At 71.6% G+C, this 53,382-nt stretch carries 58 protein-coding genes and 2 pseudogenes (1 of these 60 cut by a window edge); 37 read left to right on the forward strand and 23 right to left on the reverse strand.

Features of this window, described 5'->3' with window-relative positions; all coding sequences use genetic code 11:
* Window positions 1–720, reverse strand: a 720-nt coding sequence (locus QZV97_RS00060) for a DUF599 domain-containing protein (RefSeq protein WP_295636339.1), incomplete at its 3' end; no start/stop codon positions are given.
* A gap of 88 nt (window positions 721–808) precedes the next feature.
* Here QZV97_RS00060 and QZV97_RS00065 point away from each other — a divergent pair.
* The 5 genes and pseudogenes from QZV97_RS00065 to QZV97_RS00085 all read left to right on the forward strand — a co-directional run bounded on the left by QZV97_RS00065 (window position 809) and on the right by QZV97_RS00085 (window position 6,582).
* Window positions 809–1,816: a tripartite tricarboxylate transporter substrate-binding protein gene (locus tag QZV97_RS00065; RefSeq protein WP_295636342.1), complete on the forward strand. Its 1,008-nt coding sequence runs from the start codon at window positions 809–811 to the stop codon at window positions 1,814–1,816.
* A 305-nt stretch (window positions 1,817–2,121) separates the two neighbouring features.
* Window positions 2,122–3,069, forward strand: a pseudogene (gene dctP, locus QZV97_RS00070) (TRAP transporter substrate-binding protein DctP).
* Between the two features lie 13 nt (window positions 3,070–3,082).
* Window positions 3,083–3,613, forward strand: a complete 531-nt coding sequence (locus QZV97_RS00075; protein ID WP_295636344.1) for a TRAP transporter small permease subunit — start codon at window positions 3,083–3,085, stop codon at window positions 3,611–3,613.
* Window positions 3,606–4,931, forward strand: a complete 1,326-nt coding sequence (locus tag QZV97_RS00080; RefSeq protein WP_295636346.1) for a TRAP transporter large permease subunit — start codon at window positions 3,606–3,608, stop codon at window positions 4,929–4,931. The genes QZV97_RS00075 and QZV97_RS00080 overlap by 8 nt, the downstream gene beginning before the upstream one ends.
* Before the next feature lie 52 nt (window positions 4,932–4,983).
* Complete coding sequence (locus QZV97_RS00085; RefSeq protein ID WP_295636349.1) at window positions 4,984–6,582, forward strand: gamma-glutamyltransferase; 1,599 nt, start codon at window positions 4,984–4,986, stop codon at window positions 6,580–6,582.
* 15 nt (window positions 6,583–6,597) lie between these two features.
* Here the strand turns inward: QZV97_RS00085 and QZV97_RS00090 are convergent, their stop codons facing one another.
* A complete protein-coding gene (locus tag QZV97_RS00090) occupies window positions 6,598–7,818 on the reverse strand; it encodes a saccharopine dehydrogenase NADP-binding domain-containing protein (RefSeq protein ID WP_295636352.1) in 1,221 nt (406 codons plus the stop codon).
* Between the two features lie 66 nt (window positions 7,819–7,884).
* Here QZV97_RS00090 and QZV97_RS00095 point away from each other — a divergent pair, with 66 nt between their 5' ends.
* Both QZV97_RS00095 and QZV97_RS00100 read left to right on the forward strand, forming a co-directional pair.
* A complete protein-coding gene (locus QZV97_RS00095) occupies window positions 7,885–9,348 on the forward strand; it encodes an NAD(P)/FAD-dependent oxidoreductase (RefSeq protein WP_295636355.1) in 1,464 nt (487 codons plus the stop codon).
* Complete coding sequence (locus QZV97_RS00100) at window positions 9,345–10,205, forward strand: SDR family NAD(P)-dependent oxidoreductase (protein ID WP_295636357.1); 861 nt, start codon at window positions 9,345–9,347, stop codon at window positions 10,203–10,205. The genes QZV97_RS00095 and QZV97_RS00100 overlap by 4 nt, the downstream gene beginning before the upstream one ends.
* An 8-nt stretch (window positions 10,206–10,213) precedes the next feature.
* Here the strand turns inward: QZV97_RS00100 and QZV97_RS00105 are convergent, their stop codons facing one another.
* From QZV97_RS00105 to QZV97_RS00115, 3 genes are all read right to left on the reverse strand, one after another.
* Window positions 10,214–12,130 (reverse strand): potassium transporter Kup, encoded by a 1,917-nt coding sequence (locus QZV97_RS00105; RefSeq protein ID WP_295636360.1) that lies wholly within the window; start codon window positions 12,128–12,130, stop codon window positions 10,214–10,216.
* Between the two features lie 68 nt (window positions 12,131–12,198).
* Window positions 12,199–12,894 carry a response regulator gene (locus tag QZV97_RS00110; protein WP_295636363.1) on the reverse strand — a complete coding sequence of 232 codons (696 nt, stop codon included), beginning with the start codon at window positions 12,892–12,894 and terminating at the stop codon, window positions 12,199–12,201.
* A gap of 88 nt (window positions 12,895–12,982) precedes the next feature.
* Window positions 12,983–14,548, reverse strand: a complete 1,566-nt coding sequence (locus tag QZV97_RS00115; RefSeq protein WP_295636367.1) for an ATP-binding protein — start codon at window positions 14,546–14,548, stop codon at window positions 12,983–12,985.
* A 46-nt stretch (window positions 14,549–14,594) separates the two neighbouring features.
* On the opposite strand from QZV97_RS00115, the gene QZV97_RS00120 reads away from it, so the two are divergent.
* On the forward strand, window positions 14,595–15,269 hold the full coding sequence (locus QZV97_RS00120) for a glutathione S-transferase family protein (RefSeq protein WP_295636372.1): 675 nt from the start codon (window positions 14,595–14,597) through the stop codon (window positions 15,267–15,269).
* A gap of 18 nt (window positions 15,270–15,287) precedes the next feature.
* Here QZV97_RS00120 and QZV97_RS00125 read toward each other — a convergent pair whose 3' ends face one another.
* From QZV97_RS00125 to QZV97_RS00135, 3 genes are read right to left on the reverse strand one after another with little or no spacing between them, the layout of a single operon-like run.
* Entirely contained in the window at window positions 15,288–15,860 is a 573-nt protein-coding gene (locus QZV97_RS00125; RefSeq protein ID WP_295636377.1) for an NAD(P)H-dependent oxidoreductase, read from the reverse strand.
* Window positions 15,861–15,875: 15 nt separating this feature from the next.
* Window positions 15,876–16,427 (reverse strand): flavodoxin family protein, encoded by a 552-nt coding sequence (locus QZV97_RS00130; RefSeq protein ID WP_295636380.1) that lies wholly within the window; start codon window positions 16,425–16,427, stop codon window positions 15,876–15,878.
* A gap of 44 nt (window positions 16,428–16,471) precedes the next feature.
* Window positions 16,472–17,173 (reverse strand): pirin family protein, encoded by a 702-nt coding sequence (locus QZV97_RS00135; protein WP_295636383.1) that lies wholly within the window; start codon window positions 17,171–17,173, stop codon window positions 16,472–16,474.
* 118 nt (window positions 17,174–17,291) lie between these two features.
* On the opposite strand from QZV97_RS00135, the gene QZV97_RS00140 reads away from it, so the two are divergent.
* Window positions 17,292–18,269 (forward strand): LysR substrate-binding domain-containing protein, encoded by a 978-nt coding sequence (locus QZV97_RS00140; RefSeq protein ID WP_295636386.1) that lies wholly within the window; start codon window positions 17,292–17,294, stop codon window positions 18,267–18,269.
* Between the two features lie 23 nt (window positions 18,270–18,292).
* Here the strand turns inward: QZV97_RS00140 and QZV97_RS00145 are convergent, their stop codons facing one another.
* Entirely contained in the window at window positions 18,293–18,667 is a 375-nt protein-coding gene (locus QZV97_RS00145; protein ID WP_295636389.1) for a hypothetical protein, read from the reverse strand.
* 95 nt (window positions 18,668–18,762) lie between these two features.
* Between QZV97_RS00145 and gluQRS the strand changes: the two genes are divergently transcribed.
* Both gluQRS and QZV97_RS00155 read left to right on the forward strand, forming a co-directional pair.
* Entirely contained in the window at window positions 18,763–19,656 is an 894-nt protein-coding gene (gene gluQRS, locus QZV97_RS00150; protein WP_295636932.1) for a tRNA glutamyl-Q(34) synthetase GluQRS, read from the forward strand.
* Window positions 19,657–19,772: 116 nt separating this feature from the next.
* Window positions 19,773–20,177: a response regulator gene (locus tag QZV97_RS00155; protein WP_295636392.1), complete on the forward strand. Its 405-nt coding sequence runs from the start codon at window positions 19,773–19,775 to the stop codon at window positions 20,175–20,177.
* 1 nt (window position 20,178) lies between these two features.
* On the opposite strand, the gene QZV97_RS00160 is transcribed toward QZV97_RS00155, so the two are convergent.
* Window positions 20,179–20,817, reverse strand: a complete 639-nt coding sequence (locus tag QZV97_RS00160) for a response regulator transcription factor (protein ID WP_295636395.1) — start codon at window positions 20,815–20,817, stop codon at window positions 20,179–20,181.
* 74 nt (window positions 20,818–20,891) lie between these two features.
* On the opposite strand from QZV97_RS00160, the gene QZV97_RS00165 reads away from it, so the two are divergent.
* The 9 genes from QZV97_RS00165 to QZV97_RS00205 all read left to right on the forward strand — a co-directional run bounded on the left by QZV97_RS00165 (window position 20,892) and on the right by QZV97_RS00205 (window position 25,520).
* Window positions 20,892–22,283: a CHASE3 domain-containing protein gene (locus QZV97_RS00165; protein WP_295636398.1), complete on the forward strand. Its 1,392-nt coding sequence runs from the start codon at window positions 20,892–20,894 to the stop codon at window positions 22,281–22,283.
* 186 nt (window positions 22,284–22,469) lie between these two features.
* The gene (locus tag QZV97_RS00170; protein ID WP_295636401.1) at window positions 22,470–22,631 is read left to right on the forward strand and encodes a DUF1328 domain-containing protein; all 162 of its coding nucleotides are present in this window, start codon (window positions 22,470–22,472) and stop codon (window positions 22,629–22,631) included.
* A 52-nt stretch (window positions 22,632–22,683) separates the two neighbouring features.
* On the forward strand, window positions 22,684–22,962 hold the full coding sequence (locus QZV97_RS00175; protein ID WP_295636404.1) for a hypothetical protein: 279 nt from the start codon (window positions 22,684–22,686) through the stop codon (window positions 22,960–22,962).
* 28 nt (window positions 22,963–22,990) lie between these two features.
* The gene (locus QZV97_RS00180) at window positions 22,991–23,368 is read left to right on the forward strand and encodes a hypothetical protein (RefSeq protein ID WP_295636407.1); all 378 of its coding nucleotides are present in this window, start codon (window positions 22,991–22,993) and stop codon (window positions 23,366–23,368) included.
* Complete coding sequence (locus QZV97_RS00185; RefSeq protein WP_295636410.1) at window positions 23,365–23,964, forward strand: hypothetical protein; 600 nt, start codon at window positions 23,365–23,367, stop codon at window positions 23,962–23,964. Before QZV97_RS00180 ends, QZV97_RS00185 begins: the two co-directional genes overlap by 4 nt.
* Before the next feature lie 35 nt (window positions 23,965–23,999).
* Complete coding sequence (locus QZV97_RS00190) at window positions 24,000–24,269, forward strand: hypothetical protein (RefSeq protein WP_295636412.1); 270 nt, start codon at window positions 24,000–24,002, stop codon at window positions 24,267–24,269.
* A complete protein-coding gene (locus QZV97_RS00195; protein WP_295636415.1) occupies window positions 24,266–24,805 on the forward strand; it encodes a ferritin-like domain-containing protein in 540 nt (179 codons plus the stop codon). The genes QZV97_RS00190 and QZV97_RS00195 overlap by 4 nt, the downstream gene beginning before the upstream one ends.
* Window positions 24,806–24,909: 104 nt before the next feature.
* Entirely contained in the window at window positions 24,910–25,227 is a 318-nt protein-coding gene (locus QZV97_RS00200; protein ID WP_295636418.1) for a BON domain-containing protein, read from the forward strand.
* A gap of 53 nt (window positions 25,228–25,280) precedes the next feature.
* The gene (locus QZV97_RS00205; protein WP_295636421.1) at window positions 25,281–25,520 is read left to right on the forward strand and encodes a CsbD family protein; all 240 of its coding nucleotides are present in this window, start codon (window positions 25,281–25,283) and stop codon (window positions 25,518–25,520) included.
* A gap of 96 nt (window positions 25,521–25,616) precedes the next feature.
* Here the strand turns inward: QZV97_RS00205 and orn are convergent, their stop codons facing one another.
* Complete coding sequence (gene orn / locus QZV97_RS00210) at window positions 25,617–26,195, reverse strand: oligoribonuclease (RefSeq protein ID WP_295636424.1); 579 nt, start codon at window positions 26,193–26,195, stop codon at window positions 25,617–25,619.
* A 51-nt stretch (window positions 26,196–26,246) separates the two neighbouring features.
* On the opposite strand from orn, the gene QZV97_RS00215 reads away from it, so the two are divergent.
* From QZV97_RS00215 to rsgA, 3 genes are read left to right on the forward strand one after another with little or no spacing between them, the layout of a single operon-like run.
* Entirely contained in the window at window positions 26,247–27,524 is a 1,278-nt protein-coding gene (locus tag QZV97_RS00215; protein ID WP_295636427.1) for a M48 family metallopeptidase, read from the forward strand.
* Window positions 27,525–27,568: 44 nt separating this feature from the next.
* Complete coding sequence (locus tag QZV97_RS00220; RefSeq protein ID WP_295636935.1) at window positions 27,569–27,841, forward strand: 4a-hydroxytetrahydrobiopterin dehydratase; 273 nt, start codon at window positions 27,569–27,571, stop codon at window positions 27,839–27,841.
* A gap of 13 nt (window positions 27,842–27,854) precedes the next feature.
* Window positions 27,855–28,769, forward strand: coding sequence for a ribosome small subunit-dependent GTPase A (gene rsgA / locus QZV97_RS00225; RefSeq protein WP_295636430.1), 915 nt, complete (start codon window positions 27,855–27,857; stop codon window positions 28,767–28,769).
* A gap of 14 nt (window positions 28,770–28,783) precedes the next feature.
* On the opposite strand, the gene QZV97_RS00230 is transcribed toward rsgA, so the two are convergent.
* The 3 genes and pseudogenes from QZV97_RS00230 to QZV97_RS00240 all read right to left on the reverse strand — a co-directional run.
* Window positions 28,784–29,554: a 2OG-Fe(II) oxygenase gene (locus tag QZV97_RS00230; RefSeq protein ID WP_295636433.1), complete on the reverse strand. Its 771-nt coding sequence runs from the start codon at window positions 29,552–29,554 to the stop codon at window positions 28,784–28,786.
* A gap of 16 nt (window positions 29,555–29,570) precedes the next feature.
* Window positions 29,571–29,990, reverse strand: a complete 420-nt coding sequence (locus tag QZV97_RS00235) for a VOC family protein (RefSeq protein WP_295636437.1) — start codon at window positions 29,988–29,990, stop codon at window positions 29,571–29,573.
* A gap of 152 nt (window positions 29,991–30,142) precedes the next feature.
* Window positions 30,143–31,429 (reverse strand): annotated as a pseudogene (locus tag QZV97_RS00240) (DEAD/DEAH box helicase); the annotation flags it as partial.
* A 270-nt stretch (window positions 31,430–31,699) separates the two neighbouring features.
* Between QZV97_RS00240 and QZV97_RS00245 the strand changes: the two are divergent.
* From QZV97_RS00245 to QZV97_RS00255, 3 genes are read left to right on the forward strand one after another with little or no spacing between them, the layout of a single operon-like run.
* Window positions 31,700–32,680, forward strand: a complete 981-nt coding sequence (locus tag QZV97_RS00245; RefSeq protein ID WP_295636440.1) for an MBL fold metallo-hydrolase — start codon at window positions 31,700–31,702, stop codon at window positions 32,678–32,680.
* A complete protein-coding gene (locus QZV97_RS00250) occupies window positions 32,677–33,465 on the forward strand; it encodes an SDR family NAD(P)-dependent oxidoreductase (RefSeq protein ID WP_295636443.1) in 789 nt (262 codons plus the stop codon). The genes QZV97_RS00245 and QZV97_RS00250 overlap by 4 nt, the downstream gene beginning before the upstream one ends.
* Entirely contained in the window at window positions 33,462–34,037 is a 576-nt protein-coding gene (locus QZV97_RS00255; protein WP_295636447.1) for a TMEM165/GDT1 family protein, read from the forward strand. The genes QZV97_RS00250 and QZV97_RS00255 overlap by 4 nt, the downstream gene beginning before the upstream one ends.
* A 19-nt stretch (window positions 34,038–34,056) precedes the next feature.
* Here the strand turns inward: QZV97_RS00255 and QZV97_RS00260 are convergent, their stop codons facing one another.
* Complete coding sequence (locus tag QZV97_RS00260) at window positions 34,057–35,295, reverse strand: MFS transporter (protein ID WP_295636450.1); 1,239 nt, start codon at window positions 35,293–35,295, stop codon at window positions 34,057–34,059.
* On the reverse strand, window positions 35,288–35,746 hold the full coding sequence (locus tag QZV97_RS00265; RefSeq protein WP_295636453.1) for a MarR family winged helix-turn-helix transcriptional regulator: 459 nt from the start codon (window positions 35,744–35,746) through the stop codon (window positions 35,288–35,290). Before QZV97_RS00265 ends, QZV97_RS00260 begins: the two co-directional genes overlap by 8 nt.
* Before the next feature lie 50 nt (window positions 35,747–35,796).
* Between QZV97_RS00265 and QZV97_RS00270 the strand changes: the two genes are divergently transcribed.
* Together QZV97_RS00270 and QZV97_RS00275 are read left to right on the forward strand one after the other, a co-directional pair.
* On the forward strand, window positions 35,797–36,366 hold the full coding sequence (locus QZV97_RS00270; RefSeq protein WP_295636456.1) for a PaaI family thioesterase: 570 nt from the start codon (window positions 35,797–35,799) through the stop codon (window positions 36,364–36,366).
* 95 nt (window positions 36,367–36,461) lie between these two features.
* On the forward strand, window positions 36,462–37,112 hold the full coding sequence (locus QZV97_RS00275; RefSeq protein WP_295636459.1) for a gamma-glutamylcyclotransferase: 651 nt from the start codon (window positions 36,462–36,464) through the stop codon (window positions 37,110–37,112).
* 3 nt (window positions 37,113–37,115) lie between these two features.
* Here QZV97_RS00275 and QZV97_RS00280 read toward each other — a convergent pair whose 3' ends face one another.
* The 3 genes from QZV97_RS00280 to QZV97_RS00290 all read right to left on the reverse strand — a co-directional run bounded on the left by QZV97_RS00280 (window position 37,116) and on the right by QZV97_RS00290 (window position 40,661).
* On the reverse strand, window positions 37,116–37,742 hold the full coding sequence (locus QZV97_RS00280; RefSeq protein WP_295636460.1) for a nucleotidyltransferase family protein: 627 nt from the start codon (window positions 37,740–37,742) through the stop codon (window positions 37,116–37,118).
* Window positions 37,743–37,961: 219 nt separating this feature from the next.
* Entirely contained in the window at window positions 37,962–40,142 is a 2,181-nt protein-coding gene (locus tag QZV97_RS00285) for a xanthine dehydrogenase family protein molybdopterin-binding subunit (RefSeq protein WP_295636938.1), read from the reverse strand.
* A gap of 57 nt (window positions 40,143–40,199) precedes the next feature.
* Complete coding sequence (locus QZV97_RS00290; protein WP_295636462.1) at window positions 40,200–40,661, reverse strand: (2Fe-2S)-binding protein; 462 nt, start codon at window positions 40,659–40,661, stop codon at window positions 40,200–40,202.
* A gap of 129 nt (window positions 40,662–40,790) precedes the next feature.
* Between QZV97_RS00290 and pdxH the strand changes: the two genes are divergently transcribed.
* Window positions 40,791–41,432, forward strand: coding sequence for a pyridoxamine 5'-phosphate oxidase (pdxH, locus tag QZV97_RS00295; RefSeq protein ID WP_295636465.1), 642 nt, complete (start codon window positions 40,791–40,793; stop codon window positions 41,430–41,432).
* Between the two features lie 25 nt (window positions 41,433–41,457).
* Here pdxH and QZV97_RS00300 read toward each other — a convergent pair whose 3' ends face one another.
* From QZV97_RS00300 to msrA, 3 genes are all read right to left on the reverse strand, one after another.
* Complete coding sequence (locus QZV97_RS00300; protein WP_295636468.1) at window positions 41,458–43,512, reverse strand: TonB-dependent receptor; 2,055 nt, start codon at window positions 43,510–43,512, stop codon at window positions 41,458–41,460.
* Between the two features lie 122 nt (window positions 43,513–43,634).
* On the reverse strand, window positions 43,635–43,985 hold the full coding sequence (locus QZV97_RS00305; protein WP_295636471.1) for a hypothetical protein: 351 nt from the start codon (window positions 43,983–43,985) through the stop codon (window positions 43,635–43,637).
* Window positions 43,986–44,052: 67 nt separating this feature from the next.
* Window positions 44,053–44,601, reverse strand: a complete 549-nt coding sequence (gene msrA / locus QZV97_RS00310) for a peptide-methionine (S)-S-oxide reductase MsrA (RefSeq protein WP_295636474.1) — start codon at window positions 44,599–44,601, stop codon at window positions 44,053–44,055.
* A gap of 94 nt (window positions 44,602–44,695) precedes the next feature.
* On the opposite strand from msrA, the gene QZV97_RS00315 reads away from it, so the two are divergent.
* Window positions 44,696–45,496 (forward strand): YdcF family protein, encoded by an 801-nt coding sequence (locus tag QZV97_RS00315; RefSeq protein WP_295636477.1) that lies wholly within the window; start codon window positions 44,696–44,698, stop codon window positions 45,494–45,496.
* Between the two features lie 240 nt (window positions 45,497–45,736).
* Here QZV97_RS00315 and QZV97_RS00320 read toward each other — a convergent pair whose 3' ends face one another.
* Window positions 45,737–47,317, reverse strand: a complete 1,581-nt coding sequence (locus QZV97_RS00320; RefSeq protein WP_295636481.1) for a UbiD family decarboxylase — start codon at window positions 47,315–47,317, stop codon at window positions 45,737–45,739.
* Between the two features lie 225 nt (window positions 47,318–47,542).
* On the opposite strand from QZV97_RS00320, the gene QZV97_RS00325 reads away from it, so the two are divergent.
* From QZV97_RS00325 to QZV97_RS00355, 7 genes are all read left to right on the forward strand, one after another.
* Window positions 47,543–48,460, forward strand: coding sequence for a lytic transglycosylase domain-containing protein (locus QZV97_RS00325; RefSeq protein WP_295636484.1), 918 nt, complete (start codon window positions 47,543–47,545; stop codon window positions 48,458–48,460).
* Window positions 48,461–48,668: 208 nt separating this feature from the next.
* Window positions 48,669–49,919, forward strand: coding sequence for a serine hydroxymethyltransferase (gene glyA, locus QZV97_RS00330; RefSeq protein ID WP_295636487.1), 1,251 nt, complete (start codon window positions 48,669–48,671; stop codon window positions 49,917–49,919).
* A 22-nt stretch (window positions 49,920–49,941) separates the two neighbouring features.
* Window positions 49,942–50,385 (forward strand): transcriptional regulator NrdR, encoded by a 444-nt coding sequence (gene nrdR / locus QZV97_RS00335; RefSeq protein ID WP_295636489.1) that lies wholly within the window; start codon window positions 49,942–49,944, stop codon window positions 50,383–50,385.
* A 107-nt stretch (window positions 50,386–50,492) separates the two neighbouring features.
* Window positions 50,493–51,023 (forward strand): GspH/FimT family pseudopilin, encoded by a 531-nt coding sequence (locus tag QZV97_RS00340; protein WP_295636492.1) that lies wholly within the window; start codon window positions 50,493–50,495, stop codon window positions 51,021–51,023.
* A gap of 2 nt (window positions 51,024–51,025) precedes the next feature.
* On the forward strand, window positions 51,026–51,442 hold the full coding sequence (locus QZV97_RS00345) for a type IV pilin protein (RefSeq protein ID WP_295636495.1): 417 nt from the start codon (window positions 51,026–51,028) through the stop codon (window positions 51,440–51,442).
* A 15-nt stretch (window positions 51,443–51,457) separates the two neighbouring features.
* Complete coding sequence (locus QZV97_RS00350; RefSeq protein WP_295636498.1) at window positions 51,458–52,111, forward strand: prepilin-type N-terminal cleavage/methylation domain-containing protein; 654 nt, start codon at window positions 51,458–51,460, stop codon at window positions 52,109–52,111.
* A protein-coding gene (locus QZV97_RS00355; RefSeq protein WP_295636501.1) for a pilus assembly PilX N-terminal domain-containing protein crosses the window boundary here: on the forward strand, window positions 52,108–53,382 show its 5' portion. 54 nt of this gene lie beyond the right edge of the window; 1,275 of the gene's 1,329 nt are visible here — the first part of the coding sequence; the start codon lies at window positions 52,108–52,110; the stop codon falls past the right edge of the window. The genes QZV97_RS00350 and QZV97_RS00355 overlap by 4 nt, the downstream gene beginning before the upstream one ends.

Consider the following 53,382-nt stretch of genomic DNA (forward strand, 5'->3'; position numbering starts at 1 on the left):
GCCGCGCAGCACGTCCAGCACGTCGGAGCGGAACTCGCGCTGGTAGAGGATGTAGACCACGCCCGCCGTCGCGACCAGGAAGGCCAGCGGCGAGAAGAACCAGCCGATCGCCGCGAAGGCCATGTAGTAGGCGCGCAGGCCGTCGTTGAAGGTCTCGGCCGCGAGGCCCACCACGCGCCCGGCACGGTCGGCGAAGGCCTCGCGCGACAGCTCGGCATTGCGCTCGAACTCCTTCGCCTCGGGCGCCGACGCCACCAGCAGCGCCCCGAAGGTGTACTGCCGCAGGCTCCAGGTGAAGCGGAAGAAGGCGTAGACGAAGACGCCGGTCAGCAGCAGCAGCTTCAGGTCGAACACCAGCGTCGACGTGCGCACGGCGAACGGGATCTCGCGGACCAGCTCGGTCGCCTTCTCGCTGGCGCCGAGTGCCGCCAGCAGGCCGCCGATGATGAGGATGGTGGTCGACGCGAAGAAGCTCGGGCTGACCGACAGGTTCTGCACCACCACGCCGTCGATCACCCGCACCTCGCGGTGCGTGACCTGCAGCATCCACTGGCGGCGGATGCGGTTGGTGGCGGCCAGGATCGACGCGTGCGTCGTGGCGCGGCGCTTCGCGAACATCGCATAGCCGACCCAGGCCGCGAAGAAGCCCAGCACCGCCACCCAGTCGATCCAGGGCAGCAGCGCGAGGACGGCGGGGAGCGAGAAGCCGGAGGAGATCATGGCGCGATGCTAGCGGCTGGCGAACCGCTGCCGCGCTTCGCTAGCATCGGTGCCACGGAGCGGCGACGGCGCCGCCGGGGAGAGGCTCATGCTGCGATGGACACGACGCGCACTCGGCGGCGCGCTGCTGGCCGGCCTGCTGGCGGCCGCGGCCGGCCCGGCGATGGCCGACAACGCACGGACCGTGCGCCTGCTGGTCGGCTTTCCGGCGGGCGGCGGCAGCGACGCGATCGCGCGGCTGCTGGCCGACCCGCTGAAGGACGCGCTCGGCGCGCCGGTGATCGTCGAGAACAAGCCCGGCGCGGGCGGCCAGCTGGCCGCGCAGGCGCTGAAGGCCGCGGCGCCCGACGGCAGCACGTGGTTCCTGTCGCACGACCACACCATCTCCATCCTGCCGCTGGTGGTGAAGAACCCGGGCTACGAGCCGGCCAAGGACTTCGTGCCGGTGGCCGGCTTCGCGAGCTTCGTCAATGCCTTCGCGGTGTCGGGCGGCACACCGGCCAAAGGCTTGAATGACTACGTCGCGTGGATCAGGAGTGCAGGTGGGGGCAAGGGCGAGGGCAAGCCGGGTGGCGCCTTCGGCGCCGTCGGCGTCCCCGCCCCGGCCTCGGTGCCGGAGTTCCTCGTGAAAGTGCTGGCCGCGAAGTACCAGCTCGACCTCGTCGCCGCGCCCTACCGCGGCAGCGCGCCGATGATCGGCGACATGCTCGGCAACCAGATCGCCGCCGGCATCGGCTCGGTGCCCGACTTCATCGAGCAGCACCGCAACGGCAGGCTGCGCGTGGTCGCCGTGCTGGGCGGCGCGCGCCAGGCGGCGCTGCCCGACGTACCCACGCTGGCCGAGCTGGGCGTGGGCGGCTTCGAGGACCTGCCCTACTACGCCTTCTTCGCGCCGGCCGCCACGCCGAAGGCCGAGCTCGACCGCTTTGCGGCCGCGCTGGCCAGGGCGATCGCGGTCCCGGCGGTGAAGGACCGGCTCGGCGCGATGGGCCTGACGGTCGAGTTCATGAGCGGCCCGCAGCTGGCCGCGCGCGAGCAGGCCTACGCGCAGACCTGGGCGCGGATCATCAAGGCCAGCGGCTTCCAGCCCCAATGAGGGTCGGCGTGGGCCGGTAAGCGACGCGCGGCGGGCCCATCGCTGGTGCACCCGCGCGCTCGCTGCGCCCTGACGCCCGTGTCGCGGTGCGCAGGCACCGCCATGGCACACGGCTTGCAGACCGGTCGGCGTCCATTGACCGTTGCAGGAGTACCCGGATGACTTCGACTCGACGCACGCTGCTGCGTGCTGGTTCGGCGGCGGCCGTCGCCGGCACCGCGCTCGGCTTTCCCGCCGTCGCCCGCGCCCAGCAGAGCTTCAGCTGGAAGATGACCAGCGCCTACCCCAAGGGCGCGCCCTTCTACATGGACGGCCCGGGCAGCGCGACCGACCTGGCGAAGCGCATCGACGCGATGTCCGGCGGGCGGCTGAAGATCCAGGTGTTCGGCGCCGGCGAGCTGATCCCGGCCTTCGAGGGCTTCGACGCGGTGCGCGCCGGCACGGTGGAGATGAACCACGCCAACAGCTACTTCTGGACCGGCAAGACCTTCGCGGCGCAGTACTTCACCGCGGTGCCCTTCGGCATGAACTTCCAGGGCATCAACGGCTGGCTCTACGACGGCGGCGGCATCGACCTGTAGAACGAGGTCTACGCGCCCTTCGGGATGGTCGCCATGCCCTGCGGCAACACCGGCGTGCAGATGACGGGATGGTTCAAGAAGGGGATCAAGTCGGTCGCCGACCTCAAGGGCCTGAAGATGCGCATCCCGGGCCTGGCCGGCAAGGTGTACGCGAGCCTCGGCGTGGACGTGAAGGTGCTGCCGGGCGGCGAGATCTTCCCGGCCCTGGAGCGTGGCGTCATCGACGCGGCCGAGTTCGTCGGCCCCTTCCAGGACCGCCGCCTGGGCCTGCAGAAGGCCGCCAAGTACTACTACACGACCGGCTGGCACGAGTCGGCGACGGTGTCCGAGCTGCTGATCAACAAGGCCGCCTGGGACAAGCTGCCCAAGGACCTGCAGGCCATCGTCGGCAACGCCGCCGCGGCCTGCAACGTCATCAGCGAGGGCTGGTGCCAGAAGGCCAACTCCGACGCGATGGAGGACCTGGTCAGGAACCAGGGCGTGATCGCCAAGCCGCTGCCCGACGACGTGATCAAGGCGCTCAAGGCCGAGACCGACAAGGTGCTGGCCGAGGCCGTTGCCAAGGACCCGCTGACGAAGAAGGTGCACGACTCCTACATGGCCTTCAAGGCCAAGTACGACCGCTGGAGCGAGATCAGCGAAGAGGCCTACCACCTCAAGGTCCGCGGTTGAGGCGGGCGGCGCCGTGGCATTGAAGAGGCTGCTGCCCGCGGCCGGCGTCATCGAGGGCTTCATCGACCGGGTGGGAGCGCTCACCGCCTGGATCGCGCTGGCGATGATCGGCCTGGTCGCCACCAACGTGGTGCTGCGCTACAGCCTGAGCCTGGGCTCGGTCTGGGCGCAGGAACTCGAGTGGCACCTGCTGGCCGCGCTGATCCTGCTGGGCATGAGCCACGCGCTGCAGCGCGGCGACAACGTGCGCGTGGACGTGTTCTACGCGCGCTTCCCGCCCGCCGCTAAGCGCGTGGTGGACGTGATCGCGGCCGTGCTGCTGATCGCGGTGAGCCTGCTGTTCATCCAGCTCTCGCTGGGCTATGTCGAGCAGGCGCGCTCGATCGGCGAGTCCTCGCCCGACCCGGGCGGCATCCCCTACCGCTGGCTGGTCAAGGGCCTGATCCCGCTGGGCTACGGCCTGCTGGTGCTGCAGCAGCTGGCCCACCTGCTGCGCCTGCTGCACGGCAGCGCGACGCCGCCGCAGGAGCCGGACCATGCCTGATCCGTCGACGTACGCGGTGCTGATGCTGGTCGGCTTCTTCGCGATGCTGATGATCGGCATCCCGGTCGCCATCAGCCTGGCCACGGTGGGCCTGGCCTTCGGCTGGCTGGGTTTCGGCGGCGGGCTCTTCAACCTGCTGCCGGCACGCTTCTACGGCGTGGTCGGCGGCTACCAGTGGATGGCCATCCCGCTCTTCGTCTTCATGGGCGTGATGCTCGAGAAGTCGCGCCTGGCCGACGACCTGCTCGACGTGATGGGCCACCTGGCCGGCGGCGTGAAGGGCGGCATGGCGATCGGCATCGTGCTGTTCGGCGTGCTGATGGGCGCCACCACCGGCATCGTCGGCGCCACCATCATCACGCTGGGTCTGCTGACGCTGCCGACGCTGATCCGCCGCGGCTACGACAAGAGCGTCGCCTGCGGCGTGATCTGCGCGTCGGGCACACTGGGCCAGATCATCCCGCCCAGCCTGATCCTGATCCTGCTGTCGGACATCATGCAGCTCTCGGTCGGCACCTTGTTCGCCGCAGCCGTGGGCCCGGGCCTGCTGCTGGCCGCGGTCTACATCGTCTGGCTGCTGGTCATGGGCTGGCTCAGGCCGGACTCGATGCCGCCGATCCCGCGCTCCGAGCGCGATGCGGTCTCTCGCCGCCAGCTGTGGGTGCGCTTCGTCAAGGTGCTGCTGCCGCCGGTGCTGCTGGTGGTGGCGGTGCTGGGCTCGATCGTCGGCGGCGTGGCAGCGCCGACCGAGGCGGCGTCGATGGGCGCCGTGGGCGCGGTGCTGATCACCGCGCTGTCGGGTCGCTTCAGCGTCAGGACGCTCAAGGACACGGCGCTCGACACCAGCAAGATCACCGCGATCATGATGTTCATCCTGATGGCCGCGCAGGTGTTCGCGCTGGCCTTCCGCGGTCTGCACGGCGAGGACCTGATCGCGCGCCTCTTCGAGACCCTGCCCGGCGGCGTCAACGCCGACATCGCCTTCATGATGGCGATCATCTTCGTGCTCGGCTTCTTCATCGAATGGATCGAGATCAGCTACATCGCCGTGCCGCTGTTCCTGCCCATCCTCATCAGCCAGGGCGTGGACCCGGTGTGGCTGGCGATGCTGATCACGGTGAACCTGCAGTCGAGCTTCCTGACGCCGCCCTTCGGCTGGGCGCTGTTCTACCTGAAGGGCGTCGCGCCGCCCTCGGTCAACATCAAGGACATCTACAAGGGCGTGGTGCCCTTCATCGGGCTGCAGCTGCTGACGCTGGGGCTGGTCTTCCTGTTCCCGCAGGTGGCGCTGTGGCTGCCCAGGGCGATCGGCTGGTGAGCCGGCAGCGGGCATCATCACGCCCCGTTCACTGCTTCCGGGCCGCCCTGCCATGACCCAGTCCTTCCTCGGCCGCCGCGGCATCGCGGTGGCGCCCCACAGCCTGGCCTCCGAGGCGGCACTGCGCGTGCTGCGCGAAGGCGGCAACGCGCTCGAGGCGATGATCGCCGCCGCCGCGAGCATCGCCGTGGTCTACCCGCACATGAACTCGATCGGCGGCGACGGCTTCTGGGTGATCCACGGCCCGGACGGCCGCCCGCAGGGCATCGATGCCAGCGGCGCGAGCGCGGCCTCGGCCAGCCTCGACAGCTACGCCGCACGGGGCGTGCGCGGCAGCATCCCGTTTCGCGGCGGCGTCGCGGCGCTGACGGTGGCCGGCACGGTGTCGGGCTGGGGCGCGGCGCATGCGCTGGCCGCCGAGTGGGGCGGGACGCTGCCGCTGCCCCGCCTGCTGGACGATGCGATCTGGTACGCCCGCGAGGGCATCCCGGTCACGCACAGCCAGTGGGCCTGCACGGTGGCCAAGCAGGCCGAGCTGCGGCCGATCGCCGGCTTTGCCGACACCTTCCTGCCGGGTGGCGACGCGCCGGCGGTGCACAGCCTGTTCCGCCAGCCGCGGCTGGCGACCACGCTGGGCCGCATCGCCGCGCGCGGCACCGACGACTTCTACCGCGGCGACCTGGCCCGCGAGATCGCTGCCGAGCTGGCCGCGCTGGGCAGCCCGCTGACCGCCGAGGACCTGGCCGCGCACCACGCGAAGCGCGTCGAGCCGCTGTCGCTGCGCATCCCCGGCGCGACGCTGTCGAACATGACGCCGCCGTCGCAGGGTGTGGTGTCGCTGATGATCCTGGGCATCATGCAGCGCCTGCGCGGCTGGGACGCCGACCCGCTGGGTCCCGCCTTCGTGCACGCGCAGGTCGAGGCCACCAAGCAGGCCTTCGCGCTGCGCGACCGCCACGTCACCGACCCGGCCTTCATGTCGGTCGCGCCCGCCTGGCTGCTGCGCGACGAACTGCTGGACGAGCTGGCCGCCGGCATCCGCGCCGACCACGCCGCGCCCTGGGGCCGCCGCACCGACCCCGGCGACACGATCTGGATGGGCGTGATCGACGGCGAGGGCCGCGCGGTGTCCTTCATCCAGAGCATCTATCACGAGTTCGGCTCGGGCCTGGTGCTGCCCGGCACCGGCATCAACTGGCAGAACCGCGGCTGCAGCTTCAGCCTCGACGCGGCGCACATCAACGCGCTGGCGCCGCGCAAGCGGCCCTTCCACACGCTGAACGCCGGGCTGGCGCGCCTGGACGACGGCCGCACGATGGTCTACGGCGCGATGGGCGGCGACGGCCAGCCGCAGTTCCAGGCCACGGTCTTCAACCGCGTCGCGCGCTTCGGCGTCGCACCGCAGGCCGCGATCGAGATGCCGCGCTGGCTGCTGGGCCGCACCTGGGGCCAGCCCAGCGACAGCCTCAAGCTGGAGGCACGCTTCCCGACCGCGACCGTCGATGCGCTACGCGCGATGGGCCACGACGTGGAGATGCTGGCCGACTGGGACGAGTCCGTGGGCCATGCCGGCGCCCTGGTGCGCGAGGCCAACGGCCTGCTGGTCGGCGGCTTCGATCCGCGCAGCAACGGCGCGGTCGCGGCCTTCTGACGCCCAGGCCCTGCGCTAGTCCTCGATCGCGAACCGCAGCCCCGCGCGGGCGTGCAGGCGCCGCACCAGCGCCATGCCCATCGCCGCGCCGGGCGTCCACACGCCGCCCGGGGTGGCGGAGCGGTCCACGTCGTCGATGAGGCACAGCGCGCTCTCGGCGATCAGCTTCGAGGTCGAGCCGTAGCCCGGGTCGCGGTCGCCGCTGACGCGCGCGCGCAGCGTCCGGCCGTCGGGCGTCTCGCCGCTGAAGACGATCTCGTAGCGGCCCGCTTCGCGCTCGCGCGGGCCCGGGCCTTCGCCCGGCTTGGGCAGCGCCCAGCGCCGCAGCGCGGCGCGCGTCGGCGCGAAGCCGAGCAAGGCGTCCTGCACGCGGGCCATGCGCGCCAGGCGCCGCGCACGCTGCGCGCCGCGCGGGCCGTCGCCGGTCAGCATGCGTTCGTCGTAGAGGAAGTCGCGGCCCCAGGGATGGCCGCGCAGCGCGTTGGTGCGATGGACGTTCTTGGTGTTGATCGCCGCCATGACGAAGGGGCCGGTCCACGACCGGGCCGCCTCGTCGTAGGCGGCCGACTCGCCCTCGGGCTGCGCCGGGCCACGGAACCCCGGCGTCAGCGCGAAGGGGTCGGCCATCACGCCGGCCAGGCGCGCGTCGCGGCTCGTCTGCTCGAAGGTCGCGAGCGCGCTGGCCGCGGTGCCGCCCGACATGCTGCCCTTCATCACCTGCACGCGGCCACGCACGCGCTGCAGCGGGCGGCCGAAGCGCCGCACGGCCTCGTCCTGCAGGAACACGACGCCCAGGTCGAAGGGGATGGAGTCGAAGCCGCACGAGAACACGATGCGCGCGCCGCTGGCGCAGGCCGGCGGTTCGAGCCGCGGGATCGTCTGCGCCATCCAGACCGGCTCGCCGCACAGGTCGACGTAGTCGGTGCCGGCCTGCGCGCACGCGGCGATCAGGGCGTCGCCGTGGCGCTGGTAGGGCCCGACGGTGGTGAGGATCACGCGCGCCTGCGCCACCAGCCGCGCCATCGCGGCCGGGTCCGCGGCATCGGCCTCGATCAGCGGCAGCGTGTCGGCGGCGCCGAGGGCGTCGCGCACCTCGGCCAGCCTGTCGCGGCTGCGTCCCGCCATCGCCCAGGCGACGCGGTCGCCCACGCCATATGTCGCGTTCAGGTACTCGGCCACCAGCCGGCCGGTGAAGCCGGTGGCGCCGAAGACGATCAGGTCGAGCGGCTTCTTCATGCCCGATCGTCGCACGGCATCGTCGCCGTGGCCACGCGGCGCGCCCGCTACAGTGCCCCGTCCACCATGAGCGTCCACCACCACGCGATCCTGATCATCGGCGCCGGCTTCGCCGGGCTCGGCATGGCGATACGGCTGCGGCAGGCAGGCATCGACGACTTCGCGGTCCTGGAGCGCGCCGACGCCGCCGGCGGCACCTGGCGCGACAACCGCTATCCGGGCTGCGCCTGCGACGTGCCCTCGCACCTGTACTCGTACTCCTTCGCGCCCAACCCCCAGTGGCAACGCGCCTACGCGCCGCAGCCCGAGATCCGCGCCTACCTCGAGCAGTGCGTCGCGCGCTACGCGCTCGGCCCGCAACTGCGCTTCGGGGCCGACGTCGTCGAGGCGCGCTGGGACGAGGCTGCCGCCTGCTGGGAGGTCGCCACGCGCGACGGGCGCCGCTTTCGCGCGCCGGTGCTGGTGGCCGGCCTCGGCGGCCTCAGCAACCCGGCGATCCCCGAGCTGCCGGGCCGCGAGCGCTTCGAAGGGCCTGACTTCCACACCGCGCAATGGCCCGACGGCATCGGCCTCGCCGGCCGGCGCGTCGCGGTGATCGGCACCGGCGCCAGCGCGATCCAGCTGATCCCGCAGCTGGCGCCGCGCGTGGCGCAGCTCACCGTCTACCAGCGCACGCCGGCCTGGGTGCTGCCCAAGCCCGACCGGCCGCTGCGCGACTGGGAGCGGCAGCTGTTCGAGCGCCTGCCGTTCGCGCAGCGCCTGATGCGCAGCGCCATCTACTGGCAGCACGAGGGCCGCGCGCTGGCCTTCGTCGTGCGGCCGCGGCTGATGAAGCTGGTGGCCCGCGAGGCCGGCCGCCACCTGGCCCGGCAGGTGCCCGACCCGGCGCTGCGCGCGCGCCTCACGCCCGACTACACCATCGGCTGCAAGCGCATCCTGATCGCCGACGACTACTACCCCGCGCTGCAGCGGCCGAACGTCGAGCTGGTCGGCGAAGCCGTGCGCGAGCTGACGCCGCACGGCGTGGTCGCCGCCGACGGCCGCGAGCGGCCGGCCGACGCGGTGGTCTGGTGCACCGGCTTCAAGGCGCAGGAGCCGGTGCGGCCCGGGCTCTTCGTCGGCCGCGGCGGGCAGGACCTGTGGGCCGCCTGGCAGCGCGCGCCCGAGGCCTACCTGGGCTGCACGGTGGCCGGCTTCCCCAACCTCTTCATGCTGGTCGGCCCCAACACCGGGCTCGGTCACAACTCGATGATCTACATGATCGAGTCGCAGCTGGCCTACGTGATGTCGGCCTTGCAGGCCCTGCGCCGCGACGGGCTGCGCAGCGTCGAGGTCCGTCCCGAGGCGCAGCAGGCCTACAACGCCGAGCTGCAGCGCCGCCTGGCCCGCACGGTGTGGGCCAGCGGCTGCCGCAGCTGGTACCTCGACGCGCAGGGCCGCAACACCACGCTGTGGCCCGGCTTCACCTTCGAGTTCCGGCGCCGCACGCGGCGCTTCGATGCCGCGGCCTACCGGCTGGAGACGCGATGAAGCGCCTGACCGGCCAGGTGGCCGCGATCACCGGCGCCGGCTCGGGCATGGGCCGCGCCCTCGCGCTCGCGCTGGCCGGGCGCGGCTGCCCGCTGGCGCTGTGCGACGTCGACGAGGCCGGCCTCGCCGAGACGGCCCGCGCCGCGGCCGCGCTGGGCGCGCCGGTCAGCCGCCTGCGCGTCGACGTGTCCGATCGCGACGCCGTCGAGGCCTGGGCGCGGCACGCGGTCGCGACGCACGGCGCGGTGCAGCTGCTCTTCAACAACGCCGGCGTCTCGCTGGCCGCGCCGCTGGAGACGATGAGCCCCGCCGATCTGGACTGGATCATGGGCATCAACTTCCGCGGCGTGGTGCATGGCTGCCAGGCCTTCCTGCCGGCGCTGCGCGCCGCGGCGGCCCGACCGGGTGCAGCGCCCAGCCACATCGTCAACACCTCCAGCCTGTTCGGCCTGATGGCGATGCCGGGCAGCGGCGCCTACAACGCCAGCAAGTTCGCGGTGCGCGGCTACACCGAGGCGCTGCGCATGGAGCTGGCGATCGCCGGCGCGCGCGTCGGCGTCACCTGCGTGCACCCCGGCGGCGTGCGCACGAACATCGCGCGCGCGGCGCGCGTCGATCCGCAGCTGCAGGCGCTGACCGGCGAGGCGCCGGCCGCATCGCTGGCGCGCTTCGACCGCCTGCTGGACCGCACCTCGGCCGCCGCCGCGGCGGCGCGCATCCTGCGCGGCGTCGAGCGCGACGAACGGCGCGTGCTGATCGGCGCCGACGCGCACCTGCTCGACGCGCTGGTGCGCCTGCTCGGCGCGGCCTACCAGCGGCCGATCGAGGCGCTGGCGCGCCGCCAGCGCCGCGGCTGAAGCGCCCGTCAGACCTGCACCCGCGTGCCGAGCTCGACCACGGCGTTGTCCGGCAGGCGGAAGTACTCGGCCACGCTGCCGGCGTTGTGGCTCATCGCGGCGAACAGGCGGTCGCGCCAGCCCGCCAGGCCGCGCGCGCTGCGCGGCACGAAGGTCTCGCGGCTGAGGAAATAGCTGGTCTCGAAGGGCGGCACCGGCAGGCCCTGGGCCTCGCACAGCTTCAGCGCCTTCGGCACGTCGGGCTCGTTCATGAAGCCGAAGTTCAGCGTCACGCGCCAGAAGCCGCGGCCCAGCGGCTCGATCTGCACGCGCTCGGTCATGCCGACCCACGGCAGCTCGTGGAAGCGCACGTGCAGGATCAGGTTGCGCTCGTGCAGCACCTGGTTGTGCTTGAGGTTGTGCAGCAGCGCCTGCGGCACGACCGTCGGGTCGGCCGCGGCATAGACCGCGGTGCGCGCGGCGCGCGGCGCGCTGTCCGGCGCCAGGCCGTCGATGAAGTCGCGCAGTGCCAGGCCGTCGCGGTGCACCGCCGCCAGCGCCTGGGCGCGGCCGCGCTGCCAGGTGCTCATCAGCAGGAACAGCAGGCCGCCGAGCGCCAGCGGCATCCAGCCGCCGTCGAAGAACTTGACCGCGCAACCGGCCACCAGCAGCGCGTCGACCGCGAGGAAGAAGACCGTCGCCGGCACCACCAGCAGTGCCGGCAGCTTCCAGGCGCGGCGCACGACGAACCAGGTCAGCACGGTGGTGATCAGCATCGTCATCGTCACCGCGATGCCGTAGGCCCCGGCCAGCGCCGACGAACTGCCGAAGTGCAGCACCGCCGCCGCCACGCCCGCCAGCAGCGCCCAGTTGACGGCCGGCATGTAGATCTGCCCGGCCTCGCGCGCCGAGGTGTGACGCACCGTCATGCGCGGCAGGAAACCCAGCTGGATGGCCTGGCGCGTCAGCGAGTAGGCGCCCGAGATCACGGCCTGCGAGGCGATGATGGCCGCCAGCGTCGCCAGCGCCAGCGCGGGCCACAGCAGCGCGTCGGGGAAGAGGCGGTAGAACGGGTTCTCGATCGCCGACGGGTCGGCCATCAGCAGCGCGCCCTGGCCCAGGTAGTTGAGCGCCAGCGAGGGCAGCACCAGGAAGTTCCAGGCCAGCTGGATCGGCCGGCGGCCGAAGTGGCCCATGTCGGCGTACAGCGCCTCGGTGCCGGTGACCGCCAGCACGATCGCGCCGATGACGAGGAAGACCTTCCAGCCGCGGCCGGTGGCGAAGGCCCAGGCCTCCAGCGGATTCAGCGCCGCCAGGATGGCCGGCTGGTCGGCGATGTGCACGAGGCCGGTGACCGCGAGCGTCAGGAACCACACCACGATCACCGGCCCGAAGACGCGGCCGACCGCGGCGGTGCCGTGGCGCTGCACGACGAACAGGCCCACCAGGATGCCCAGCGAGACCGGCATGATCCACGGCCCCAGCGCCGGCGCCGCGACCTGCAACCCTTCCATCGCGCCCAGCACCGAGATCGCCGGCGTGATGATGCTGTCGCCGTAGAACAGCGTGGCGCCGAACACGCCCAGCAGCAGCAAGGCACTGCGCAGTCGCGGCCGGTCGCCGACGGCCTGCGCGGCCAGCGCCGTGAGCGCCAGGCCACCGCCTTCGCCGCGGTTGTCGGCACGCAGGATCAGCAGCACGTACTTCAGCGTCACGACCAGCATCAGCGCCCAGAAGATGCACGAGACCGCGCCGACCAGGTGCGTCGCATCCAGCGGCACGCCGGTGGCCGGCGCGAAGATCTCCTTGACGGTGTAGAGCGGGCTGGTGCCGATGTCGCCGTAGACGACGCCGATCGCGGCCAGGGTCAGCGCGGCCAGGCCCTGGCGTTTGGGATGGACGGTCGCGTCGGGCGTCGTCAGGGCGACGGCTTGCGGGGTGTTCATGCGCGAAGGCTCGAAAGTGATCGAGCCCTGAGCGTGCGCGTGCGCGCATCAGGAACGCATAAGCGTCCTCAGGATTCCTCGGGCTCGACCAGCCGGTAGCCGACGCCCGGCTCGGTGAGCAGCAGGCGCGGCTCGGCCGGGTCGGCCTCGAGCTTGGCGCGCAGCTGGCCCATGTAGAGGCGCAGGTAGTGCGTGTGCTCGGTGAAGTCCGCGCCCCACACGTCGGTCAGCAGCTGGCGGTGGGTGACGACCTGGCCGGCGCTGCGCACCAGCCGCGCCAGCAGCTTGAACTCGGTCGGCGTCAGGTGCAGCGCGTGGCCGTCGCGCCGCACGCGCTGCGCCGGCAGGTCGACCTCGACGTCGCCCTGGCGGTACTGCGTCAGCGCCGCCTGCACGGTGGTGCCGCGATGGCGCAGCGCGACGCGCATGCGGGCGAGCAGCTCGCCGATGCCGAAGGGCTTGACCAGGTAGTCGTCGGCGCCGGCGTCGAGCAGGCGGATCTTCTGGCCCTCGGCCTGGCGCGCCGAGATCACCAGCACCGGCAGCGACTGGCGCCGCCGCAGCTGCGCCAGCAGCGCCTCGCCGTCGCCGTCGGGCAGGCCGAGGTCCAGCACGACGAGGTCGGCCGTCGCATGCGCCAGCAAGGCCAGGCCCTCGGACAGGCTGGCCGCGGTCAGCACCTCGAAGCCTTCGACCGCGAGCCCGTCGCGCAGGGTCGCGCGCAGCTCGCGGTCGTCCTCGACCAGCAGGACCTTGAGCGTCACGAAGGCCCCTCGTCCGCCGGGTACGTCGGCCGATCCCCCGGGGGGATGAGGGCCGGCTCGGGAGCGGCCCGGCGCTCGGCCCTCGGGTTCATGACGGCCCCTCCGGGACCGCGCGCGTCGGCAGCACGCACTCGAAGCTGCAGCCGCCGTGCCCGCGCGGCCGCAGGCGCAGCTCGCCGCCGTGGGCGCGCGCGATGGCGCGGCAGACCGCGAGGCCGACGCCGGCGCCGGGCCGTGCAGCCAGCTCGATCCGGGCGCCGCCGTCCATCGGCGCGGCTCCGCGGTGGAAGACCTCGAAGACACGCTCGCGCCAGGCCGGTGCGATGCCGGGGCCGCGGTCGCGGACGGCCAGCACGACGGCCTCGTCCTGGCGCCGCACCAGCAGCTCGACCGGTGCCTCCGCGGGGCTGTACTTGAGCGCGTTGTCGACCAGGTTGTCGAGCAGCTGCGTCATCAGGTGCGCGTCGCACCACAGCAGCGGCAGGCCGGGCTCGAGGCGCGCGCGCACGCGCCGCGTCGGGTCGTGGCGGCGCGCGCGGCGCAGCACGTTGCCAGCGATCTCCTCGGCCGACTCCCAGTCGCAGGCGAGCTGCACGCCGGGCGCGTCGAGGCGCGCGAGCTGCAGCGTGTTGTCGGTCAGGCGGCCCAGCAGCGCGGCCTCGTCGACGATGCGGCGCGCGAGCTGCCGGCGCTGCTCGGGCGCCAGCCGCGCGTCCTGCTCGTCGAGCGACGAGGCGGCGCCCATGATCGCGGCCAGCGGCGTCCGGTAGTCGTGCGAGATCGCGGCCAGCAGCGTGCTGCGCACACCCTGCGCCTGCGCCTCCTCGCGCGCACGCTGCTCGTCGTGCGTCGCGCGGGCCCGCTGCAGCGCCATGCCGAGCGCGTCGCACAGCGCCTGGGCCTGGTCGCGCAGATCGGCGTCGGCGCGCGCCGGCGCGCCCAGGCCGCGCAGCACGGCCGCCCCGAAGCTGCGGCCGCGACCGCGCAGCGGCAGGTACCAGTCGGGCTGCTCCTCGTGGCGACCGCTGCCCGGCCCCATCGGCTGGCCCTGGCGCAGGCAGTGCCAGAGGCCGGCGCACTGGTCGGCATCGGGCTCGCCGACCTGCAGCGCCGAGGCGTCGTCGTTGCCTTCGGGCAAGTGGTCCCTGAGCACCAGCAGCGCCACCGGTGTGCCCGCCGCCGCTGCCAGCGCGGCCTGCAGCGCGCCGGCCTGGGCCAGCGGATCGGCCGCGTCACGCAGGCTGTCGCCCCAGGTGCGCAGCTGCTCGGCGCGCTGCGCCTGGCGTTCGGCGCGCTGCGCCTGGCTGCGCTGCGCGGTCATCAGCGCCGCGACGATGGCGTTGACGACCAGCATCGCGCCCAGCAGCAGGGCGTGCTGGCGCAGGTCGACGGCGAAGGTCCCGCGCGGCGGCACGAAGACCCAGTTGAAGGCACCGACCGCCAGCAGCCCGCCGCCCATCGCCGCCCAGGCCGGCAGCCACAGCGCGGCGATCGCCGAGCTCAGCACCAGCAGCATCGCCAGGCTGGCGAGGTCGACCCGGCCGTCCAGCAGCAGCATCGCCAGCCAGCCGGCCGTCCAGGCCAGCGCGGCCGGCCAGGCCCCGCCGCGGCGGGGTTCACGGCCGGGTTCGCGCGGGGTCGGCGGGCGGTTCATGGGCGCTACGCTAGCAGCGAGTGCATCAGCAAGACATAAGGACGCGATGATCACCCTGCACCACTGCATGAGCGCCCGCTCCTTCCGCCCGCTGTGGGCACTGGAGGAGATCGGCCTGCCGTACACGCTGAAGATGCTGCCCTTTCCGCCGCGGGTGGCGGCGCGGGCCTACCTCGAGATCAACCCGCTGGGCACGATCCCGCTGCTGGAGGACGGCGCGCTGCGCATGACCGAGTCGGCCGCGATCTGCCAGTACCTCGCGGCGCATCACTCGCCGCGCGCGCTGAACGTCGAGGTCGACGAGCCGGAGCACGGCCGCTACCTCAACTTCCTGCACTTCGGCGAAGCCACGCTGACCTTCCCGCAGACCCTGGTGCTGCGCTACACGCGCTTCGAGCCGCCGGAGCGCCGGCAGCCGCAGGTGGCCGAGGACTACGCGAAGTGGTACCACGCGCGGCTGCGCACGCTGGAGCCGCTGCTGGCGGCGCAGGAGCACCTGTGCGCCGGCCGCTTCACCGCCGCCGACATCTCGGTCGGCTACGCGCTGCTGGTGTCCAGCCAGCTCGGCCTGGACGCGCGCTTCACCCCGGCCGTCGCGGCCTACTGGCAGCGGCTGCAGGCGCGCGACGGCTACCGGCGTGCGATGGCGGCACAGGCCGACGCTGCCGCCGCGCAGGGCGTGCCGGCGGAGCATGCCGTGCTCAGCGCGCCGCCCGGCTGAGCGCGAGTCCGTGGCGGGTCAGCCCTGCAGGGCGCGGGTGGTCTTCAGCAGCGCCGACAGCACGCCCTGCAGCGCCTGCTGCTGCTTGTCGTCGGCCAGGCGCCCGTCGTCGGTGAAGGCCTTGTTCGCCTGGCTCACGCCCAGCTGCTGCGGCAGCACCAGCATGCCGAGGTTGAGGCTCAGGAACTGACGCAGCGCCAGCAGGCTGCGGATGCCGCCCAGCATGCCCGGCGACGCGCTCAGCAGCGCGGTCGGCTTGCCGTTCATCGCGGCCTTGTGCTCGGCCAGGCGCGAGACCCAGTCGATCGCGTTCATCAGCAGCGGCGGCGGGAAGGCGTTGTACTCGGGCGAGACCACGAGCACCGCCTGGGCCCAGGCGAACTGCGCCAGCAGCGCGCGCGCGCCGTCGGGCACGCCCTCGGCGGCCTCCAGGTCGCCGTCGTAGATCGGCAGCTCCAGCGCCCGCAGGTCGCTGACGACCGGCTCGGCCCCCAGCTCGCGCAGCAGCGACCCGGCCGCGTGCGCGAGCTTCAGGTTGAAGGACCCGGTGCGTGCGCTGCCGGGGACGATCAGTACACGCAGGGGATCCATCGGTGCTCCTGGGGACTACTTCAATCGGGCCGCCATGGTAGCGACCCGCTCGCCGAACGCCTTCGCCGTCGCCAGGTCGCCGGGCAGCATCTCGTCGACGCCGGCATCCGACGGGCTTTGTGCCATCGCGCCCGCGAAGCTGGCGACGTAGTTGAGGTCGTTGCGGTCGGCGCTCTTCTTGTTGCTGGGCATCATGCCGGTGCCGACCCAGACGCCGCTGTGCTGCATCGCCAGCGTGAAGAGGTAGTGCAGCGTCGACAGCTTGTCGCCGTTCATCGACGCGCTGTTGGTGAAGCCGGCGAAAAGCTTGTCCTTCCAGCCCTGGGTGAACCAGACCTTGCTCGAGGCGTCGGCGAACTTCTTGAACTGCCAGCTGACAGTGCCCATGTAGGTCGGCGAGCCCATCACGATGGCATCGGCCGCGGCCAGCTGCTCCCAGCCGCCCTCGGGCAGGTTGCCCTCGGCATCGATGGCGAGCAGTGTGCCCTTCGCGCCGTCGGCGACGGCCTCGGCCATGCGCCGGGTATGGCCGTAGCCGCTGTGGAAGACGATCACGATCTTGGACATAGGGAACTCCTTCGGGTTGTGGAACTGCAGCGGCGTCGCACGCCTCAGCGTGCGAGGTCGAACACGATCACTTCGGCGTCGCGGCCGTCGCTCAGGGTCAGCAGGCTCTCGCCGTCGATCTGCGCGGCATCGCCGGCCACCAGCGGCTGGCCGTTGACGCTGACCGCGCCCCGCGCCACGTGGACGTAGGCCAGGCGCTTCGGGTCGAGCGCCAGCTCGGCGCGCTCGGCGCCGTCGAAGAGGCCCGCGTACATCGCCGCGTCGGCGTTCAGCTTGACGGCGCCGTCCTTCGCGTCGGGCGAGGCGACGAGCCTCAGTACGCCGCGCTTGGAGGCCGCGTCGAAATGCTTCTGCTCGTAGCCGGGCACGATGCCGCGCGCCTCGGGCAGGATCCAGATCTGCAGGAAGTGCGTGGCCTGGCCGGTCGCGTGGTTGAACTCGCTGTGCTGGATGCCGCTGCCGGCGCTCATGCGCTGCACGTCGCCGGGGACGATGGTGGCGCCGTTGCCGATGCTGTCCTTGTGGCCCAGCGCGCCGTCGAGCACGTAGCTGACGATCTCCATGTCGCGGTGGCCGTGCGTGCCGAAGCCGGTGCCGGGCGCGATGCGGTCCTCGTTGATGACGCGCAGGTTGCCGTAGCCCATGTGGGCCGGGTCGAAGTACTCGGCGAACGAGAAGCTGTGCTGGCTCTTGAGCCAGCCGTGGTCGGCGTGGCCGCGTTCGGCGGACTTGCGCAGGGTGATCATGTCGGGCTCCGTGCGGCGGGGTGTTGTCGCCGCGGTGTAGTCAATGTAGGAGCGGGTCCCTGCGCCATCGATCGGTGCGCCTTGATGGCATCATTCAAATGACTTGAAGGCCGTTGGCATGAGCGATCGCAGAAATGTCCTGACGCCCGAGGCGCTGACGATGGTCGACCTGATCGCGCGCACCGGCAGCTTCGCCGCGGCCGCCCGCGAGCTGGGCAAGGTGCCCTCGGCCCTGACCTACAGCGTGCGCCAGCTGGAAGACGCGCTCGACGTGCTGCTGTTCGACCGCAGCTCGCGCCAGGCCCGGCTCACCGCGGCCGGCGAGGAACTGCTGCACGAGGGTCGACGCCTGCTGCTGGAGATCGACGCGGTGGCCAACCGCGTCAAGCGCGTCGCCACCGGCTGGGAGACCCAGCTGACGATCGCCATCGACAACATCCTGGCGCCGACCGCGGTGTTCGAGCTGGTCGAGGCCTTCTACGCCCTGCGCGTCAGCACCAAGGACGCCCCCGACAGCCCGCCGCCGACGCGGCTGCGCATCCGCAGCGAGGTGCTGTCCGGCACCTGGGAAGCGCTGGCCACCGGCCAGGCCGATCTGGCCATCGGCGGCGTGTTCGAGGCCGGCCCCGGGTCGGGCATCCAGTGCGAGTCGCTGGGCGAGATCGACATGCGCTTCGCCGTGGCGCCGCACCATCCGCTGGCCGCGCTGCCCGAGCCGCTGTCGCCCGAGACCATCGCCCAGCATCGCGTCGTCGCCATCGCCGACAGCGCCCGCAGCTTCGCGCCGATGACGGTCGGCGTGCAGCCGGGCCAGGACGTGCTGACCGTGCCTTCGCTCGCCGCCAAGCTGGAGGCGATGCTGCGCGGCCTGGGCTGCGGCTCGATCCCCGAACCGCTGCTGCGTCGCCATGTCGAGGCCGGTCGCCTGGTGATCAAGACGATGAGCGCGGCGCCGCGCCGCCTCGGGCTGCAGTACGCCTGGCATGCGTCGGGCAGCGCGCGGCCCGGCCTGGCGCTGCAGTGGTGGCTGTCACAGCTGCGCAGCGCGGCGACGCGCAAGGCGCTGCTGGAGCGTCACGCCGGCCTGGTGCTCTGACGGCCCGCGGCGGCGACGCCGCCTCAGTGGCCCATGGGGCTGGCCTTGATCGTGTCGCGCACGCAGCGCATGAAGGCCCGGCCGGCCTGAGGCTCGCAGGCCTTGAAGGCCGCGATCTCGGCGGCGCAGCGCTTCGCATCGTCGCCCTGCAGCGCGCTGCAGTCCAGCGGATGCGCCAGCAGGAACTCGCGGTCGCAGGCGAAGTGCGCCTCGCCCTGGACCGGACTGCAACGCTCGAACATGCGCTGGTGGCGCTCGCAGCGCGCGCGGTCGATGCCGGCGCGCTGGCTGCAGTCCATCTCGTGCGCGGCGGCCGGCGCGGCCACCGCCAGCAGCAGCGCCAGGCCGGACAGGGTGCGGGCGGCGCGCTGCGCCGCGGAGACGTCGGAAACCTGCATCGCAATCTCCTGCATGCGGACGCTCGAAGTTATCAGCTTCCGTGCTGCGATGCGATCGACTCCCGGCGCGTGGCTACCATCGCCGCGTGACCGCCATCGCCTACGTCGGCCGCTTCGCCCCGTCGCCCACCGGCCCGCTGCATGCCGGCTCGCTGGTCGCGGCGCTGGGCAGCTGGCTCGACGCGCGCGCGCACGGCGGCCGCTGGCTGCTGCGCATCGAGGACGTCGACACGCCGCGCTGCGTGCCGGGCGCCGACATGGAGATCCTGCGCCAGCTCGACGCGCTGGGACTGCGCGCCGACGAGCCGCCGCAATGGCAGAGCCGCCGCGAGGCGCCCTACGCGGCAGCGCTCGACCGGCTGATCGCCGCGGGCCGCGTCTACCCCTGCGCCTGCACGCGGCAGGACATCGTGCTGGCCCTGGCCGCGCAGGGCCGCACGCGCGAACGCCATGCCGAGCTGACCTACCCCGGCACCTGCCGGCCGGAACACGGGGGCCTGCGCGGGCGCGCGGCGCGCACCTGGCGGCTGCGCGTCGACGACGGGGCGATGCTGCGCTGGACCGACCGCCGCCTGGGTGCCCAGGTGCAGGACGTCGCGGCCGAGGTGGGCGACTTCGTGCTGCGGCGCGCCGACGGGCTGTGGGCCTATCAGCTCGCGGTGGTGGTCGACGATGCCGAGCAGGCCGTCACCGACATCGTGCGCGGCGAGGACCTCGCCGACAACACGCCGCGCCAGATCCTGCTGCAGCGCGCGCTCGACCTGCCGACGCCGCGCTACCTGCACCTGCCGCTGGTGCGCGCGGCCGACGGCGAGAAGCTCAGCAAGCAGCATGGCGCGCCACCGCTGGACACCGACGATCCGCAAGGCGTGCTGGCCGCGGCCGCGTCGGTGCTGGGCCTGGTGCTCGACCGCCAGGCCTCGACGGCCGCGTGGCTGGACACCGCGGTGGCCGCCTGGCGCCGCGCCGGGCGACCCGCCGGCGTGTAGGAGAACGACTACAGCGTGAAGCGGTGGGCGCCGATGCAGCGCGCGCGGCGCGCTGGCTAACATTCGGTCACAGAGTGCCGCGCCTTCCGCAGCCGTCGTCCGTCCCCACCGCCCCCATGTCCCAGCGCCGCACCTTCATCGTCGAAGACAGTCCCGTCATCCGCGCCAATCTGATCGACACGCTCCAGGAGCTGGCGCCGGTGACGGTGGTCGGCTGGGCCGACTCCGAGGCCGACGCGCTGCACTGGCTGGCCGAACACCCCGAAGGCTGGGACCTGCTGATCGTCGACCTGTTCCTGAAGCAGGGTTCGGGGCTGGGCGTGCTGCGCGCCTGCCGCGAGCGGCCGGTGCACCGCAAGCTGGTGGTCTTCAGCAACTACGCGACCGTGGACCTGCGCATGAAGAGCCTGGAGCTGCGCGCCGACGCGGTGTTCGACAAGTCCAACGAGATCGATGCGCTGATCGCCTACTGCGCCGCGCTCGACGGTGCGCCGACCGGTCCGGGTGCGATCCCGGGCTGAATCACTGGATCAGGCCGTTCTTCAGCGCGTAGTAGGTCAGGTCGCTGTTGGATGCGAGCTTCATCTTCTCCATCACCCGCGTGCGGTAGGTGCTGACCGTCTTCACGCTGAGGCTCAGGCTGTCGCCGATCGCGCCGATGGTCTCGCCCTGCGCCAGGCGCAGGAAGACCTGCAGCTCGCGCTCGGAGAGCTGCTCGTGAGGCAGGCCCTCGCCCTTGCCCGGGTTCAGCTGGTCGGCCAGCAGTTCGGCCACGCCCGGCGTGATGTAGCGCCGGCCGCGCGCCAGCGTGCGCACCGCGTTCAGGATCTCGGACGGATCGCACTCCTTGTTGAGGTAGCCACTGGCGCCCTGCTTCAGCAGCGCGGTGGCGTAGTGCGTCTCGGGGTAGGCGCTGAGCATCAGCACCGGCAGCTCGGGCGCGCGGGCGCGGATGGCCGACAGCACGTCGACGCCGTTCTGGTCGGGCATCGAGACGTCGAGGATCAGCACGTCGATGCCGCCGGCGCGCACCAGGTCCAGCGCATCGCGGCCGTTGGCGGCCTCGGCGACGACCTCGACGTCCATCTGCTCGGCGAGGTACTGGCGCAGCCCGGTGCGCACGATCGCGTGGTCGTCGACGATGGCAACTCGGATGGACATGGTAGGTTCGCGGGAGACGGTGCCGCGAATTCTAGGCTCGCGTCATCGAACCGCGGCAAGGCCGCCTGCACGCCATGATCCACGCAACGAGCTTCCTGTCCCGCTGGCGCGCCGTGGCGCTGAGCTTCCTGCTGGCGCTGGTCACGGCCACGGCCCTGCTGCTGATCAGCGAGACCTCGTACCGTCGCTCGGTCGCGGCCATCAACGATGCGACGCAGGTCTTCGACGTGCGGCTCGACGTGCGCCGGCTGCTGCGCCTGATGGTCGATGCCGAGACCGGCCAGCGCGGCTACCTGCTCACCGGGCGCGAGGAATACCTGGCCCCGTACAACCAGGCGGTGCGCGAGATCGGCGAGCTGCTGCGCCGCCTCGGCCCGCACTACGTGCGCCACCCGCAGCAGGCCGGCGACTTCGAGGCGATGGCGCGCGCGATCGAGCGCAAGCTGTCCGAGATCGACACCACGCTGAAGCTGCGCCGCGAAGGCAAGGACAGCGCCTGGCAGGGCCTCATCGACACCGACATCGGCAAGGACGCGCAGGACACGATCCGCCGATCGGCCGACAAGCTGGAGCAGGCCGAGCTGCAGCGCCTGAACATGCATCAGGACCAGATCAACCAGACGCTGCTGATCGCGCGCCTGGGCGTCGCGACGATGACGGTGCTGAGCGTGCTGGCCTTCTACTTCTACCTGAAGCAGACGCGCGCGCTGGGCGAGCAGCGCGAGCGCCAGCGCGCGCTGCTGCAGGCCGAACGCGACCTGCTCGAGACCGAGGTCGAGCGCCGCACCGAGGACCTGACCGTGCTGGCGCGCCATCTGCAGCACGCGCAGGAGAGCGAGCGCAGCCACCTGGCGCGCGAGCTGCACGACGAGCTGGGGGCGCTGCTGACGTCGGCCAAGCTCGACGTGGCCCGGCTGCAGTCGCGCCTGCCTTCGGCCGCGCCCGAGGTCGCCGAACGCCTGCGTCACCTGAACGCCGCGCTGAACGACGGCATCGCGCTGAAGCGCCGCATCATCGAGGACCTGCGCCCGTCGGCGCTGAGCCACCTGGGTCTGACGGTGTCGCTGGACATCCTGACGCGCGAGTTCGGACAGCGCTCCGGCCTGGCCGTGCACACCGCCTTCGACCCGGTGCAGCTGGACGAGAGCGGCGAGCTGACGGTCTACCGCTTCGTCCAGGAGGCGCTGACCAACATCGCCAAGTACGCGAAGGCCGGCCGCGTCGACGTGGGCCTGCACGCCACCGACGACGGCGTCGAGGTGACGGTGCAGGACGACGGCGCGGGCTTCGATCCGGCACAGGTGCGACGCAGCGCGCACGGCCTGAGCGGCATGCGCTTCCGGGTCGAGGCCGAGGGCGGCCGCATGCAGCTGAAGTCGCAGCCCGGCCAGGGCACGCGACTCACCGCCTGGCTGCCGCTGGCCACGGCGGCCGACGCCGAGCCCGCCGTCGACGGCACGGCCTGAGCGTCCGCGGGCGGCGCCTGTCGGCGCCGTCCTACAGCCCCGCGCAGCGTCGGACGACGCGCGCGGACGGTGCCGCCTGATGGGCGCGCGATGGGGCAATTTCTACAGTGGAGTCACAGCGAAGGCATGGCGTCTTCGCCGGACTCCTGGCCGCAGTCGGGAGCCTCACAACCTCAGGAGCCCGTCATGCTGCATTACGCCGTCGTCTTCTTCGTCATCGCCCTGATCGCCGCCGTGTTCGGCTTCGGCGGCATCGCCGCCAGCGCGGCCGGCATCGCCCAGGTGCTGTTCTTCATCTTCGTCGTGCTGGCCGTGCTGAGCTTCCTGTTCGGCGTGTTCCGCAAGTGACGACCCGCCGAGCGTTCCACCCCGCCCATCAACCCACCCCAAGGAGCCCGACATGAACACCCGCACCAACTCCATCCAGCCCCAGGTCCAGGAAGCGGCGCATGCCGCCGTCCGACTCGCCGGCCAGGCCGAAGACCTGGCCGTGCGCGGCCTCGACGCCGTGCGCGATGGCGCCCACCAGCTGCGCAGCCGTGCCGCCGACGCCACCGACCGTGGTGTGCAGTACGTGCAGGAAGAGCCGGTCAAGGCGGTGATGATCGCCGCGGCCGCCGGCGCCGCGCTGATGGTGCTGGCGCAGTGGGCGACCTCGCGCCGCCGCGAGCGCGCCTGATCCGCGCACCGCACCGAGGCGCCGCGACATGCTGCCCCTGCTGCGCGCCCTGGCCGGCGAACCCGGTGCGCTGGTTGACCATGCGACCGCGTACGCCGATCTCGCCGGCGAGGAACTGCAGCGCCTGGGGCAAGGCTGGTCGCGGCGCCTCGCCTGGTTGATCGCGGCCGGGGCCTCGGCGCTGGCCGCGCTGGTGCTGGCCGGCGTGGCCTTGCTGCTGTGGGCCACGCTGCCGGCGCCCGACGCCTCGCGGCTGTGGCTGCTGTGGGCCGTGCCGGCGCTGCCGGCGCTGTTGTCCGTCATCGCCGTCGCCGCGGCCCGCCACAGCGCGCAGCAACCCGCCTTCGCCGAACTACGCGGCCAGCTGCGTCAGGACCTCGAGCTCGTGCGCGAGGGCCTGGCATGAGCGCGTCGGCGGCGCAGCGGCTGGAGGCCTCGCGCGCGCGACTGCGCAGCGCCTGGCAGGCCCGGCGCGGCGACGCATCGCCGGGTGGCCTGCCACCGTCCGGTGACGGCCTGCTGCCGTGGCTGGAACACGCCCTGACCTCGTGGTGGAACAAGCATCCGCTCAAGGGCATCGCGCAGGTCGCCGCCGATGTCGCGGAGCCCGCCGCGCGCAGTCTGCTGACACCCGAGGCCGAGCGCCATCCGCTGCGCCTCGTCGCGCTCGCGGCCGGCGCCGGTGCGCTGGTGATCGCCGTGCGTCCCTGGCGCTGGTTGCCGCAGGCGGCGCTGTCCTCGCTGCTGCTCGGGGCGCTGTGGCCGCACGGCAGCCTGCAGCGCTGGCTGAGCGGCGGCGGGCTGATGCGCTGGCTGGCGAGCGGCGAGCTGAGCCGCCTGGTCGCCGGCCTCGCGGGCGCACCGGCCGCTGCCGATGCACCGACCCCGGCATCGCCGGCGAGTGCGGCGTCGACCGCTTCGCCCGCCGCACAAGCCGATGCGGCCATGTCCTACAGCGCACCGCGACCCGCGCCGATGGCGACCACTGCGACCGATTCCTAGAGTCGAGTCAACAGAAATCGAATGAAGCGCACTCCATGTCCCGGCCCCCCGTCTCGCTGCTGCTGCTGCCCTGCGTCCCGGTCGTCGCCCCGGCGTCGGCCCGGGCCCAGGCAGCGATGAGCGAGGCGCCCCCGGCCATCGCCTGGTATGCGCTGCTGATCGTGGTGTTCGCGCTGCTCGTCGTCGTCGGGCTGCTGGCCAGCCGGCGCGAGGACCACGACGAGTTGCCCGAGATCCAGCCCGAGACCCCGCGCCAGCCCCGCGCACCGCGCAAGGCCGGCAACACCAAGGAGCCCACGAGATGAACAAGACCCTCGAACCGCAACAACTCACGCTCGACGAGAAGGCGTTGAAGGCGGCGACCCGCGACCTCGACGAAGGCGCGGTGACGCCGAGCTACGGTCCGTGGCGCGACGGCATCGTGCGCCTGCTCAACGGCGCGCTGGCCACCGAGCTGGTCTGCGTGCTGCGCTACAAGCGCCACCACTTCACCGCGCACGGCATGTCCTCGCCCCAGGTGGCCGAGGAGTTCATGGTCCATGCGAACGAGGAAGCCGCGCACGCCGACAAGCTGGCGCAGCGCATCGTGCAGCTGGGCGGTGAGCCGGACTTCTCGCCGGACGGTCTGCTGGAGCGCAGCCACGCGGACTACGACACCTCACTGGACCTCAAGGCGATGGTCAGGGCCAACCTGGTGGCCGAGCGTATCGCGGTCGAGGCCTACCGCCAGATGATCGGCCTGATCGGGGACACCGACCCCACGACGCGCCGCCTCCTCGAGGACATCCTGCGCGACGAGGAAGAACACGCCGACGAGCTGAAGGACCTGCTGGAGCGCTGAGCGCCCTGCAATCCGTCGGCACGTCGACACGAAACGGCCGCGCGGGTGGGGCCGCTCTCACCGAGATCCACCCGCAAACCCCAACCCATCCAAGGAGCCACACCATGCTGAACCTTCGCACCCTCATCGTGACCGCCGCCACCGTCACCACGCTGGCCGTGACCAGCGGCTGCGCCGTGACCCGCGGTCAATCCACCGTCGGCCAGTACGTCGACGACGCCACCATCACCACCTCGGTGAAGGCCAAGCTGGTCGAGGACAAGACCGTCGACGCCGCGGCGATCAGCGTCGAGACGCTGAACGGCACCGTGCAGCTGTCGGGCTTTGCCAAGAGCTCGGCCGAGAAGGAACAGGCCGAGGTGCTGGCGCGCCGGGCCAATGGCGTCAAGGACGTGAAGAACTCGATCGTCGTGAAGAGCTGAGCGCAAGCCGGTTCTTCGTTTTTCCCACCACCACCACTGCAAAGGAGCAGCACATGAACTGGGACCGCATCGAAGGAAACTGGAAGCAGATCAAGGGCAAGGCCAAGGAGCAATGGGGCAAGCTGACCGATGACGAGCTCGACGTCATCGCCGGCAAGCGCGACCAGCTCGCGGGCAAGATCCAGGAGCGCTACGGCCTGGCCAAGGACGAGGCCGAGAAGCAGGTCACGACCTGGGAGCAGAGCGCCCGCGACGAGTGGTTCACCGAAGGTGGCGGCCCGCGCCGTCACTGATCGGTCGCCCTGACCACCGCGCTTCCAGAACCGACGACTGAAGCGCGAAGGCCCGGCCTCCTGATGGAGGCCGGGCCTTCACGCTGGGCGCCGGGTTCAGAGCGAGAGGAAGTGGTCCCGGTAGTGCAGCAGCTCGTCGATCGACTCGTGGATGTCGGCCAGTGCGGTGTGGGCCTGGGCCTTCCTGAAGCCGTCCAGCACGCCGGGCTTCCAGCGCCGCGCCAGCTCCTTGAGCGTGCTCACGTCGAGGTTGCGGTAGTGGAAGAAGCCCTCCAGGGCCGCCATGTCCTTGGCGAGGAAGCGCCGGTCCTGGCAGATCGAGTTGCCGCACATCGGCGACTTGCCCGCCGGCACGTACTGCTTCAGGAAGTCGATGACGCGACGCTCGGCCTCGGCCTCGTCGATGGTCGACGCCTTGACGCGGTCGATCAGGCCGCTCCGGCCGTGGGTGCCCTTGTTCCAGGCGTCCATCGCGTCGAGCACCGCATCGCTCTGGTGGATGGCGAAGACCGGGCCTTCGACGCGCAGCGTCAGGCCGGGGTCGGTGACGACGACGGCGATCTCGATGATGCGGTCGGTGACGGGGCTCAGGCCCGTCATCTCGAGGTCGATCCAGATCAGGTTCTGGTCGTTGCGGGCCAGGGCGGGCGGCGGGGCGGTGGAGGTGTCGGTCATGGGTGATCCTGCGGAGGGGCGGATTGTCGTTCAACACCTAAAATCCCCGGCATGCTCTCGCTCGTGCTGACCCTGCATTTCGCCGCCTTCCTGGTGCTGTCGCTGCTGACGAAGGCGTGGCTCGCCACGCGGCAGATCCGCCACGTGGCGGCCCATCGCAGCGCGGTGCCGCCGGCCTTCGCCGGCACGGTCAGCCTCGAGGCCCACCAGCGCGCCGCCGACTACACGCTGGCCAGGCTGCGCTTCGGCCTGCTGACGATGGCCTTCGGTGCCGCCGTGCTGCTGGGCTGGACGCTGCTCGGCGGGCTCGACGCGCTGAACACCTGGATGCTCGCCCATGCGCTGCCCGTGCTGGGCGCGATCGGCTACCAGCTCGCGCTGCTGGCTGCCTTCGTGCTGATCGGCGTCGTGCTCGACCTGCCCTTCGAGGCCTGGAGCACCTTCCGTCTCGAGCAGCGCCACGGCTTCAACCGCAGCACGCCCGGCCTGTGGCTGGCGGACCAGGGCAAGGGCCTGCTGATCGGCGCGCTGCTCGGGGGGCCGATCGTCGCGCTGATCCTGTGGCTGATGGGCGCGGCCGGCGCCACCTGGTGGCTGTGGGCCTGGGGCGTGTGGGTCGCCTTCAACCTGGCCATCCTGTGGCTCTATCCGACCTTCATCGCACCGCTCTTCAACAAGTTCCAGCCGCTGGAAGACGGCGCGCTGAAGGCGCGCGTCGAGGCGCTGATGGCACGTTGCGGCTTTGCCGCGCAGGGCCTGTTCGTGATGGACGGCAGCCGCCGCTCGGCCCATGCCAACGCCTACTTCACCGGCTTCGGCAACGCCAAGCGGGTGGTGTTCTTCGACACGCTGCTGGGCAAGCTGACGCCGGCCGAGGTCGAGGCCGTGCTGGCGCACGAACTGGGCCACTTCAAGCACCGCCACGTGACGAAGCGGATGGTGTCGATGTTCGCGCTCAGCCTCGCCGGCTTCGCGCTGCTGGGCTTCCTGTCGCAGCAGAGCTGGTTCTACGCCGGGCTGGGCGTGCAGCCTGCGGCGGGCGCGCCGAACGACGCGCTCGCGCTGCTGCTGTTCATGCTGGCCGGCCCGGTGTTCGCCTTCTTCGTGACACCGGTCTTCGCCGGCCTGTCGCGGCGCCACGAGTTCGAGGCCGACGCCTATGCCTGTGCGCAGGCCAGCGCGAGCGACCTGCGCGCCGCGCTGCTCAAGCTCTACGAGGACAACGCCTCGACGCTGACGCCCGACGCGCTGTACGTGCGCTTCTACTACTCGCACCCGCCGGCCTCGGAGCGGCTGGCGGCGATGGGCGCGCTGGAGCCGGCCGCATGAAGCTCGCCGACCAGCGCTGCCTGCCGATGGAGGGCCATCACGCGATGACGCCCTACGAGATCGGGCAGTACCTCGGCATGGTCAGCGGCTGGGCCGCGGTCGACGGCGCGATCGAGAAGACCTACGAGTTCGCCAACTACCACGAGACCATCGCCTTCGTGAATGCGCTGGCCTGGATCGCCAACCGCGAGGACCACCACCCCGACCTCGCGGTCAGCTACAGCCGTTGCGCGGTGCGCTTCAACACCCACTCGGTGGGCGGCCTGTCGATCAACGACTTCATCTGCGCCGCCAAGCTCGACGCATTGATCACGTGATGAAGGGCGCGGCTTGAGCCGCAGCGTCGAACTCGACCTCGGCCTGGTGGTGTCCGGCCACGGCCGCCACTACATCGTCGAGACGCCGGAGGGCCGGCGCCTGATCTGCCATCCGCGCGGCAAGAAGAGCGATGCCGTCGTCGGCGACCGCGTGCGCTGGCAGTCGACGGGGGGCGACCACGAGGAGGGCGTGATCGAGCACATCGAGCCGCGCCGCAACCTGCTGTTCCGTCAGGACGAGTGGAAGACCAAGTCCTTCGCCGCCAACCTCGACGGCCTGCTGGTGTGGCTGGCGGTCGACCCGGCGCACAGCGAGTCGCAGCTCGCGCGCGCGCTGATCGCCGCCGAGTCCGCCGGCATTGGCGCGACGATCGTGCTGAACAAGACCGACCTGCCCGAGCACGCGACGCAGCGCGCGCGACTCGATGCCTATGTCGCGATGGGCTACGGTCTGGTCGAGGTGTCGCTGAAGACCGATCGCGAGGCCTCGCGTGCGCGCCTGCTGCCGCTGCTGCAGGGCCGCGCGACGCTGTTGCTGGGCCCGTCGGGTGCCGGCAAGAGCACGCTGATCAACGCACTGGTGCCCGACGCCGGCGCGCAGGTCGGCGAGATCTCGCAGGCGCTGAACTCGGGGCGCCACACCACGACGACGACGCAGTGGTACTGGCTGGACCGCGAGGTCGGCAGCGCACTGATCGACTCGCCGGGTTTCCAGGAGTTCGGCCTGCGCCAGGTCGGGGCCGCCTCGCTGCCGGCCTGCATGCCCGACCTGCGCGCGCATGCCGGCGGCTGCAGGTTCTACAACTGCACGCACCGTCATGAACCCGGCTGCGCGGTGATCGCTGCGGTCGAGCGCGGCGAGATCAGCGCGAGCCGCTGGCGCATCTACGGCGAACTGCTGGACGAGCTGGCGCGCACGCGCTGGTAGCGGCCCGCGCCCCGCTAGGCGGGCTCGTACATCACGTTGATGCGCGCCACGATCTTGGCGACGTCGCCCGTCACGCGCGCGCCGACGTGCAGCACCGACCCCGGCCCGAAGCCGTGGCGGAACAACAGCGCCGAGCCCTTCCTGGGCACCACGTCGACGATGCGGCCGTCGGGGCGGAACAGCTGGGTGTGACCGCCCTCGACGCCGTCCTCGGGACCGTTGAGGTAGAGCAGCATCGTCAGCATCGAGCGCAGGGGCGACGGCCACTCGACCATGCGCCGGCCCGAGGCGTCGAGACCGTAGCCGGGCCAGTCGCCGTCGGTGTGGCGGTTGAACACGTCGCCGCGGTCGTAGCGGTACATGTTGAGGCGGTGGCTGAGCCGGCCATGCAGCCGCGGGCCATCCAGCGCCTGCGGCAGCAGCGCCGCGATGCGCGCGTGGATAGGCCCGAGCAGGCGCTCGTCGGCCACCCAGTGCACCGACTTGTTCATGCGCATGCCGGGCGCCGTGCGGATGCCGGGTGCCGCCTCGCGGTAGCCCAGCGACCCGGCCGCGCCGGCGATGGCGTCGGCCTCGTCGGGCGCGACGACATCACCGATCGTGAAGGCCAGCAGGCCGCCGAGCTCGATGTCATCGCGGCGCGGCCGCAGTTCGGGCCGCGGCTGCAGCGCCAGGCCGGGCTGCAGCGCGTGGATCGGCGTGTCGTCGACCAGGCCACCCATCGGCAGGGAGCCGGGCATCGTCGCGACGACGATGCCGCGCTGCGCCAGGACCGCTTCGTTCATCGATCCCATGCTGGCCTCACCAGCTGCCCACGTTGGGCATCGAGGCCCAGGGCTCGGCCGGCGGCAGCGAACCGCCGCGCTGCAGCAGTTCGATCGAGATGTCGTCGGGCGAGCGCACGAAAGCCATGCGGCCGTCGCGCGGCGGCCGGTTGATCGTGATGCCGTGGTCGACGAGGCGCTGGCACATCGCGTAGATGTCGTCCACCGCATAGGCCAGATGGCCGAAATTGCGGCCGCCGGTGTAGGCCTCGGGGTCCCAGTTGTAGGTCAATTCGACCTGGGCCTCGGTGTCGCCGGGCGCGGCCAGGAAGGCCAGCGTGAAGCGGCCCTGGGGCACCTCGCGTCTGGCGATCAGCTCGAGGCCGAGCGCGTCGCGATAGAAGCGCAGCGATGCGTCGAGGTCGGTGACGCGCACCATCGTGTGCAGGTATTTCATCGGGGACGATCCGGACCGGTGGAGACCGGCCGGATTGTCCGGGCGATGGCCCAGGCCCTGCCGGGCCAGGGACTTCTTTCTCGGGTCTAGCGACCGTCGCGCTGGCCGAAACGCGGGCCGCCTTCGCGACGCGGCCCCTTGCCGGCGTAGCCGCCGCCCGGACGGCCGGCGCCGCCGCGGTTCTGGCCGTGGCGCTGGCCCGGCATCGGCTTGGCGGGGCGAGGCCTCGGCGGCGTCGGCTCCAGGCCGGCAATGACGCTGGCCTCGATGGTCTGGCGCGTGTAGGCCTCGATCGCACGGATCTTGCCGCGCTCGCGATGCTCGGCGATCGTGATCGCCATGCCGGCGCGGCCGGCGCGGCCGGTGCGGCCGATGCGGTGCACGTAGTCCTCGGCCTTCATCGGCAGGCCGAAGTTGATGACGTGGCTGATGCTGGGCACGTCGAGGCCGCGCGCGGCGACGTCGGTGGCGACCAGCACGCGCACGTGACCGTCGCGCACGTTCTGCAGGCGGCGGTTGCGCACCGCCTGCGGCATCGCGCCGTGCAGCGCGATGGCCGAGTGGCCCATCTGCTGCAGCGCCTCGGCGATGGCCTCGGTGTCGATCTGGGTGCTGGCGAAAACGACCGCCTGGTCGACCTCGGTGTCGCGCAGCCAGTGCTCGAGCAGCTTCTGCTTGTGGCCCATGTCGTCGGCCCAGTGCAGGGTCTGGGTGATGTCGGCGTGCACGTCGTGCGCGGTCGCCAGTTCCAGGCGGCCCGGGTTGCGCATCAGCTTGGCGGCCAGCGCCATGATGCGCGGCGCGAAGGTGGCCGAGAACATCAGCGTCTGCTCGCGGGCGGCGGTCGCATCCTGGATCGCAGCCAGGTCTTCGGCAAAGCCGAGGTCCAGCATGCGGTCGGCCTCGTCGACCACCAGCACCTGGGTCGCGTCGAGCTTGATCTGGCCGCGGGTGTGCAGGTCCAGCAGGCGGCCCGGCGTGGCGATGACGATCTGCGCGCCGCGCAGGTCGAACAGCTGCTTGCCGAAGGGCATGCCGCCCACGACGGTGGCGACGCGCAGGCCGCGCACGGCGTCGCGCATCGGGTGGTGCTTGCCTTCGGCGCGCATCGCGTCGCCGACACCGCGCATCAGGTCGATGGCGTCGGAGGCCACCTGCTGCGCGAGTTCGCGCGTGGGGCACAGCACGACGATGCGCGGCGCGGCCACGCGGCCGACCTCGGCCACCGGCGCATGCAGCAGGCGATGCAGCAGCGGCAGCAGGAAGGCCGCGGTCTTGCCGCTGCCGGTCTGGCTGCTCACCATCCAGTCGCCGCCCTTCAGCGCGGCCGGGATGGCCTGGGCCTGCACCGAGGTGGGTTGCGTGAAGCCCAGCTGGGTCACGGCATGCAAAAGGGGAGCGGCGAGGCCCAGGGCCTCGAAATTCGAAACGTCAGTCACAGTTCAACCGCCGGGGTGACCGGCGGGTCCGTCAGCGCCGTGGACTATCCACGGCAGGTTGGTTCAACACATCGACCAACAGACGGAACGCACGGTGTGCGGGCCTGGAAGCAATGCGCCTGGGAGCGCGAGGCCGGACTGGTGACGACATGCAAGAGCCCCGGTCGCCCGGGGCGCACCGCACTTGTTGCGGCGCAGCGAGATTGTCGCACAGGCCGGCGTCGCGTGCCTGGGTCCGGCTCTCCAACGGGCCAGTTCCTAGAATGCCGCATGACTTCATCCGCAATTCCAGACTGGCTGCAGCCCCTGGGCCACGGCATCCACGCGATCGACACCGGCTTCGTGCGGCCGCGTTTCGACGCGGCCTACCTGATCGTCGAGAACGGCCGCGCCGCCTACGTCGACACCGGCACCAACGAGGCCCTGCCCCGGCTGCTGGGCGCGCTGGACGTGCTGGGCCTGGCACGCGATGCGGTGGACCACGTGATCGTCACGCACGTGCACCTGGACCACGCCGGCGCCGCCGGCTCGCTGATGCGCGAGCTGCCCGCGGCGCGGCTGGTGGTGCATCCGCGCGGCGCCCGGCACATGATCGACCCGAGCGCGCTGGTCGACGGCGCCAGCGCGGTCTACGGCGCCGACGAGGTCGCGCGCACCTACGGCGTGGTGCAGCCGGTGCCGGCCGAACGCGTGCTGAGCACGGAGGACGGCATGACGCTGGACCTGGCCGGGCGGCCGCTGCTGTTCATCGACACGCCCGGCCACGCCCGACACCACCATTGCATCTGGGACGAACGCAGTCGCGGCTGGTTCAGCGGCGACACCTTCGGCATGTCGTACCCGGAGTTCGTCACGCCGCGCGGCCGCTACCTGCTGCCGACGACGACGCCGGTGCAGTTCGAGCCCGACGCGCTGAAGGCCTCGGTCGCGCGCATGCTGGAGCGCCGGCCGCTGTGCATGTACGTCACGCACTACGGCCGCCTCGACGCGGTCGACGCGATGGCGGCGCAGCTCGCCGAGCAGGTCGACGCGATGGTCGCGCTGGCGCGCCCGATGCAGGCGGTGCCCGAGCGCCACGCGGCGTTGAAGCAGGCCCTCGCGGTGCTGTACCGCGAGCGGCTGCGCGCCGAGGGCAGCACGCTCGACGATGCCCGCATCGACGCGCTGCTGGAAGTCGACGTCGAGCTCAATGCCCAGGGCCTGGGCGTGTGGCTGGACCGCGAGAGCCGCGACTCCGGGAGGCGCGCATGAACGCCGTGAACTTCGCATTGGCCGGCAAGGTGGCCGTGATCACCGGCGCGGCCCAGGGCATCGGGGCGGCCTGCGCCGAGCGATTCGCGCGCGAGGGCGCGCCGGTGGCGCTGTGGGACGTCGACGACGCGCGGGGTGAGGCGCTGGCAGGTCGGCTTCGCGCATCGGGTGCGCAGGCGCTGTACGCGCATTGCGACGTGTCGAAGGCCACCGAGGTGCAGGCGGCGCTGGCAGCGACGCTCGCCGAGTTCGGCCGCGTCGACGTGCTGGTCAACAACGCCGGCATCTTCAAGGCCGCCGATTTCCTGGACGTCACCGAGGCCGACTGGGACGCGGTGATCGCGGTCAACCTCAAGGGCCACTTCCTCGTCGGCCAGGCCTGCGCGCGCACGATGGCCGCTCAGGGTGCCGGCGCGATCATCAACATGAGTTCGGTCAACGGCCTGATGGCGATCCCGGCGATCGCCAGCTACAACGCCAGCAAGGGCGGCATCAACCAGCTGACGCGCGCGATGGCGCTGGCGCTGGCCGACCGCGGCGTGCGCGTCAACGCCGTCGCGCCCGGCACGATCGCGACCGAGCTCGCGGCGCAGGCCGTGCTGACCAGCGAGGACGCCAAGCAGCGCATCCTCGGCCGCACGCCGATGCGTCGCCTGGGCGAGCCGGCCGAGATCGCCGACATCGTGGCCTTCCTGGCCAGCGATGCCGCGAGCTACATGACCGGTCAGATCGTCTACGCCGACGGCGGACGGCTGGCGCTGAACTACACGATTGCCGCGGCGTGAGCCTCGAAGCCTTCGCCGTCTCGACCGGCGTCGTGGCCCTCAGCGAGATCGGCGACAAGACGCAGTTGCTGGCGCTGCTGCTGGCCGCGCGCTTCCGGCAGCCGCTGGCCATCGTGCTGGGCATCCTGGTCGCGACGCTGGCCAATCACGCCATGGCCAGTGCGCTCGGCGCCTGGGTGCAGGGCGTGGTGCCGGCCGAGACGCTGCGGTGGGCCCTGGCGATCAGCTTCTTCGCGGTCGCCGCGTGGACGCTCAAGCCCGACCAGCTCGACGAGGACGAGCCGCCGCCGAGCCGCTCGCCGATGGGCGTGTTCGGCATCACCGTGGTGGCCTTCTTCCTGGCCGAGATGGGCGACAAGACGCAGATCGCGACCGTCATGCTGGCGGCCCAGTACGCCTCGCTGCTGACGGTGACGGCCGGCACCACGCTGGGCATGATGCTGGCCAACGTGCCCGCCGTGCTGCTGGGGGACCGGGCGGTGCACTTCGTGCCGCTGCACTGGGTGCGGCGCATCGCCGCCGGTGTCTTCGCGGTGCTGGGGGTGCTGGTGCTGGCCGGCGTCGGGCTCTGAGCACCGCCCGGGCCGTCGCTCAGGCGGCCTGCGGCCGCAGCGCCGGCCGCGCTTCCTTGATCGGCAGGTGCACCAGCGCGGCGCCGAAGGCCAGCAGGATGTCGGCGATCCAGATCGCGTCGTAGCTGCCGGTCCACTCGAAGGCCTTGCCGCCGAAGTAGGCGCCCAGGAAGCCGCCGAGCTGGTGCGCCAGCATCACGATGCCGAACAGCGTCGCCATGTTCGTCGGGCCGAAGAACTTCGCCACCAGGCCTGCCGTCGGCGGCACGGTCGACAGGAAGGTGAAGCCGATCACCGCGGCGAACACCAGCATCGTGAACTCGGTCTTCGGCGCCAGCAGGAAGATCAGCACGGCGACGCCGCGCGTGGCATAGACCAGCGACAGCAGCGACTTCATGCGCCAGCGCCCGCCCTGGTAGCCGATGGCCCAGCCCATCGCGAAGCTGCCGACGATGTTGAAGAGGCCGACGACGGCCAGCGACCACGCCCCGATCGATGGCGGCAACTGGCAGGCCGCGACCACCCCCGGCAGGTGCGTCGCGATGAAGGCGACGTGGAACCCGCAGACGAAGAAGCCGGCGCACAGCAGTCGATAGCTCGGGTCGGCGAGCGCGGCGCGGATGGCCTCGCGCGTGGTCTGCGGCCGGGCACCCGATACAGCGAGATGCCTGGCGTTGCCGCGCAGCACCCAGGCTGCCGGCAAGGCGAGCAGCACCATGACCGCCATCGCCTGCATCGCCGCCACCCAGCCGACCGCCACGGTGAGGCCCTGCGCGATCGGCGCGAAGAGGAACTGCCCGAAGGAGCCGCCGGCGTTGACGATGCCGGTGGCCATGCCGCGCTTCGCGGGCTCGATCAGGCGCGTCGTCGCCGCCATCAGCACCGACGGACCAGCCATGCCCGCGCCGCCGGCCGCCAGCACGCCGATCGCGAAGATCAGGCCGGGCGTGGTGTGCATGAAGGGCGTCAGCGCCGTGCCCAGCGCCACCAGCAGCACGCCGACGAAGAGCACGCGGCCGGCGCCGATCCGGTCGGCCACGATCCCGGCGAAGGGTTGCGTCAGGCCCCACCACAACTGCCCGAACGCGAAGGCCAGGCTGATGCTGCCGATGCCCAGCCCGGTGCTGGTGTTGAGGGTGTTCAGGAACAGCCCCATCGACTGGCGCATGCCCATTGTCAGTGCGAAGGTGCCGGCCGCCGCCAGCAGCACCAGCCAGAGCAGGGGCCGCTGGATCGCCGGAGCCGAGGGCTCACTCATCGTCGTCCCCGGCATCGAGCCGCTGCAGGCAGTCGTCCAGCAAGGCGTGCAGCGCCGCCACCTGCGGCGGGCCGAGCCGGTCGTTCAGCGCCAGCTGCGCCTGCTTCCAGGCGCGCTGGCCTTCGGCACGCTTGGCACGGCCGCCATCGGTCGCTTCGACCAGCCGGCTGCGCGCGTCCTCGCCCGGGGAGAGCGTGACCCAGCCCTGGGCGATCAGCGGCTGCAGGTTGCGCGTCAGCGTCGACGCGTCCAGCCGCATCCACGTGGCCAGGTCCGACGGTCGGATCGGGCCGAGCTTGACGACGTGCGACAGCAGTGAGTACTGCGTGTTCTTCAGTCCCGTCGGCGCGACGTAGGCGTCGTAGTGACGCGTCACGGCCCGGCTCAGCTGACGCAGCTTGAGGTTGGTGCAGCCCTGGGGGGCCGCGACAGCGACGGGATCGGTCGGCATGCTTTGATTGTAGCTACAATTGTTGTATCTACAACTTTCAGGGCGATCCGATGAGCAAGCTCCCCACCGCCGAGGCCGAAGCCACCCTCGCCCGCTGGCAGGCCGATGAAGCCGCCCTGCGCACCCGCTCGACGGCCAGCGGCATCAGCCGCCTCGACCAGGTCGCGCCCTTGAGCGGCCTGGAGCTCTTCGAGGCCCTGCTCGCCGGCGCGCTGCCGCGCCCGCCGATCAACGACACGCTCGACTTCATGCTGGTCCACATCGAGCACGGCCACGCCGTGTTCCAGGGCCGGCCCCAGTTCCGCCACTACAACCCGCTTGGCACGGTCCACGGCGGCTGGTTCGCGACCCTGCTGGACTCCGCCGTGGGTTGCGCCGTCCATTCGGCCCTGCCGGTGGGCAAGACCTACACGACGCTGGAGCTGAAGATCAACCTCGTCCGCGCACTGACGGACAAGGTGCCCCTGGTGCGGGCCGAAGGCCGTGTGATCCACCTCGGCCGCAGCACGGCCACGGCCGATGCACGCCTGGTCGGCCCGGACGGCACGCTCTACGCGCACGCGTCGACCACCTGCTTCATCATGGATCTGCCGAAGCCGCAGCCTGCGCAGCCCGCGTAAGAGCCGGTAAACGGCGTGCGGCACGTGGCTTTTCGCGCGATGCGGGCGCGCCCTGCCCCTTGACGCCGACGGCCGCGGGACGCTACCTTGTTGCCGTGCAGCAAGGTCTCGATTTCGACCCCGAACCGGCCTGCGTCGACGGTGGCGGCGCGATGGCGGTCACGCCGCTGCGCGACCCCGAACCGCTGCTGGCCCGCACGATGGCGGCACGCGGCCATCGCGATCTCTGGGTCTTCGGCTATGCCTCGCTGATCTGGCGGCCGGAATTCGACGCCGCCGAGCAGCGCCTCGCGCGGGTCCACGGCCAGCACCGCGCGCTGCAGATGCGCTCGCGCATCAATCGCGGCACGCCGGAGCGGCCCGGTCTGGTGTGCGCGCTGGTGCCCGGCGGCTCGTGCTCGGGCATGGTCTACCGGATCGAGGCGGCGCGCGCCGACGCCGAGTTGCGGCGCCTCTGGGACCGCGAGATGTTCACCGGTGTCTACGATCCGAAGTGGCTGCAGTGCCAGACCTCGCAGGGTCCGGTGACGGCGCTCGCGTTCACGCTCAGCCGCACCAGCCCCAACTTCACGGGCGACATCGACGACGACACGCTGCTCGGCATCCTGCGCCATGCGCGCGGCCGCTTCGGCAGCACGCTCGACTATCTGGTGGAGACCGCCGCCTGCCTGCGCCGCTGCGGCATCCGCGACGCCGCGATCGAGCGCCAGGTGGCGCTGGCGCGCCGCGCCGGCCTGACCGCCTGAGCCTCAGGCCAGCTGCGCGCCGCTGCGGCTGACCTCGAAGGCGCGCATGCGCTCGAGGTCGTCGCCGGTGTCGAGGTCCATCAGCACGCCGGCGTCCTCGACGTCGACGCCGTGCGCCGGGTAGCGCCCGATCAGTCGGCGTGCGCCCTCGTCCCCGCCCAGCGTGACCAGTTCGGAGTAGATCTCGGCCGCGAACGCCACGGGGTGGCCGCGCCGACCGCGGTACTGCGCATAGACGACCGGGTGCTGCGGCATCGCGGCCGCCACCGCACGCAGCGTCGCCGGCTCGACCAGCGGCATGTCGCCCGGCAACACGAGCCAGCCGCCCGCATTGGCACGGGCCGACACGCCGCAGGCGATCGAGTAGCCCATGCCCAGCGGCAACCCGCTGTCGTCCTGCCCGACCTCGGGCACCAGCACGATGTCGCGTGCCGCGACCATCGAAGCCACGCATGCACTCAGGGCCGGTGTGGTGACGATGACGAGCGGCAGGCCGCTCTGCATCGCGTTCGACAGGGTGCAGCCGAGTACCGTCGAGGCGCCGAAAGGCTGCTCGAGCTTGTGTGTCGCGCCGCCGAACCGCGAACCGCGGCCTGCCGCCAACACGACCAATACCGGTTCCTGCACCACCGAACGCTCCCTGCGTTGTCTTCGTGAGCCGCAGGTCCTTGTCCCCGCGAGTGTCCTCATCAGACCGCGGCCGGCGGTCTGCGGGAAGTGGGAGCTTCACCTAAGGCCTTCCCCGCGCCTGCGGCCCTGTGCGTCGACGGTCCGTCACGCAGGGACAGGGCCTGCCCCGACAAACGGTGGGCAGGCCCGGCCGACTGCTGCGTTTCGGGGCAGTGAGCCTCAGGCGAGCGTGTCGAACGGCAGCTTGCGCAGTCGCTTGCCGGTCAGCGCGGCCACCGCGTTGGCGATGGCCGGCGCGATCGGCGGCACCCCCGGCTCGCCGAGGCCGGTCGGCGGCTCGGTGCTGGGCACGAAGTGCACCGCGACCACGGGCGCGTCGGGCATGCGCGGCGGCGAATAGTCGCTGAACTGGCTCTGCTCGACGACGCCGTCCTTCAGCGTGATCGCGAAGCCCGGTTGCGTCATGCCGATGCCGAACACGACGCCGCCCTGGATCTGCGCTTCGGCCGCGACCGGGTTGACGACCTGGTTGGCATGCACGCCGGCCGTCACCGCGTGGACCTTGGGCCGCCCGTCGACGACCGACACGTCGACGACGTAGGCGACCACCGAGCCGAAGGACTCGTGCACCGCCACGCCCCAGGCGTGCCCCGCCGGCAGGGCCTTGCCGTAGCCGGACTTGTCGACCGCGAGCTTCAGCGCCGCGACGTGGCGGGCGTGCTTCTTCGGGTCGAGCTTCGCCAGCCGCCACGCCACCGGGTCCTGGCCCGCGACGCGCGCCACCTCGTCGGCCAGCGTTTCCATCACGAAGCCGGTGTGGGTGTGACCGACCGAGCGCCACCACAGCACCGGCACCGCCACCTCGGGATGGCTGATGCGCACGCGCATCGGCACCGCATAGTTGTTCTCGACCACGCCCTCGGTCATCGTGCCGTCGACACCGTCCTTGACGAGGAAGGCCTCGAAGGGCGTGCCCTTCAGCAGCGACTGGCCGACGATCGCGTGGTCCCAGGCCAGCACCTGGCCCTTGGCATCCAGGCCGATGTCGACGCGGTGCACGTGGGCCGGGCGGTAGTAGCCGCCCTTGATGTCGTCCTCGCGGCTCCACATCACCTTCAGCGGCGCGCCGCCGCCCGGGCGTGCGGCCCAGGCCTTGGCGATCGCCGCGCCTTCGCGCAGGTAGTCCGAGCTCGGCACCGCACGCCGGCCGAAGCCGCCGCCGGCCGGCAGCGTGTTCAGCGTGACCTGCTCGGGCTTGAGGCCCAGGGTCTGCGCGATCGCCATCTGGTCGATGGTCTGGAACTGCGTGCCCGCCCAGACGGTCGCGCGGTCGCCCTTCAGATCGAAGCTCGCGTTCAGCGGCTCCATCGGCGCGTGCGCGAGATAGGGGAACTCGTACTCGGCACTGATCTTCTTCGGCGCGCCCGCCAGCGCCGCGACGTCGCCCTTCAGCGCGACGAGCTTCGGCGCCTTGGCCTCGTCGCGGTACTGCGCGATCAGCGCGGTCGAGCTGACCGTGCCGCCGACGCCCGGCTTCCACTGCACCTGCAGCGCATCGCGCGCCTGCTTGGCGGGCCAGTAGCCGTCGGCGATCACCGCCAGGCCCGTGCCGCCGCGATCGGTCGGCACCTCGAACACGTCGACGACGCCGGCGATCGCCCGGGCCTTGCTCGCGTCATGGCTCGCGACCTGGCCGCCGAAGGTCGGCGCGCGCAGCAGCACGGCGACCTTCATGCCGGGCAGGCGCTGGTCGATGCCGTAGTTCTTCTTGCCAGAGGCCACGGCCACCGCGTCGATGCGGCCCTGGCTCTTGCCGATGATGCGGTACTGGTCGGGCGTCTTCAGCGTCACCTGGGCCGGCACCGGCTGGCGCGCCGCGGCGGCGGCCAGCGAGGCGTAGGTCGCACTGCGCTTGCCGTGGCGCACCTTGCCGCTGCCGGTCTTGCATTCGGCGGCCGGCACCTTCCACTGCTCGGCGGCCGCAGCGACCAGCATCATCCGCGTCGCCGCACCGACCTGACGGTACTGGATCCACGAGTTGGGCACGGCGCTCGAGCCACCGGTCATCTGGATGCCGAACACCGGGTCCTTGTAGGCGTCGCCGGCCGGCGCGAGGCTGGCGCGCACCTGCTTCCAGTCGACGTCCAGTTCCTCGGCCACCAGCATCGGCAGCGCGGTCAGCGCGCCCTGGCCGAAGTCGAGACGGTTGACGCGGATCTCGACGGTGTTGTCGGACAGGATGCGGAGGAAGGGCGCCGGATCGGCCGGCGGCTTGGGAGCGGCCGGCGCGGCGTCGGCGGCGCTGGCCACCGGCGACCAGCTGACCGCCAGGCCGCCACCGGCTGCGGCGCTGAGCTTGAGGAAGTCGCGGCGGTCGAAGCCGCTCGGGCTGGCGGGCATCTCGACGTCGTCCGAGAGGCGCTTGGCTAGCAGTGCGTGTTGCATGGTCGGCTCCTGTCAGGCCAGGCTCTTGGCGGCGTCGTGGATCGCCGCGCGGATGCGCTGGTAGGTGCCGCAGCGGCACACATTGCCCGCCATCGCGGCGTCGATGTCGGCGTCGCTGGGCTTCCTGTTGCCCTTGAGCAGACCGGTCGCGCTCATGATCTGACCGCTCTGGCAGTAGCCGCATTGCGCGACGTCGTGCTTGATCCACGCCGCCTGGACGGCCTTGCCGACCTTGTCGGCGCCGACGGCCTCGATGGTCGTGACCTTCTGGCCCGCGACCGACGACACCGGCAGCACGCAGGACCGCGTCGGCTGGCCGTTCAGGTGCACGGTGCAGGCGCCGCAGGCGGCGATGCCACAGCCGAACTTGGTCCCGGTCATCGCCAGGTTGTCACGCAGGGTCCACAGCAGCGGGGTCGAGGGATCGGCATCGACGCGGACGGCCTTGCCGTTGAGGGTGAAGCTCGTGCTCATCGAAGCTCCTGGAGAAGGCCAAAGGCGCGGACTGTGCGCCTGCGACGGCCCGGCACCGGCGCAGTGCGTCCAATCCCGAGCGGCCGACGGGGGCAAGCGCCGGGTCGCTTGCGCCCTACACTTTTGTTCATGGAGAAAGACATCGCCGCCCTGCGCAAGAGCTACGAACACGGCGAACTCGACGAAACGCAGTCGGCCGCCGACCCGCTGGCGCAGTTCGAGCTGTGGCTGGACCAGGCGCTGAAGGCCGAACTGCCCGAACCGAACGCGATGACGCTGGCCACCGTCGGCCCCGACGGCCGGCCGTCGACGCGCGTCGTGCTGATCAAGGGCTGCGACGCGCGCGGACTCACCTGGTACACGAACTACGAGAGCCGCAAGGGTCGCGAGCTGGCCGGCAGCCCGTTCGCGGCGCTGCAGTTCCACTGGGTCGAGCTCGAGCGCGTGGTGCGCATCGAAGGCCGTGTCGAGAAGACCGAGGCGGCCGAATCCGACGCCTACTTCCAGTCGCGCCCCCTCGACTCGCGCCTCGGCGCCTGGGCGTCGCCGCAGAGTCAGGTGATCGCCTCGCGCGCCGTGCTGGTCGCCAACGCCGCCAAGGCCGGCGCCCGCTACGCGCTGAACCCGCCGCGCCCGCCGCATTGGGGCGGCTACCGGCTGGTCCCGGATCGCTGGGAGTTCTGGCAGGGGCGGCGCAGCCGGCTGCACGACCGGCTGCGCTACCTGCGCCAGGACGACGGGCACTGGCTGCGCGAGCGCCTGGCGCCGTAGCGCCAGGCCGGCCGTCGCCTTCCTTTCAGAAGCTGAGTCGCAGCCCGGCGCTGAGACTGCGTCCCGGCAGCGGCGCTAGGTCCCGCACCGTCGCGATCGACGCGGCGTTGAACGCCAGTTCGTCGGTCAGGTTGTCGAGCCGCAGGAAGAACAGCGCGTCGTTGCCGGCCAGCATCACCTGCTTGCTGAGGGCGAGGTTCACGAGCGTGTACCCGGCCGTCGGCACGTCGTCGCCCGGCACGCGGTCCTGGCGGCTGGCGCGCACGACCTCGCCGCGCAGCTGCCAGCCCGCCAGCGCGTAGACCGCCCCGAGCTTGAGCCGCAGCGGCGCGATCCGCGGCAAGGGCTCGCCGGTGTCCAGGTTCGTGGCGCGCACGGCGTCGAGCTGGGCGTCGAGATCGAGTGCGCCGTGCGCTTCGAAGGCCCGCCAGGCGCCTTCGAGCTCGACACCGCTGAGGCGCGCCTTCACGCCGCGAAAGCCGTAGACCGGGAAGGCCTCGCCCTCGTCGTTGACGAAGTCCGGCTCGCCGGTGCGCAGCAAGGCGATGTAGTTCGAGTAGCGGCTCGTGAACACGCCGGCCCGCACGCGGTCGTGACCGGCCTTCCACTCCAGCGCGACGTCGAGGTTGCCGCCCTTCTCCTTGCCGAGACCCACATCGCCGCGCTCGAAGGCCGCGGTCGCGATGTGCACGCCGTTGGCGAAGAGCTCGTAGTTGGTGGGGGCACGCTCGGTGTAGGCGAGATTGCCGCTGAGCTGCCAGCCGGCGCCCAGCAGCCCGGCGAGGTCGCGGATGCCGCCGAACGCCGCGCTGCCGGTGGTGAAGCGGCGTTGCTGAGGCGCGCCGAAGCGCGGGTCGGCGCCGGCCTCGTCGCCGGCGGAGTCGAGCGCATGGCGCTCGACGCGCCCGCCGAAGCTCAGGCGCGAGGCGCCTTCCAGTTGCAGTTCCTCGTAGGCGAACAGCGCCGCCTGCCGCGTGCGGGTGCTCGGCACGAAGGCTTCCTCGCCCAGCGCCGAGAACTTCGCGGTCTCGGCCTGCAAACCGAACACGCCACGCAGATTGCCGAGCGGGGCATGTTCGATCTCGATGCGGCCGTCCTGGCCTTCGTTGCGGAAGGTCGTGCCGACCTCGTCCGTGCCTTCGACCTCCTCGTGGCGGTAGTCGGTCGACTGCAGGCGCGCCCGGACCGCGCGGATCGCGCCGCCCCCGTCGCGCCACTCGCCGGCCAGCGCGAACTTGTCGCGCTTCATGCGGATCAGCACGTCGTCCTCGGCGACGATGCCGTAGTCGTTGCGGTAGGTGTCGAACGAGGCGCCGAGGTAGCCGTGGTCCCACAGCAGCGACGCGCCGAGCGCGCCGCCGCGCGCGTCGCTGGCCGAGTTGACGATCCGGTCGCGGCGTTCGCTGCCGCCGTCCACCGGGCGGTCGAAGTCCGGCACGCGCAGGTCGTCGGTGCGGCGCTTGAAACCGTCGGCGTGGATCGCAAGGCCCGGCCCTCCCGTCTCGACCAGCGCCGACGCGGCACGCTGTCGATCGGCACCGCCGCCGCGCAGCTCGATCGCACCGTCGACGCCGTCGATCGGCGCCTTGGGAATGCGGTTGTCGATCGCGTTGACGACGCCGCCGACCGCGCTGCCGCCGTACAGCAGCGCCGCCGGCCCGCGCAGCACCTCGATGCGCTCGACCGCCAGCGGGTCGATCGGCACGGCGTGGTCGAAGCTCAAGGCCGACGCGTCGAGCGTCGCGCCCGCGTTGCTGAGCACGCGGATGCGGTCGCCGTCCTGGCCGCGGATCACCGGCCGATTGGCATTGGGGCCGAAGTAGGTCGACGACACGCCGGGCAGGCCCGACAGCGTCTCGCCGAGGCTGCTGCCGCGACGCACCACGAGACCGGGGCCGGCGAGCACGTCGCTCGGTGTGGCGATGCCGTCGCTGCCCAGCGGGTTGCCGGTCACGACCACGGGCGGCAGGGTGCCGGACGGGGTCGGGGTGGATTGCGCCTGGGCGGGCGATGCCGCGCCGAGGCAGGTCAGGGCGACGGCAGGCCAGGCCGCCGCGAGGGGATTCAGGATCGAGCGCATGGGTTCAGGCCCGCGCGAGCGGGCTCCATCGAAGGGGGCGGGTGCGCGTCCGCCCCGGGACGATGCCCGCGGCGACGGCGATGGCGGATCGACGGGCGCCGTGGCGCCGGTCGACGACAGGCTCAGCCGACCGTCGGTGGAGCCCGCGCCAGGTAGGCGGCGAGCGAGGACGTCGCCGCGACGCGGACGGCGGGTGCCGCCGCGCACGAGGAGCCGGCCACTGCCGCCGGAGCCTCACCCGACGCTGCCAGCGGCTCGCCGAGCGCCAGCTGATCGAAGAGCCGGCACTGGGCAGCCTCGCTCTCGTCGTGGCCGAACGGGCTGTCGCTCGCGTGGGCGGCTTCGATCGCGGCGGTCGCGTGGGCTGCCGACGCCAGGCCGTGCGTCGTACGGTGCGCCAGGCCCAGGGCCTGCGCCCACAGCAACGCGACCAGCAGCAACGCCGCCAGCCGGCGATCGACGCGCGGACGCATCGGGACCCTCATGGACGGCGGAGCGACGCGATGCTCATGCCGGATGCATACGCAAGGCGTCAAGCCCTCAGCGGCGCTGGCGCGCCGCGAAGGTCTTGCGGAACTTCTCGACCTTGGGCGCGACGACGAAGGCGCAGTAGCCCTGCCCGGGATGCTGGGCGAAGTAGTTCTGGTGGTAGGCCTCGGCGCGCCAGTAGTTGCGCTCCGGCGTCACCTCGGTCACGACCTTGCCGCGCATGGCCCCGCTGGCCTGCAGCTCGGCGATCACCTCACGCGCGATGCGGTCCTGCTCGTCGCCGTGCGTGTAGATGCCCGAGCGGTACTGGGTACCGACATCGTTGCCCTGGCGGTTGAGCGTGGTCGGGTCATGCACGACGAAGAAGATCTCGAGCAGTTCGCGGAACGCGATGCGCTGCGGGTCGAAGCTCACGCGCACGACCTCCGCATGGCCGGTGTCGCCGCTGCAGACCTGCTCGTAGCTCGGGTTCGACACGTGGCCGTTGCAGTAGCCCGACTCGACGGCGAGCACGCCTTCGACGTCGAGGAACACCGCCTCGGTGCACCAGAAGCAACCGCCGCCGAGCGTGGCGACTTCGGATCCTGCGTTCGTGTTCATCGTGCTCGCTCGATAGAAGTGAGGGTGATCATGCCGCAGCCAGGTCCTGCGGGCCTGACGCCACAATCGGTCGCCCTGCGCGCGCCTTGCTTACATGCCCGACATCGACGCCCTCAAGCCGGTGCTGACCGCACTGCTGCTGCCCCCGCTGCCCTTCCTGCTGATCGTCCTGATCGGCGCCCGGCTGCTGGCCTGGCGGCGCTGGCTCGGCAGGACGCTGCTCTGGCTGGGCATCGCGCTGGTGTGGCTGAGTTGCTGCCAGGGCGCGGGTCGCTGGCTGCAAGCCGTCGCCCTGCCGCCGCCCGACCCGCTGGACGAGGCGCAGATCGCCGCGCTGAAGCCGGCCAAGGCCGAACCGAGTCCGACGACCGCCATCCTGGTCCTGGGGGGTGGCCAGGTGCCGCGCGCTCCCGAGTTCGGTGCGGCGGACCTGAGCCCGGACTCGCTCGAGCGGCTGCGATTCGGTGTCCACCTGGCCCGCGCCACCGGCCTGCCGATCGCCTTCAGCGGTGGCACCGGCTGGTCCCAGCGCCGCGACGTCGGGGCGACGGAGGCCGAGATCGCACGACGCGTCGCCGAGCGGGACTTCCTCAAGCCGATCCAGTGGATCGAGCCCGACTCGCGCGACACGGTCGAGAACGCCGTCTTCAGCATCCGGCTGCTGAAGGGCGCCGGCATCCGGCGCATCGTGCTGGTGACGCACGCGTGGCACATGCCGCGTGCGCTGCGTGCCTTCGAGCGCATCGGCGGCGGATCGATCGATCTGGTTGCCGCGCCGATGGGCTACTTCGTGCCGGCCGACCGCGCGCTGCTGGACTGGCTGCCCAGCAGCCGCGGCTTCGAGCAGGTCCGGCTGGTGCTGCGCGAAAGGCTGGCGCTGCGCGCCGAGCGTTGACCGCGACTTGCCGGCCCCAGAAAGCAGAAACCCCTCTTGCCGTCACGGCAGGAGGGGTGAGGTGGCGTAGCCACCTTCGGAGCTCCGGAGATATTCGGTCCAGGGCCCCTGGCGCGCAGAGACTGCGTCCTTTGGGATGCTTGCGTTGCAAGCCTGACAAGACTAGGCGGCGAGGCGCTCCATTTCAAAGCCTTTGCGCCTATGGAGCGCGCACGCGCGATTGCGATCCGTCGCTGTCGGCTAGCTGCCGACGGGACGATCGCGCATCAACGCCGTGAAGATCGCGTCGACGCGCTGCTCGACGTCGGCATCCATCGCGATCGTCCGGCCCCACTCTCGCGCCGTCTCTCCGGGCCACTTGCTCGTGGCGTCGAGTCCCATCTTGCCGCCGAGGCCGGACACCGGCGAGGCAAAGTCCAGGTAGTCGATCGGCGTCTGCTCGACCAGGGTCGTGTCGCGCACCGGATCCATCCGCGTCGTGATGGCCCAGACCACATCGGGCCAGCTGCGGATGTCGACGTCCTCGTCGGTCACGACGATGAACTTCGTGTACATGAACTGGCGCAGGAAGCTCCACAGCCCGAACATCACGCGCTTCGCGTGGCCGGGGTAGCTCTTGCGGATGCTGACGACGGCCATCCGGTAGCTGCAGCCTTCGGGCGGCAGGTAGAAATCCGTGATCTCCGGAAACTGCTTCTGCAGGATCGGCACGAACACCTCGTTGAGCGCGACCCCCAGCACCGCCGGCTCGTCGGGCGGCTTGCCGGTGTAGGTGGAGTGGTAGATCGGATCGTCGCGATGGGTGATGCGGTCGATCTGGAAGACGGGGAACCAGTCCTGTTCGTTGTAGTAGCCGGTGTGGTCGCCGAAGGGCCCTTCCAGTGCGTGCAAGTACCCGCCCTTCTCCTTCAGCGGTATTCCATGCTCGCTCTGCCCCGTGTAGCCCGCATCAGCTGGCGGGATGTGGCCCTCGAGCACGAACTCCGCACTCGCCGGGACCTGGAGCTTGAGGTCGCCCTCGCCGACGCCGGACGCGGCCAGTTCGGTCCGGCTGCCGCGCAGCAGGCCGGCGAACTGGTACTCGCTCAGGCTGTCGGGCACCGGAGTGACCGCGCCCAGGATCGTGGCGGGATCAGCGCCCAACGCGACCGCCATCGGGAAGGGCCGGCCCGGATAGGCCAGCGCGAAGTCGCGGAAGTCCAGCGCGCCGCCCCGGTGCGCCAGCCATCGCATGATGGTCTGGCGCGGGCCGATCACCTGCTGGCGGTAGATGCCCAGGTTCTGCCGCAGCCGCGGCGCGGGCCCCACCTGCGGGCCGCGCGTGATCACCAGGCCCCAGGTGATCAGCGGGCCGGCATCCCCCGGCCAGCAGGTCTGCACTGGCAGCCGGCCCAGGTCGACGTCGACCCCCTCCCAGACCACCTGCTGGCAGGCTGGTTGGCGCACGCTGGCCGGCTTCATGTCCCACAGGGCCTTCAGCATCTGGAGCAGTCGGCCGCCGTCCTTCAGGCTGCGTGGCGGGTCGGGCTCCTTCAGGCTGGCCAGCACGCGGCCGACCTCGCGCAGCTCCCCGACATCGTCGGCACCCATGCCTCGGGCGACGCGCCGAGGGGTTCCGAACAGGTTGGTCAGCACAGGAAATTTGTAACCAATGCCCCCTCGAGTCGGGCATGTGAACAGCAGGGCCGGTCCGGCCGCCCGGAGCACCCGGTCACTGAGCGCTGTCATCTCAAGCCGCGCCGACACTGGCTCTGCGACGCGCCGCAGGTCCCCGAGCTGCTCGAGTCCGGCAAGGAATTCACGCAGGTCGCGGTATTTCATTCTCTGGAAGAATAAAGGGCTTGTTTGATAGTCTTGACTGGTTATTACAGGGCTACCTACACTCCGCCCCGCTAGGGATAACCCGCGCCGATCAAAGGCGCCACGCTGCAGGTAATTCAGCCCTCGCCGGTTCTGCCACCAGTCCGGCCATATGTAACGGGGAGGATTATCTCCGCGGGATCCAGGACCCGACCGGTCCGTTCCGCGCTCGTCGAAAGGAGAGGCATGACAGCGTTTCAGTCAGTACAACGGTCGCTCGCCCGATCGGCCACGTCGTTGGGCCGCCCGCTGGCGGTCTTTCTCAAGGATGCGGGGCACGGCCTGCTCGAGGTCTGCCACAACTCGCTGGCCCTGGTCGGCCTGGCCGTGGTTGCGCTGTCGATGTTCTTCGCGACGCGCGCGGACCTGAGGCACTCGCTCGAAGAGCGCGCGCTCGACTGGCTGCAGTCGCGCCAGGAAGCGCGCGTGGAGGTCGACCCCTCGTCGGGCGCGGCCCTCGCCGTCGCGCTGGGCGACCGGGACGCCGTCGGCCGAGCTACCGCCGTGGATCCGCGCGACCTGGATCGCCAGCAGGCTGCCGTGGCCTCGTGGCTGGCGCGTCGCTATCGAGTGGCACCTGAACCCGTCAGCCGCCTGGTCCAGGAGGCCTGGCAGGTCGGTCAGCGGGCGCGACTCGACCCGACGCTGATCCTCGCGATCATGGCCATCGAGTCAAGCTTCAACCCGTTTGCGCAGAGCCCGGTCGGCGCCCAGGGCCTGATGCAGGTCATGACCCGCATTCACGACGACAAGTACGAGGCGTTCGGCGGAACCCATGCGGCCTTCGACCCGGTGACCAATCTGCGCGTCGGCGTGCAGGTGCTGAAGGAGTGCATCGCGCGCGCCGGCAGCCTGGAAGGCGGCCTGCGCTACTACGTCGGCGCGGCCAACCTGCCCGACGATGGAGGTTATGCCGCCAAGGTGCTGGCCGAGCAGAGCTACCTGCGCTCCGTGGCCTCGGGCCGCAACGTCGCCGTGACGGCGCCCCTGATCGTCACTCCGTCCGTGGTGCCAGCTGCGGGTGGGGCCGCGCCGGAGGCTGCGCCGCCGGCCGCCGAGGGCCAGCCGACGGCGACGGTCGCCCAGACCATCGCCCTGCGCTAGCGGCGGGCGGGCGCCGCCCACCGACGCTCCGCTACACTGCGGCCGCCGTGCAAAGGCGATAGGGCCGTCCCGGGCCCGAGGTGGGCAACCACCGCGAAGCGCGGCCGGACGCTCCGCACCCGCCGCTCGCCTGCGCCACGTCCCGACCCGTCGACAGTGTCGACGGCCCCCGGGTCGGACACCGCTGACCGCAGAGGACTCCCGCATCATGTTCGACCGATCGACTTCCACCGTCGCCCTCGTGGACCCCGAGGTCTGGGCCGCGATCCAGGCCGAGAACCACCGCCAGGAAGAGCACATCGAGCTCATCGCGTCGGAGAACTACACCAGCCCGGCCGTGATGGCCGCACAGGGCAGCCAGCTGACCAACAAGTACGCCGAGGGCTACCCCGGCAAGCGCTACTACGGCGGCTGCGAGAACGTCGACGTGGTCGAGCAGCTGGCGATCGACCGGCTCAAGCAGATCTACGCCGCGCAGTTCGCCAACGTCCAGGCCAACTCCGGCTCGCAGGCCAACCAGGGCGTCTTCTTCGCGCTGCTGCAGCCGGGCGACACCATCATGGGCATGAGCCTCGCCGAAGGCGGCCATCTGACGCACGGCATGGCGCTCAACATGAGCGGCAAGTGGTTCAAGGTCGTCAGCTACGGCCTGAACGCGAAGGAAGAGATCGACTACGACGCGATGGAGCGGCTGGCCCACGAGCACAAGCCCAAGCTCATCATCGCCGGCGCGTCGGCCTATGCGCTGCGGATCGACTGGGAGCGCTTCGCGAAGGTCGCCAAGGCGGTCGGCGCCTATTTCATGGTCGACATGGCGCATTACGCCGGCCTGATCGCTGCCGGCGTCTACCCGAACCCGGTGCCCTTCGCCGACGTGGTCACCTCGACCACGCACAAGAGCCTGCGCGGCCCGCGCGGCGGCATCATCGTGACGAACAACGAGGACATCGCGAAGAAGATCAACAGCGCGATCTTCCCGGGACTCCAGGGCGGGCCGCTGATGCACGTCATCGCCGGCAAGGCGGTCGCCTTCAAGGAGGCGCTGTCGCCCGAGTTCAAGGCCTACCAGCAACAGGTGGTGAAGAACGCCTCGGCGCTGGCCACCACGCTGGTCGAGCGCGGCCTGCGCATCGTCTCGGGGCGCACCGAGAGCCACGTGATGCTGGTCGACCTGCGGCCCAAGAACCTGACCGGCAAGGAAGCCGAGGCCATCCTCGGGGCCGCGCACATGACCTGCAACAAGAACGGCATCCCGAACGATCCGCAGAAGCCGATGGTCACCAGCGGCATCCGCCTGGGCAGCCCGGCGATGACGACGCGCGGCTTCAAGGAAGCGCAGGCCATCCAGACCGCCCACCTGATCGCCGACGTGCTGGATAGGCCGCACGATGAGGCCAACCTCGCCGCGGTACGGGCCAAGGTGGCCGCACTGACGCGCGAGTTCCCGGTCTACCGCTGAGCACCGCGGGGCCGCCGACACCATGCGCTGCCCCTTCTGCAGCCACGAGGACACCCAGGTCGCCGAGACCCGGGAGTCCGACGAAGGCGATGTCATCCGTCGTCGCCGCCGCTGCCCGTCCTGCGACAAGCGCTTCACGACCTACGAGCGCGCCGAGCTGGCGATGCCGGCCGTCGTCAAGAAGGACGGCAGCCGCAGCGAGTTCGATCGCGGCAAGATCCGGGCGTCGATGCTGCTGGCCCTGCGCAAGCGCCCGGTCAGCACCGACCAGGTGGATGCCGCGCTCGGCAGGATCGAGGAGAAGATGCTCGCCACCGCCGCCAACGAGGTCCCGTCGACCAGGATCGGCGAGATGGTGATGCGCGAGCTCAAGAAGCTCGACAAGGTCGCCTACGTCCGCTTTGCCAGCGTCTACCGCAGCTTCGAGGGCGTCGACGAGTTCAGCCGTCTGATCAAGGACATCTGAGGGCCGCGAGAGCGACCCCCGCTCGCCCCTCCGCGGGGGGAGTGCAGCCTCGATAGTGCGCGCCTAGATTGACCGCATCGATTCACCGACGCGGCAAGGGGGCTCGCTTGAAGCACGCACAACGAGGACTGACCTTCATCGAGACCGGCGCCACGCTCGCGATCCTCGCCAGTGCCGCGACCATCGCGCTGCCCGGCTTCGGCGACGTGCTGCAGCGTCGCCACACCGAAGGGGTCGCCAGCGAACTCGCCACCGACCTGCAGTACCTGCGCTCGGAGGCGGTCGCGCGCAACCAGTCGCTGCGCGCCAGCTTCACGACGCTGCCCGGAGGCAGCAGCTGCTACGTGCTGCACAGCGGCCCGGCCGGAAGCTGCACCTGCCAGTCCGAGGGTCTGGCCAGCTGCGGACCGGGTGCGCGAGCGCTGAAGAGCGTCCTGCTGCCACCGGGCAGCCGCAGCAGCATCCACGCCAACGTCGGGTCGATCGTCTACGACCCGCGTCACGGCACCAGCAGCCCGGCCGCGACGATCCGCGTCACCGGCAGCGACGGCCGGGCGATCCACCACGTCGTCAACATCATGGGCCGGGTGCGGTCCTGCTCGCCGTCCGGTGCGATCGGCGGCTACCGGGAGTGCTGAACATGACGTCCCGCCGGTTCACCGCGCAGCGTGGCTACAGCCTGATCGAGCTGCTCATCGTCGTCGTCATCGCCGGCGTCCTGGCGACGCTGGCCTATCCGAGCTACGCCGCGCAGCTGAACAAGGGACGCCGCACCGATGCGATCAGCGCGCTCTACCAGGTGCAGCAGGCCCAGGAACGCTGGCGTGCCAACCACTCCCGCTACACCGACGACCTTGCGCTGCTGGGTCTGAGCGCGGCGGTGCCCGACCGCTACCGCCTCTCGATCAGCACCGCCTCGGCCGACGGCTACACCGCCACGGCGACGGCGCAGTGGCCGGACGGCGCCTGCACCACGCTGAGCCTCGGCCTGCAGGGCGGCCAGGTCGTTCACGGCGCATCGGGCTCGGCCTCACCCAGGCTGTGCTGGAACCGCTGAAGCCGCATGGATCGCATGCGCCCGCAACGAGGTCTCTCGCTGATCGAGCTGCTGCTCGGCTGCGCGGTGGGCCTGCTGATCGCCGGCGGCGCCACGCGGCTCTTCGTCGAGCATCTTCGCGACAGCCGCCGGCTGCTGCTCGAGGCCAGGCTGCACCAGGACCTGAGGGCCGCCGCCGCACTCGTCGCGCGCGACCTGCGTCGCGCCGGCTTCTGGCAGCAGGCCCTGGCAGCGACGGTGCCCCCGCGCCGCCCCAACCCCTACCGCGACATCACCCCGTCGGTCGGCCCCGGCACTGACGTCACGACCTACAGCTTCTCGCGCGACACGACCGAGAACGACCTCGTCGATCTCAGCGAGGCGACCGGCTTCCGCCTGTCCCAGGGAACGTTGCAGACCTTGAACGGCGGGAGCTGGCAGGCGCTGACGGACCCTGCGGTCCTGCGCGTCACGCGTTTCGTCGTCTCGCCCCGGCGGTTGACGATCCCGCTCGGGCACCTGTGCCACCCGGCCTGCGACGCCACCACCACGGCCTGCCCCAGCCTGACCGTGCGCAGCTACCGTCTCGAGTTGCACGGCGAATCGGCGAGCGACTCGCAGATCCAACGCCAGATCCACGAGGCGGTCCGCGTGCGCAACGACGAAGTCGCCGCCGTGGATTGCCCATGAAGCATCGCCCGTCGCCACGAGCGCGCCGGCACGCCCAGCGAGGTCTCGGCGCGCTCGGCGTGGCGCTGGTGCTGCTGTTCGCAATGACGATGGTGGCCTTCTTCGCCAATCGGTCGTTGCTGTTCGAGCAGCGAAGCTCGGCCAACCAGTACCGCTCGGTGCAGGCCTTCGAGGCCGCCGAGGCCGGTCTCGAGTGGGCCACGGCACGACTCAACGACCCGCGCACGATCGACGCCGCCTGCCGGCCCGTGACCGGCGCCGCCGGCGCGGCGCGTTCGTTCCGCGTTCGCTACACGCCACTGACGACCGGCCTCGCATTCGCACCCGCTTCGGCAGCGCGACCCGGTTGCAGTCTCGATGCCACCGCGCTGTCGTGCAGTTGCCCCTCCGACGACTCGGCCCCGTCGCTGCGTGACGACGCGCCCGGCTTCACGGTCGAGTTCTCTGCCGTACGGGGCGACCCGGAGAGCCTGCACATCGTGTCGCGAGGCTGCAGCGGCCTCGGCACGCAATGCGTGCCGGGCACTGCCCTGGGCCCGGCCGACGCCACGGCCACCGTGCAGGCGGTACTGAAGCTGCGCCCCGCCATCCGATCGATCCCTGTCGCCGCCGTCACGGCCGGCGATGCCGTGACGATCAACGGCGCCTTGCGGCTCACGAACGCCGACATCCGCACCCAGGGCTACGTCGTCCACGCGGGAGGCGCCGTCGACGTCGACACGGCCCGCAGCGTGACGACACTGCCCGGCAGCCCTCCCGCCAATGCCGTGATCGCGCGCGACGAGTCGCTGGCGCGACTCGCCGCACAGGATGCCGACGGCGCCGCCCTCTTCATCGCGTGGTTCGGCGCCACACCGGCACAGTTCGCGACCACGCCCACGACCTATCGCATCGCCAGCTGCAGCGGCGCCGGCTGTGGTGTCGCCATGCAGGCAGCCCACGCCGACGGCCACGACAGCTTCGTCGTCGACGGTGATCTGCGGCTCGATGCCGCCGGCTGGCCCGGCGGTTCGATCGGCACGCCAGAGCGGCCGGTCATGGTCGTCGTGCGGGGCCGTCTGGCGCTCGAAGGCGGCGTGCCGATGCACGGGCTGGTCTACATCGACACGTCGGACTCGGTGGCCACCGTCGACGCGCAACTGCACGGCGCGCTGGTCGCGCGCGGCCGACTCACCGCCGGCGGCACCGGCACGATCCGCCACGACCCGGATGTGCTGGCTCGGCTGCGCACTCGCATCGGCATCCTGGCCCGCCTGCCCGGCAGCTGGCAG

This window comes from uncultured Methylibium sp. (assembly GCF_902826655.1).
Taxonomy (GTDB): domain Bacteria; phylum Pseudomonadota; class Gammaproteobacteria; order Burkholderiales; family Burkholderiaceae_C; genus Methylibium.

Excerpts from the sequence above, each read along its gene's own strand:
- QZV97_RS00105 (WP_295636360.1), bottom strand. The coding sequence starts at position 12,130 with ATGAACACCCCGCAAGCCGTCGCCCTGACGACGCCCGACGCGACCGTC.
- QZV97_RS00250 (WP_295636443.1), top strand. The coding sequence starts at position 32,677 with ATGAACGCCGTGAACTTCGCATTGGCCGGCAAGGTGGCCGTGATCACC.
- QZV97_RS00170 (WP_295636401.1), top strand. The coding sequence starts at position 22,470 with ATGCTGCATTACGCCGTCGTCTTCTTCGTCATCGCCCTGATCGCCGCC.
- QZV97_RS00285 (WP_295636938.1), bottom strand. The coding sequence starts at position 40,142 with ATGCCCGCCAGCCCGAGCGGCTTCGACCGCCGCGACTTCCTCAAGCTC.
- QZV97_RS00165 (WP_295636398.1), top strand. The coding sequence starts at position 20,892 with ATGATCCACGCAACGAGCTTCCTGTCCCGCTGGCGCGCCGTGGCGCTG.
- QZV97_RS00220 (WP_295636935.1), top strand. The coding sequence starts at position 27,569 with ATGACGCCCTACGAGATCGGGCAGTACCTCGGCATGGTCAGCGGCTGG.
- pdxH (WP_295636465.1), top strand. The coding sequence starts at position 40,791 with ATGGAGAAAGACATCGCCGCCCTGCGCAAGAGCTACGAACACGGCGAA.
- orn (WP_295636424.1), bottom strand. The coding sequence starts at position 26,195 with ATGACCGACACCTCCACCGCCCCGCCGCCCGCCCTGGCCCGCAACGAC.
- QZV97_RS00215 (WP_295636427.1), top strand. The coding sequence starts at position 26,247 with ATGCTCTCGCTCGTGCTGACCCTGCATTTCGCCGCCTTCCTGGTGCTG.
- QZV97_RS00200 (WP_295636418.1), top strand. The coding sequence starts at position 24,910 with ATGCTGAACCTTCGCACCCTCATCGTGACCGCCGCCACCGTCACCACG.
- QZV97_RS00230 (WP_295636433.1), bottom strand. The coding sequence starts at position 29,554 with ATGAACGAAGCGGTCCTGGCGCAGCGCGGCATCGTCGTCGCGACGATG.
- QZV97_RS00205 (WP_295636421.1), top strand. The coding sequence starts at position 25,281 with ATGAACTGGGACCGCATCGAAGGAAACTGGAAGCAGATCAAGGGCAAG.
- QZV97_RS00235 (WP_295636437.1), bottom strand. The coding sequence starts at position 29,990 with ATGAAATACCTGCACACGATGGTGCGCGTCACCGACCTCGACGCATCG.
- msrA (WP_295636474.1), bottom strand. The coding sequence starts at position 44,601 with ATGAACACGAACGCAGGATCCGAAGTCGCCACGCTCGGCGGCGGTTGC.
- QZV97_RS00120 (WP_295636372.1), top strand. The coding sequence starts at position 14,595 with ATGATCACCCTGCACCACTGCATGAGCGCCCGCTCCTTCCGCCCGCTG.
- QZV97_RS00090 (WP_295636352.1), bottom strand. The coding sequence starts at position 7,818 with ATGAAGAAGCCGCTCGACCTGATCGTCTTCGGCGCCACCGGCTTCACC.
- QZV97_RS00115 (WP_295636367.1), bottom strand. The coding sequence starts at position 14,548 with ATGAACCGCCCGCCGACCCCGCGCGAACCCGGCCGTGAACCCCGCCGC.
- QZV97_RS00325 (WP_295636484.1), top strand. The coding sequence starts at position 47,543 with ATGACAGCGTTTCAGTCAGTACAACGGTCGCTCGCCCGATCGGCCACG.
- QZV97_RS00350 (WP_295636498.1), top strand. The coding sequence starts at position 51,458 with ATGCGCCCGCAACGAGGTCTCTCGCTGATCGAGCTGCTGCTCGGCTGC.
- QZV97_RS00270 (WP_295636456.1), top strand. The coding sequence starts at position 35,797 with ATGAGCAAGCTCCCCACCGCCGAGGCCGAAGCCACCCTCGCCCGCTGG.
- QZV97_RS00155 (WP_295636392.1), top strand. The coding sequence starts at position 19,773 with ATGTCCCAGCGCCGCACCTTCATCGTCGAAGACAGTCCCGTCATCCGC.
- QZV97_RS00140 (WP_295636386.1), top strand. The coding sequence starts at position 17,292 with ATGAGCGATCGCAGAAATGTCCTGACGCCCGAGGCGCTGACGATGGTC.
- QZV97_RS00175 (WP_295636404.1), top strand. The coding sequence starts at position 22,684 with ATGAACACCCGCACCAACTCCATCCAGCCCCAGGTCCAGGAAGCGGCG.
- QZV97_RS00100 (WP_295636357.1), top strand. The coding sequence starts at position 9,345 with ATGAAGCGCCTGACCGGCCAGGTGGCCGCGATCACCGGCGCCGGCTCG.
- QZV97_RS00185 (WP_295636410.1), top strand. The coding sequence starts at position 23,365 with ATGAGCGCGTCGGCGGCGCAGCGGCTGGAGGCCTCGCGCGCGCGACTG.
- QZV97_RS00145 (WP_295636389.1), bottom strand. The coding sequence starts at position 18,667 with ATGCAGGTTTCCGACGTCTCCGCGGCGCAGCGCGCCGCCCGCACCCTG.
- QZV97_RS00135 (WP_295636383.1), bottom strand. The coding sequence starts at position 17,173 with ATGATCACCCTGCGCAAGTCCGCCGAACGCGGCCACGCCGACCACGGC.
- QZV97_RS00290 (WP_295636462.1), bottom strand. The coding sequence starts at position 40,661 with ATGAGCACGAGCTTCACCCTCAACGGCAAGGCCGTCCGCGTCGATGCC.
- QZV97_RS00095 (WP_295636355.1), top strand. The coding sequence starts at position 7,885 with ATGAGCGTCCACCACCACGCGATCCTGATCATCGGCGCCGGCTTCGCC.
- QZV97_RS00305 (WP_295636471.1), bottom strand. The coding sequence starts at position 43,985 with ATGCGTCCGCGCGTCGATCGCCGGCTGGCGGCGTTGCTGCTGGTCGCG.
- QZV97_RS00065 (WP_295636342.1), top strand. The coding sequence starts at position 809 with ATGCTGCGATGGACACGACGCGCACTCGGCGGCGCGCTGCTGGCCGGC.
- QZV97_RS00320 (WP_295636481.1), bottom strand. The coding sequence starts at position 47,317 with ATGAAATACCGCGACCTGCGTGAATTCCTTGCCGGACTCGAGCAGCTC.
- QZV97_RS00300 (WP_295636468.1), bottom strand. The coding sequence starts at position 43,512 with ATGCGCTCGATCCTGAATCCCCTCGCGGCGGCCTGGCCTGCCGTCGCC.
- QZV97_RS00180 (WP_295636407.1), top strand. The coding sequence starts at position 22,991 with ATGCTGCCCCTGCTGCGCGCCCTGGCCGGCGAACCCGGTGCGCTGGTT.
- QZV97_RS00195 (WP_295636415.1), top strand. The coding sequence starts at position 24,266 with ATGAACAAGACCCTCGAACCGCAACAACTCACGCTCGACGAGAAGGCG.
- QZV97_RS00085 (WP_295636349.1), top strand. The coding sequence starts at position 4,984 with ATGACCCAGTCCTTCCTCGGCCGCCGCGGCATCGCGGTGGCGCCCCAC.
- nrdR (WP_295636489.1), top strand. The coding sequence starts at position 49,942 with ATGCGCTGCCCCTTCTGCAGCCACGAGGACACCCAGGTCGCCGAGACC.
- QZV97_RS00245 (WP_295636440.1), top strand. The coding sequence starts at position 31,700 with ATGACTTCATCCGCAATTCCAGACTGGCTGCAGCCCCTGGGCCACGGC.
- QZV97_RS00315 (WP_295636477.1), top strand. The coding sequence starts at position 44,696 with ATGCCCGACATCGACGCCCTCAAGCCGGTGCTGACCGCACTGCTGCTG.
- QZV97_RS00190 (WP_295636412.1), top strand. The coding sequence starts at position 24,000 with ATGTCCCGGCCCCCCGTCTCGCTGCTGCTGCTGCCCTGCGTCCCGGTC.
- QZV97_RS00125 (WP_295636377.1), bottom strand. The coding sequence starts at position 15,860 with ATGGATCCCCTGCGTGTACTGATCGTCCCCGGCAGCGCACGCACCGGG.
- glyA (WP_295636487.1), top strand. The coding sequence starts at position 48,669 with ATGTTCGACCGATCGACTTCCACCGTCGCCCTCGTGGACCCCGAGGTC.
- QZV97_RS00265 (WP_295636453.1), bottom strand. The coding sequence starts at position 35,746 with ATGCCGACCGATCCCGTCGCTGTCGCGGCCCCCCAGGGCTGCACCAAC.
- QZV97_RS00160 (WP_295636395.1), bottom strand. The coding sequence starts at position 20,817 with ATGTCCATCCGAGTTGCCATCGTCGACGACCACGCGATCGTGCGCACC.
- QZV97_RS00345 (WP_295636495.1), top strand. The coding sequence starts at position 51,026 with ATGACGTCCCGCCGGTTCACCGCGCAGCGTGGCTACAGCCTGATCGAG.
- QZV97_RS00260 (WP_295636450.1), bottom strand. The coding sequence starts at position 35,295 with ATGAGTGAGCCCTCGGCTCCGGCGATCCAGCGGCCCCTGCTCTGGCTG.
- QZV97_RS00080 (WP_295636346.1), top strand. The coding sequence starts at position 3,606 with ATGCCTGATCCGTCGACGTACGCGGTGCTGATGCTGGTCGGCTTCTTC.
- QZV97_RS00130 (WP_295636380.1), bottom strand. The coding sequence starts at position 16,427 with ATGTCCAAGATCGTGATCGTCTTCCACAGCGGCTACGGCCATACCCGG.